At 63.6% G+C, this 41,700-nt stretch carries 51 protein-coding genes (1 of these 51 running past the window's edge); 19 read left to right on the top strand and 32 right to left on the bottom strand.

What is annotated here, in order from left to right; translation table 11 throughout:
* A partial coding sequence (fumC, locus tag JWP26_RS07510; RefSeq protein WP_299725270.1) for a class II fumarate hydratase occupies positions 1 to 1,377 on the top strand: 1,377 nt, incomplete at its 5' end.
* Positions 1,378 to 1,449: 72 nt separating this feature from the next.
* Positions 1,450 to 1,911 (top strand): hypothetical protein, encoded by a 462-nt coding sequence (locus JWP26_RS07505; RefSeq protein ID WP_299725267.1) that lies wholly within the window; start codon positions 1,450 to 1,452, stop codon positions 1,909 to 1,911.
* A gap of 5 nt (positions 1,912 to 1,916) precedes the next feature.
* Here the strand turns inward: JWP26_RS07505 and JWP26_RS07500 are convergent, their stop codons facing one another.
* Positions 1,917 to 2,183 carry a hypothetical protein gene (locus JWP26_RS07500; protein WP_299725265.1) on the bottom strand — a complete coding sequence of 89 codons (267 nt, stop codon included), beginning with the start codon at positions 2,181 to 2,183 and terminating at the stop codon, positions 1,917 to 1,919.
* Positions 2,184 to 2,358: 175 nt separating this feature from the next.
* A complete protein-coding gene (gene gloB, locus JWP26_RS07495; RefSeq protein ID WP_299725263.1) occupies positions 2,359 to 3,126 on the bottom strand; it encodes a hydroxyacylglutathione hydrolase in 768 nt (255 codons plus the stop codon).
* Positions 3,127 to 3,231: 105 nt separating this feature from the next.
* Between gloB and JWP26_RS07490 the strand changes: the two genes are divergently transcribed.
* The 4 genes from JWP26_RS07490 (at position 3,232) to JWP26_RS07475 (ending at position 6,433) form a co-directional block, all read left to right on the top strand.
* Positions 3,232 to 3,963, top strand: a complete 732-nt coding sequence (locus tag JWP26_RS07490; protein WP_299725261.1) for a class I SAM-dependent methyltransferase — start codon at positions 3,232 to 3,234, stop codon at positions 3,961 to 3,963.
* 56 nt (positions 3,964 to 4,019) lie between these two features.
* Positions 4,020 to 4,307 carry a DUF3175 domain-containing protein gene (locus tag JWP26_RS07485; RefSeq protein ID WP_299725259.1) on the top strand — a complete coding sequence of 96 codons (288 nt, stop codon included), beginning with the start codon at positions 4,020 to 4,022 and terminating at the stop codon, positions 4,305 to 4,307.
* Between the two features lie 69 nt (positions 4,308 to 4,376).
* The gene (hisC, locus tag JWP26_RS07480; protein WP_299725257.1) at positions 4,377 to 5,462 is read left to right on the top strand and encodes a histidinol-phosphate transaminase; all 1,086 of its coding nucleotides are present in this window, start codon (positions 4,377 to 4,379) and stop codon (positions 5,460 to 5,462) included.
* A complete protein-coding gene (locus JWP26_RS07475) occupies positions 5,459 to 6,433 on the top strand; it encodes a prephenate/arogenate dehydrogenase family protein (protein WP_299725255.1) in 975 nt (324 codons plus the stop codon). The genes hisC and JWP26_RS07475 overlap by 4 nt, the downstream gene beginning before the upstream one ends.
* On the opposite strand, the gene JWP26_RS07470 is transcribed toward JWP26_RS07475, so the two are convergent.
* On the bottom strand, positions 6,430 to 7,398 hold the full coding sequence (locus JWP26_RS07470; protein ID WP_299725253.1) for a DUF2125 domain-containing protein: 969 nt from the start codon (positions 7,396 to 7,398) through the stop codon (positions 6,430 to 6,432). The genes JWP26_RS07475 and JWP26_RS07470 overlap by 4 nt on opposite strands.
* Positions 7,399 to 7,510: 112 nt before the next feature.
* Between JWP26_RS07470 and JWP26_RS07465 the strand changes: the two genes are divergently transcribed.
* Complete coding sequence (locus tag JWP26_RS07465; RefSeq protein WP_299725251.1) at positions 7,511 to 8,095, top strand: gamma-glutamylcyclotransferase; 585 nt, start codon at positions 7,511 to 7,513, stop codon at positions 8,093 to 8,095.
* Here JWP26_RS07465 and JWP26_RS07460 read toward each other — a convergent pair.
* The 4 genes from JWP26_RS07460 to ftsE all read right to left on the bottom strand — a co-directional run bounded on the left by JWP26_RS07460 (position 8,092) and on the right by ftsE (position 11,116).
* Positions 8,092 to 8,436, bottom strand: a complete 345-nt coding sequence (locus tag JWP26_RS07460) for a hypothetical protein (protein WP_299725249.1) — start codon at positions 8,434 to 8,436, stop codon at positions 8,092 to 8,094. The genes JWP26_RS07465 and JWP26_RS07460 overlap by 4 nt on opposite strands.
* Positions 8,437 to 8,558: 122 nt before the next feature.
* Complete coding sequence (locus tag JWP26_RS07455) at positions 8,559 to 9,365, bottom strand: 1-acyl-sn-glycerol-3-phosphate acyltransferase (protein WP_299725247.1); 807 nt, start codon at positions 9,363 to 9,365, stop codon at positions 8,559 to 8,561.
* Between the two features lie 157 nt (positions 9,366 to 9,522).
* Entirely contained in the window at positions 9,523 to 10,461 is a 939-nt protein-coding gene (locus tag JWP26_RS07450; protein WP_299725246.1) for an ABC transporter permease, read from the bottom strand.
* Positions 10,454 to 11,116 carry a cell division ATP-binding protein FtsE gene (gene ftsE / locus JWP26_RS07445; protein ID WP_299725282.1) on the bottom strand — a complete coding sequence of 221 codons (663 nt, stop codon included), beginning with the start codon at positions 11,114 to 11,116 and terminating at the stop codon, positions 10,454 to 10,456. Before ftsE ends, JWP26_RS07450 begins: the two co-directional genes overlap by 8 nt.
* A gap of 229 nt (positions 11,117 to 11,345) precedes the next feature.
* Here ftsE and JWP26_RS07440 point away from each other — a divergent pair, with 229 nt between their 5' ends.
* Positions 11,346 to 12,188: a zinc-ribbon domain-containing protein gene (locus JWP26_RS07440; RefSeq protein ID WP_299725244.1), complete on the top strand. Its 843-nt coding sequence runs from the start codon at positions 11,346 to 11,348 to the stop codon at positions 12,186 to 12,188.
* Positions 12,188 to 12,601: a response regulator gene (locus JWP26_RS07435; protein ID WP_299725242.1), complete on the top strand. Its 414-nt coding sequence runs from the start codon at positions 12,188 to 12,190 to the stop codon at positions 12,599 to 12,601. Before JWP26_RS07440 ends, JWP26_RS07435 begins: the two co-directional genes overlap by 1 nt.
* Here the strand turns inward: JWP26_RS07435 and JWP26_RS07430 are convergent.
* The 5 genes from JWP26_RS07430 to argH all read right to left on the bottom strand — a co-directional run bounded on the left by JWP26_RS07430 (position 12,598) and on the right by argH (position 18,096).
* Entirely contained in the window at positions 12,598 to 13,698 is a 1,101-nt protein-coding gene (locus JWP26_RS07430; protein ID WP_299725240.1) for a winged helix DNA-binding domain-containing protein, read from the bottom strand. The genes JWP26_RS07435 and JWP26_RS07430 overlap by 4 nt on opposite strands.
* Before the next feature lie 160 nt (positions 13,699 to 13,858).
* A complete protein-coding gene (lysA, locus tag JWP26_RS07425) occupies positions 13,859 to 15,118 on the bottom strand; it encodes a diaminopimelate decarboxylase (RefSeq protein WP_299725238.1) in 1,260 nt (419 codons plus the stop codon).
* A 76-nt stretch (positions 15,119 to 15,194) separates the two neighbouring features.
* Positions 15,195 to 15,911: a gamma-glutamylcyclotransferase gene (locus JWP26_RS07420; protein ID WP_299725235.1), complete on the bottom strand. Its 717-nt coding sequence runs from the start codon at positions 15,909 to 15,911 to the stop codon at positions 15,195 to 15,197.
* Complete coding sequence (locus JWP26_RS07415; RefSeq protein WP_299725233.1) at positions 15,904 to 16,620, bottom strand: gamma-glutamylcyclotransferase; 717 nt, start codon at positions 16,618 to 16,620, stop codon at positions 15,904 to 15,906. The genes JWP26_RS07420 and JWP26_RS07415 overlap by 8 nt, the downstream gene beginning before the upstream one ends.
* A gap of 27 nt (positions 16,621 to 16,647) precedes the next feature.
* Positions 16,648 to 18,096 carry an argininosuccinate lyase gene (gene argH, locus JWP26_RS07410; RefSeq protein ID WP_299725232.1) on the bottom strand — a complete coding sequence of 483 codons (1,449 nt, stop codon included), beginning with the start codon at positions 18,094 to 18,096 and terminating at the stop codon, positions 16,648 to 16,650.
* A gap of 22 nt (positions 18,097 to 18,118) precedes the next feature.
* Here argH and JWP26_RS07405 point away from each other — a divergent pair, with 22 nt between their 5' ends.
* Positions 18,119 to 18,784, top strand: coding sequence for a TlpA disulfide reductase family protein (locus JWP26_RS07405; RefSeq protein WP_299725230.1), 666 nt, complete (start codon positions 18,119 to 18,121; stop codon positions 18,782 to 18,784).
* Positions 18,785 to 18,936: 152 nt separating this feature from the next.
* On the opposite strand, the gene JWP26_RS07400 is transcribed toward JWP26_RS07405, so the two are convergent.
* The 5 genes from JWP26_RS07400 to JWP26_RS07380 form a co-directional block, all read right to left on the bottom strand.
* Positions 18,937 to 19,158 carry a hypothetical protein gene (locus JWP26_RS07400; protein WP_299725228.1) on the bottom strand — a complete coding sequence of 74 codons (222 nt, stop codon included), beginning with the start codon at positions 19,156 to 19,158 and terminating at the stop codon, positions 18,937 to 18,939.
* Between the two features lie 5 nt (positions 19,159 to 19,163).
* Positions 19,164 to 19,349: a hypothetical protein gene (locus JWP26_RS07395; RefSeq protein ID WP_299725226.1), complete on the bottom strand. Its 186-nt coding sequence runs from the start codon at positions 19,347 to 19,349 to the stop codon at positions 19,164 to 19,166.
* A gap of 82 nt (positions 19,350 to 19,431) precedes the next feature.
* Entirely contained in the window at positions 19,432 to 20,025 is a 594-nt protein-coding gene (locus JWP26_RS07390; RefSeq protein WP_299725224.1) for a cob(I)yrinic acid a,c-diamide adenosyltransferase, read from the bottom strand.
* Positions 20,025 to 20,225: a twin transmembrane helix small protein gene (locus JWP26_RS07385; protein WP_299725222.1), complete on the bottom strand. Its 201-nt coding sequence runs from the start codon at positions 20,223 to 20,225 to the stop codon at positions 20,025 to 20,027. Before JWP26_RS07385 ends, JWP26_RS07390 begins: the two co-directional genes overlap by 1 nt.
* Before the next feature lie 21 nt (positions 20,226 to 20,246).
* The gene (locus tag JWP26_RS07380) at positions 20,247 to 21,146 is read right to left on the bottom strand and encodes a LysR family transcriptional regulator (RefSeq protein WP_299725220.1); all 900 of its coding nucleotides are present in this window, start codon (positions 21,144 to 21,146) and stop codon (positions 20,247 to 20,249) included.
* An 85-nt stretch (positions 21,147 to 21,231) separates the two neighbouring features.
* Between JWP26_RS07380 and JWP26_RS07375 the strand changes: the two genes are divergently transcribed.
* On the top strand, positions 21,232 to 22,188 hold the full coding sequence (locus JWP26_RS07375; protein WP_299725218.1) for an NAD-dependent epimerase/dehydratase family protein: 957 nt from the start codon (positions 21,232 to 21,234) through the stop codon (positions 22,186 to 22,188).
* On the opposite strand, the gene gluQRS is transcribed toward JWP26_RS07375, so the two are convergent.
* On the bottom strand, positions 22,185 to 23,033 hold the full coding sequence (gene gluQRS / locus JWP26_RS07370; protein ID WP_299725216.1) for a tRNA glutamyl-Q(34) synthetase GluQRS: 849 nt from the start codon (positions 23,031 to 23,033) through the stop codon (positions 22,185 to 22,187). The genes JWP26_RS07375 and gluQRS overlap by 4 nt on opposite strands.
* A 27-nt stretch (positions 23,034 to 23,060) precedes the next feature.
* Between gluQRS and JWP26_RS07365 the strand changes: the two genes are divergently transcribed.
* The 5 genes from JWP26_RS07365 to JWP26_RS07345 all read left to right on the top strand — a co-directional run bounded on the left by JWP26_RS07365 (position 23,061) and on the right by JWP26_RS07345 (position 25,643).
* On the top strand, positions 23,061 to 23,720 hold the full coding sequence (locus tag JWP26_RS07365) for a DNA-3-methyladenine glycosylase 2 family protein (RefSeq protein WP_299725215.1): 660 nt from the start codon (positions 23,061 to 23,063) through the stop codon (positions 23,718 to 23,720).
* Positions 23,717 to 24,382: a dienelactone hydrolase family protein gene (locus JWP26_RS07360; protein ID WP_299725213.1), complete on the top strand. Its 666-nt coding sequence runs from the start codon at positions 23,717 to 23,719 to the stop codon at positions 24,380 to 24,382. The genes JWP26_RS07365 and JWP26_RS07360 overlap by 4 nt, the downstream gene beginning before the upstream one ends.
* A gap of 99 nt (positions 24,383 to 24,481) precedes the next feature.
* On the top strand, positions 24,482 to 25,039 hold the full coding sequence (locus JWP26_RS07355; RefSeq protein WP_299725211.1) for an HNH endonuclease: 558 nt from the start codon (positions 24,482 to 24,484) through the stop codon (positions 25,037 to 25,039).
* A gap of 56 nt (positions 25,040 to 25,095) precedes the next feature.
* On the top strand, positions 25,096 to 25,347 hold the full coding sequence (locus JWP26_RS07350) for a type II toxin-antitoxin system ParD family antitoxin (protein ID WP_299725209.1): 252 nt from the start codon (positions 25,096 to 25,098) through the stop codon (positions 25,345 to 25,347).
* Positions 25,347 to 25,643 carry a type II toxin-antitoxin system RelE/ParE family toxin gene (locus JWP26_RS07345; protein ID WP_299725207.1) on the top strand — a complete coding sequence of 99 codons (297 nt, stop codon included), beginning with the start codon at positions 25,347 to 25,349 and terminating at the stop codon, positions 25,641 to 25,643. Before JWP26_RS07350 ends, JWP26_RS07345 begins: the two co-directional genes overlap by 1 nt.
* 1 nt (position 25,644) lies before the next feature.
* On the opposite strand, the gene JWP26_RS07340 is transcribed toward JWP26_RS07345, so the two are convergent.
* From JWP26_RS07340 to JWP26_RS07325, 4 genes are all read right to left on the bottom strand, one after another.
* Entirely contained in the window at positions 25,645 to 26,172 is a 528-nt protein-coding gene (locus JWP26_RS07340; protein ID WP_299725205.1) for a disulfide bond formation protein B, read from the bottom strand.
* Positions 26,173 to 26,253: 81 nt separating this feature from the next.
* Positions 26,254 to 27,075 carry a DUF72 domain-containing protein gene (locus JWP26_RS07335; protein ID WP_299725203.1) on the bottom strand — a complete coding sequence of 274 codons (822 nt, stop codon included), beginning with the start codon at positions 27,073 to 27,075 and terminating at the stop codon, positions 26,254 to 26,256.
* Positions 27,076 to 27,185: 110 nt separating this feature from the next.
* Complete coding sequence (locus JWP26_RS07330) at positions 27,186 to 27,608, bottom strand: nitroreductase family deazaflavin-dependent oxidoreductase (protein WP_299725201.1); 423 nt, start codon at positions 27,606 to 27,608, stop codon at positions 27,186 to 27,188.
* A gap of 92 nt (positions 27,609 to 27,700) precedes the next feature.
* Positions 27,701 to 28,585 carry a LysR substrate-binding domain-containing protein gene (locus JWP26_RS07325; protein ID WP_299725199.1) on the bottom strand — a complete coding sequence of 295 codons (885 nt, stop codon included), beginning with the start codon at positions 28,583 to 28,585 and terminating at the stop codon, positions 27,701 to 27,703.
* Positions 28,586 to 28,672: 87 nt separating this feature from the next.
* Between JWP26_RS07325 and JWP26_RS07320 the strand changes: the two genes are divergently transcribed.
* Positions 28,673 to 29,452 carry a class I SAM-dependent methyltransferase gene (locus JWP26_RS07320; RefSeq protein WP_299725197.1) on the top strand — a complete coding sequence of 260 codons (780 nt, stop codon included), beginning with the start codon at positions 28,673 to 28,675 and terminating at the stop codon, positions 29,450 to 29,452.
* Complete coding sequence (locus JWP26_RS07315) at positions 29,449 to 30,078, top strand: pyridoxal 5'-phosphate synthase (RefSeq protein WP_299725195.1); 630 nt, start codon at positions 29,449 to 29,451, stop codon at positions 30,076 to 30,078. Before JWP26_RS07320 ends, JWP26_RS07315 begins: the two co-directional genes overlap by 4 nt.
* 32 nt (positions 30,079 to 30,110) lie before the next feature.
* On the opposite strand, the gene JWP26_RS07310 is transcribed toward JWP26_RS07315, so the two are convergent.
* The 10 genes from JWP26_RS07310 to JWP26_RS07265 all read right to left on the bottom strand — a co-directional run bounded on the left by JWP26_RS07310 (position 30,111) and on the right by JWP26_RS07265 (position 41,260).
* Entirely contained in the window at positions 30,111 to 31,088 is a 978-nt protein-coding gene (locus JWP26_RS07310) for an FAD:protein FMN transferase (protein WP_299725193.1), read from the bottom strand.
* A gap of 48 nt (positions 31,089 to 31,136) precedes the next feature.
* On the bottom strand, positions 31,137 to 32,504 hold the full coding sequence (locus tag JWP26_RS07305; RefSeq protein ID WP_299725191.1) for an ankyrin repeat domain-containing protein: 1,368 nt from the start codon (positions 32,502 to 32,504) through the stop codon (positions 31,137 to 31,139).
* A 53-nt stretch (positions 32,505 to 32,557) separates the two neighbouring features.
* The gene (locus JWP26_RS07300; RefSeq protein WP_299725189.1) at positions 32,558 to 34,741 is read right to left on the bottom strand and encodes a PepSY domain-containing protein; all 2,184 of its coding nucleotides are present in this window, start codon (positions 34,739 to 34,741) and stop codon (positions 32,558 to 32,560) included.
* Positions 34,742 to 34,759: 18 nt separating this feature from the next.
* A complete protein-coding gene (locus tag JWP26_RS07295; RefSeq protein WP_299725187.1) occupies positions 34,760 to 35,233 on the bottom strand; it encodes a DUF2271 domain-containing protein in 474 nt (157 codons plus the stop codon).
* Between the two features lie 97 nt (positions 35,234 to 35,330).
* A complete protein-coding gene (locus JWP26_RS07290) occupies positions 35,331 to 35,999 on the bottom strand; it encodes a flavin reductase family protein (protein WP_299725185.1) in 669 nt (222 codons plus the stop codon).
* Complete coding sequence (locus tag JWP26_RS07285; protein ID WP_299725280.1) at positions 35,999 to 37,381, bottom strand: M24 family metallopeptidase; 1,383 nt, start codon at positions 37,379 to 37,381, stop codon at positions 35,999 to 36,001. The genes JWP26_RS07290 and JWP26_RS07285 overlap by 1 nt, the downstream gene beginning before the upstream one ends.
* Positions 37,382 to 37,450: 69 nt before the next feature.
* Positions 37,451 to 38,275 (bottom strand): ABC transporter permease, encoded by an 825-nt coding sequence (locus tag JWP26_RS07280; RefSeq protein WP_299725183.1) that lies wholly within the window; start codon positions 38,273 to 38,275, stop codon positions 37,451 to 37,453.
* Positions 38,268 to 39,095 carry an ABC transporter permease gene (locus JWP26_RS07275; RefSeq protein ID WP_299725181.1) on the bottom strand — a complete coding sequence of 276 codons (828 nt, stop codon included), beginning with the start codon at positions 39,093 to 39,095 and terminating at the stop codon, positions 38,268 to 38,270. The genes JWP26_RS07280 and JWP26_RS07275 overlap by 8 nt, the downstream gene beginning before the upstream one ends.
* Before the next feature lie 6 nt (positions 39,096 to 39,101).
* Entirely contained in the window at positions 39,102 to 40,139 is a 1,038-nt protein-coding gene (locus JWP26_RS07270; protein ID WP_299725179.1) for an extracellular solute-binding protein, read from the bottom strand.
* Positions 40,136 to 41,260 (bottom strand): ABC transporter ATP-binding protein, encoded by a 1,125-nt coding sequence (locus JWP26_RS07265; protein ID WP_299725177.1) that lies wholly within the window; start codon positions 41,258 to 41,260, stop codon positions 40,136 to 40,138. The genes JWP26_RS07270 and JWP26_RS07265 overlap by 4 nt, the downstream gene beginning before the upstream one ends.
* Positions 41,261 to 41,562: 302 nt before the next feature.
* Between JWP26_RS07265 and JWP26_RS07260 the strand changes: the two genes are divergently transcribed.
* On the top strand, positions 41,563 to 41,700 hold the 5' end (the start) of the coding sequence (locus JWP26_RS07260; protein ID WP_299725278.1) for a GntR family transcriptional regulator. Its footprint extends 552 nt past the window's final position; 138 of the gene's 690 nt are visible here — the first part of the coding sequence; the start codon lies at positions 41,563 to 41,565; its stop codon lies beyond the right edge, outside the window.

Here is a 41,700-nt window from a genome sequence, read left to right as displayed (position 1 = left end):
TCGATCGGCGCGATCGAGGTTCCTGCCAGCGCCTATTGGGGCGCCCAGACCCAGCGATCGATCGAGAATTTCCCCTTCCCTGCCACCGAGCGCATGCCGATCGCCATCGTCCACGCCCTGGCGCTGGTGAAGCAGGCGGCGGCGCGGGTGAACCGGGCGCATGGGCTCGAAGCCAAGCTGGCGGATGCGATCGAGGCGGCGGCGGCTTCCGTTGCGGCCGGCAAGTACGACGACCAGTTTCCGCTTGTCATCTGGCAGACCGGATCGGGCACCCAGTCGAACATGAACGTCAACGAAGTCGTCGCGGGAATCGCGAACGAGGCATTGTCGGGCGTGCGCGGCGGCAAGAAACCCGTCCATCCCAACGATCACGTCAACATGAGCCAATCGTCCAACGACACCTATCCGACCGCGATGCACATCGCGGCGGTCGAGGCGCTGGAGAATTACCTGTTTCCGCGGGTAGAAAAGCTGCGCGCGACGCTGCAATCCAAGTCCGAGGAATTCATGGATGTGGTCAAGATCGGCCGCACCCATTTGCAGGACGCGACGCCGCTGACGCTGGGCCAGGAAATGAGCGGCTGGGTGGCGCAGATCGAACTGGCGGTCAAAGCCATCCGGGTGACGCTGCCGCAGCTCAAGGAACTGGCGCTGGGCGGCACCGCCGTTGGCACCGGCCTCAATGCGCATCCCGACTACGGCGTGACCGTCGCCGCCGAGATCGCCAAGTTGACCGGGCAGGATTTCGTCACCGCACCGAACAAGTATGCAGTGATGGCCGGGCACGATGCCTTCGTGGGCACGTCGGGGGCGCTCAAGCAACTTGCCGCCGCGTTGATGAAGATCGCCAATGACGTGCGCTGGCTAGCCTCCGGCCCGCGTTCGGGCCTGGGCGAACTGACCATTCCCGAGAATGAACCCGGCTCCTCGATCATGCCGGGCAAGGTCAATCCGACCCAGTCGGAAGCCATGACCATGGTGGCCGTGCAGGTGATGGGCAATGACGCGGCGATCGGTTTTGCCGCCAGCCAGGGCAATTTCGAGCTCAACGTGTTCAAGCCGGTGATTGCCTACAATTTCCTGCAATCGGTGCGGCTGCTGGCGGATTCGGCACGCAGCTTCAACGATAACTGCGCCATCGGCATCGAGCCCGACCGCGCCCGCATCAAGGAACTGGTCGATAAGTCGCTGATGCTGGTGACCGCGCTCAACCGCAAGATCGGTTACGACAACGCGGCCAAGATCGCCAAGACCGCGCACAAGCACGGCACCACACTACGCGAGGAAGCTATCGCGCTGGGCCTGCTGACTGGCGAGGAATTCGACGCCGAAGTCAAACCAGAGCAGATGGTCGGCCCGCTCAAGTTGAAGAAGTAGACCTATTGCGGGCGGGGACTTCCCGCCCGTCTCCGGCTCTGGCATGGTGCGCCAATTGCAGGGAGAATTACGATGACCGAGACCGTTTATGTTGCGCCCAATAGCGGCCGCGTGCAGCAGCGCAAGGGGCCATTCATTCCGCCCCTGCTGATCGTGCCCTTCGTGCTCTACAACATCTTCGCCTTCCTGCCGTTCTTCGGCGGCAATCCGGCATCGTGGCACAATGGCTTGTTCTCGGTTCCCATGGTTTCGGGCACGCCATGGGCGGTGACGGCGGGCGACTTCCTGCTGGTGGTGGCGCTGGTGTGCCTGTTTATCGAAATCTTGAAATCCACACGCACCGGCACCTCATCGATCGTCGAGCATATGCTCTCGATGGTGGTCTTCGTGCTGTTCCTGATCGAGTTCCTGCTGATCGGCGCCGCCGCCAGCTCGGTGTTTTTTCTGCTGATGGTAATGAGCCTGATCGACGTGGTCGCGGGCTTTGCGGTTTCGATCACGGGCGCCGGACGCGACGTGACGATGGGCAATTAGGCAGGTTAGACGACGACGGTCTTCCGGTATCCCACGGGCATCCGCACCACGCTGATATTGGCGCCGGCGCTGTAAGCGCCGAGCGCACCCTCGACCGTCCCACGGCGGCGCTGACGCTGCGGCGCGAGGTTTTCGCGCGCAGCGAGCAGCTGGCTGACAAAGGCCGCGGTGGTCTGGCTGCGGCGCAAAGACGGGCGCGGGGCGGAGGCCTCAATCACCATTGGCAGGCCCGGTGCCGAAACGGGACGGTTCTGGGTGTCAAAATCGGTCATGTTCGCCTGCCTGTCCCGAAATGGGTCGAACTGTGCCATTGTTGGACAATTCAACGCGCTACTGACCAATAAGTGGCAAGCGGCGTGCCAGACGTAAACGATTTGTTAAGGTTTTCCCGTGGCGAAGTGGATCACGGTTAGGTGGGCGGCGGGCACATCAAGCCCGCCGCGTCGCCTAGAACGTATCCTTGCCCTTGCGTATGGCGGCAAACACTTCGGCAGGAGAAGCGCCCTCAAGGCCATAATGGCGGGCGAGCGCCGAATCATCGGCGCGCAGGAACGGATTGGCCAGCTTCTCGGTCCCCAGCAAAGCCGGGATGGTGAAGCGGGTGGCTTTGCGCAGTTCGGTGATTTCGGCGGCGCGGGCTTGGAGCGCTGTATTGTCAGGGTCGATCGACAGCGCGAATTTTGCATTGCTGGCGCTATATTCGTGCCCGCAATAGATCAGCGTCGCATCTGGCAGGTCGCGCAGCGCCTTGACGCCCTCCCACATCGGGCCGGGTGTGCCCTCGAACATGCGGCCCACCCCGAGTGAGAATAGCGCGTCGCCGGTAAACAGATGTCCGCCTGCCGCGTCGTAGAAAACGATGTGGCCCAGGGTGTGGCCGGGGGCGTGAAAAATGTCGAACTTTGTCTCGCCCAGCATCAGCGTGTCGCCGGCAGCAACCAGCACGTCGAGATCGGCGATCTTGTCGGCCTCGGCGCGCGGGCCAGTGACGGTGACGCCGAATTCGGCCTTGAGTTCGGGAATGGCTTCGACATGGTCGATATGATGATGGGTGATGAAGATATCGCTCAGCGTCCAGCCGCGATGCAGCAGGGCGGTCTTGATCGGGCCGGCCTCGGGGGCGTCGATGGCGGCGGTGCGGCCGGTGGCGGTGTCGTGGGCCAGGTAACCGTAATTATCGCTGCGCGCCTCGAACACGTCGACGATCAATGCCATGTTTATGCTCCTATGCTGTTCGCGTGCCTTGAAAGCCACGCAGGCGGACCTGACATGGCAATGGCGCATTAGACAAGTGGGCGGGCCTTTGGCACAGTCGATTTCATGAGCAGCGATGTCGTCCGCCTGATCGATTATTACAAATCCCCGCTGGGGCGGATTTCGCGCGCGCTGGTGCGCGAGCAGATCATGGGCCTGGCCGGCGATGTGGGCGGGCAGCGCGTGCTGGGGCTGGGTTTTGCCACGCCGTATCTGCGCTTTACGCTGGATCGCGCCGAGCGGGTGCTGGCCTTCATGCCGGCGCGACAGGGCGCGTCGTCCTGGCCGCGCGAAGGGCCGTCGCGCACCGTGCTGTGCGATCCGATGGAAATGCCGCTGACCGATGCGGCGATCGACCTGACCATCGCGGTGCATGCGCTTGAGCATATCGCCGATGCCGAAGAGCTGATGCGCGAACTCTGGCGCGTGACGGCGCCGAACGGGCGGCTGATCATCGTCGTGCCGCGGCGGCGTGGCATCTGGGCGCAGCGCGACAATACCCCGTTTGGCACTGGCAATCCGTATTCGGCGGGGCAATTGGAGCGGCTGCTGCGCGATCATAGTTTTGTGCCCGAAGGCTGGCGCGACGGGCTGTTCCTGCCGCCCTTCCAATCATCGCTGGTGCTCAAATCGACGCGGTTCTTCGAGGGCGCTGGGCGGCTGTTGGGGCCAGCCATGTCGGGCGTGATCTGCGTCGCGGCGCGCAAGGAGGCGTTTCCGGCCATTCCCCGCCGCAAACGCGAGGAACGCTTCGTGCGCGTGCCGGGCTTGAGCACCGCCACGGCGCGGCAGGGGTAACATTTGGCAACCTTCGGCGCGGTGGCGAGTTTTTCCCGCCTTCCATGGAGGCAAAAATGGCCACTGCAAAGAAATGGTCGCAGGACGTAACCGAGCATAGCGACGCGATGGATCTCGAAGAGGGCGTGTTCGAGCAGCACGACCCGAAGGCCATCGCCCGTTCGCTGAAACATTCGGCGGAGGCGAGCCATCGGCGCAAGTCCGAGCCGTACCAGTCGGCAATGTCGATGCTGACCTTCTATGTCAACCGCGCGGGCAAGAACCTGCCTGCGAGCCAGAAAAAGGTGCTCGACAACACCAAGGACGAATTGCGCAAGCTGTTCGGCCGCGACACTGAGGATTGACGCAGGCAGGCTTTGCCTTAGACGCGCGGTTTGATTATGGTCCGCCCGGTTTCCAGCCGGTAGTTTCCCATGTCCGACCGTCCCGTGCCGCAGCCCGGCATTCTCGATATCGCCCCCTATGTGCCCGGCAAAGCCGGCGCACCGGGGAGCAAGGCGATCAAATTGTCGTCCAACGAAAGCCCGCTCGGCGCCTCCCCAAAGGCGATCGCGGCGTTTGCGTCGGTGGCCGATCATCTGGATATCTATCCCGAGGGCTCCTCAAAAATCCTGCGCGTGGCGCTGGGTGAAGTGCATGGGCTCGATCCCGCGCGCATCGTCTGCGGCAATGGCTCGGACGATCTGCTGCACCTGTTGGCCCAGACTTATCTGGGGCAGGGCGACGAAGCGGTGATGAACCAATACGGGTTTTCGGTCTATCCGATCATCACGCTGGCAACGGGCGCAAAGATCGTCATGGCGCCGGAGGTGGAATACACCGCCAATGTGGATACGCTGCTGGCGGCCGTGACCGAGCGCACTAAAATGGTGTTTTTGGCCAATCCCAACAATCCGACCGGCACCTATTTGACCAGTGCTGAAGTGGCGCGGCTGCATGCGGGATTGCGTCCGGACATCATGCTGTTGATCGACAGCGCCTACGCGGAGTATGTCACGGCGGCGGACTATTCGGTGGGGATCGACCTGGTCGATACCGCCGACAATGTCGTCATGGTGCGCACCTTCTCCAAGATGGGACTGGCGGCGGCGCGGATCGGCTGGATGTATGGGCCGGACCATGTGGTCGACGCCATCAACCGCATTCGCGGACCGTTCAACGTCAACCTGCCGGCGCAACTGGCGGGCGCTGCGGCGGCGCGCGATGTAGAATTCACTGAGAGGTTGCGCCAGCACAATGCGCGTTGGCGCGAGTGGATCACCGGGCAATTGAGCTCCAACCAGTTGCGGGTGGTGCAGAGTCAGGCCAATTTCATCCTGGTGCTGTTTCCCAGCCCTGCCGAAGCCGATGCGGCCTTCGAAGCGCTGTGGGATGCAGGGCTGATCGTGCGGCAGGTCGGAACCTCCTACGGCATTGCGGATGGCTTGCGCATTTCCATCGGCAGCGAGGCCGCGATGCGCGGCGTAGTCGAAGTTCTCAAGAATCGGGTTGTGGCATGAGCGTCAAATTTCGCAAACTCGCGCTGATCGGTATTGGCCTGATCGGCTCGTCCATTGCTCTGGCCGCTCGCCGGCAGGGGCTGGCCGAAGTGATCGCCATTTCGACCCGCAAGGCTGAAACGCTGGAAGAAGCGCGCGAACTGGGGCTGGGCGATCTTTACACGCTCGATGCGGCCGAGGCCGTGCGCGGCGCGGACCTCGTGATCCTCTGCACCCCGGTCGGCGCCTATGAGAGCGTGATGCGCGACATTACCTCGGCTCTGGCGCCAGGTGCGATCCTGTCCGATGTCGGCTCGGTCAAGCAGCATGTGGTCAATGTGCTGGCGCCGCTGGTGCCAGCCGGGGTGAGCCTCATTCCGGGCCATCCGATCGCCGGCACCGAGCATTCGGGCCCCTCGGCGGGCTTTGCCGAATTGTTCGCCGGGCGCTGGTGCGTGCTGACTCCGGGGCCGGAAGTTGATCTCGCGCAGGTGGAAAAACTGGTGCAGTTCTGGGAAGCCATGGGCAGCCAAGTCGAGACCATGGAAGCCAGCCACCACGATATGGTGCTGGCCATTACCAGCCATATTCCCCATCTCGTGGCTTACAATATCGTCGGCACCGTCGCCGATCTGGAAGCGGCGACCCAGTCAGAAGTCATCAAGTTTTCCGCCTCGGGTTTCCGCGATTTCACCCGCATCGCCGCCTCCGATCCGGTGATGTGGCGCGACGTTTTCCTCACCAACCGCGATGCCGTGCTGGAAATGCTGGGACGGTTTTCCGAGGATCTGTCAGTGCTGCAGCGCGCGGTGCGGACCGGCGATGGTCCGGCACTCGAGGCCATGTTCACCCGCACCCGTGCCATCCGCCGCTCGATCATCAGCGCCGGACAGGAAACCGCCGCAGCCGATTTCGGTCGGCCACATGAGGCGACGCCGCCTCCCACGGCGCCGGTCTTCGTGCGCGAGCACGGCGGCGGGGACGACGCCTAGAACAGCGGCGGCACCGAGGCGATGGGCAAGAGGCCCGAATAGACATTGCCGCCGCGAAAGTTGAGCACGTTGGCGTGGCTGCCGTCCGGCGATGGATTGCCCAGCACCAGTGTGCGATAGGGCTCGATCAGATAGGGTTCGAGGCGCTCGGCGACCTTGGTGGAATTGATGTCGATCTGCCCGTCGAGCAGCCCGAGCGGGTCGAGTGCCAGATTGCCATTGGCCTTGAGATCGCTGTCGCCATCGGTGGCATGCGCGGAAACCAGCTTGAGCTGACCCCCGGCGGCGCGCCAGTTGATCAGCGCATCGGGCTCGGCCAGCAGCCGCACGTCGTCGGGCAGGCCGTTGACCTCGACTTCGATTTCCGCATTGCCATTGGCGATGGTGAAGCCGGGCGCCACCAGGTCCTTGGCCTGGAAATAACCGGCCAGCGCCGCTAGGCCCTTGGCGGCATCGTGCTGCTCGGGGATATCGCCCAGTTGCAGGTCGATCATGGCGCTCTTGGCGATGAGGTTGTCGCCCATCAGAGTGTCGCTCCAGTTCAGGTCCGTGCCGTTGAGCGCGATGCGGGCAATCTGCCAGCCATCGGTGCGGGCGCTGGCTTCGAGCGTGGCGAAATTGAGCGTACTTTGCGAGCCGGTGAAGGTGTCCTCGATTTTGATCGGGCCCTGCGCCGCCGCCAGCACATGGGTGGGGCGATAGACCAGCACTCTGGCGTTGATGTCGGCGATATCGATGACCAGATCGCCATCGAGCACCTGAGCCTTGGCACAATCGACATCGACGCGGAACGGGAAGCCCGAGACATCGAGAGTGCCGCAGGTGAGGCGCGGCGTGGTGACGCCATCGGCATCGGCCAGCGCCACGACGTTCTTGCGCACCTCGCCGGACAGGAACAGCCAAGCGCCCGACCACAGGGCGAGGACGACGACGATAGCGATGAAGAGAGCAATGATTCGTTTCATGGCTTTGTTCTATCCTCGCAGGGGCTTGGGCTAAAGAGCGTGCAACGGGAAAACCGGGTCGTGATGCTGGGGCATGCTCGCTATGCAGGCGGGCGATTGCCGGAAGGCAGCAATGTCCGTAGATTCTGTTGGGTTGATGACCATGCTTGAGATAATGACCGCGACAATCACCCACTGGGTTTTCGGGTACGGATCGCTGATCTGGAACCCCGGGTTCGCCCACATTTCGGCCCAGCAGGGACTGCTATACGGCGCCCATCGGAGCCTGTCGGTCTATTCGCAGGACCACCGCGGCACGCCGCAGCGGCCGGGGCTGGTGTTCGGACTGACGCGGGGCGGGTCATGCCGGGGCATGATGTTCGAGGTTGCCGATGAGGATTGGGCCGGGGTGCGGACGTATCTGCTGGCGCGCGAAAAGGGCAATGGGGTTTATCGCGAGGCGACGCGGCCGGTGCGCCTGGCGGATGGACGCGCGGTGCTGGCGCTGACCTTCATGGTCGATGAGCGGCATGTGCAATATGCGCGGAATCTGAGTCTGGAGCATCAATTGGCCATCGTGCGCGGCGGCGTCGGGGAGTCCGGCAATAATGTGGATTATGTGCTGAATACCGCGCGCGGGTTGGCACAATTGGGCATCGAGGATCGGCCGATCATGGCGCTGGCCAAACTGTTGGCGCGGGATGTAGCGGCGGCCTAGGCCGCCGAGCGCTCCTGTACCGGCTCGGCCCCTTCGAGGTCCCAGATAGTGCTCAGCCGTTCGCTGTCGGCGCTGGGGGTGACGAGGCGGAAGACGCGGTCGGCGCAATCGAGCGCCAGGCGGAAGCGCGACCGGCTGAGCGGGTCGCCGACGAGATCATGGGTCGAGCCGACCCAGAGCGCATTGCCGCCCTTGGCGATGAGATAGAGGTCATTCTCGGTCATGGCGAAGCGGTCGAGGTTTTCGCCAACCAGCCCATAGACACGGCCGGATCGCCCCATCCATGTGACCACCCGGGCGAGACCAGACTGGATGAACCGCGAATTGCTGAATGCCGTCATTTCCCCATCCTCTCCATCGCGAAGAAGAACAAAAATAGAACAAAATCGGTAAAGCGTCAAGTGGCTCTACGACTGGTGTCTATATCTATGGCGACGTTCGGCTCTAGCGTCAATATATAGTGTCAGGCGGTTGCCGCACGCGCCTGCTTGCGGGCGGTGATGGCGGCATCCAGCTTGGCGTCGATGGGCCGGTCGAGGCCCTTGTCGATGGCGCCGAGAATGAGCTTGTCCGATTCGGTTTCGATTGCGCCCTTGAGCCGTTCGAGAAACACATCGGGCGCGAGGCCAGCTTCGATGGCCGGCAGGAATTCACATTCGCCCAGGCCCGGCCAGATGACGAGGCTGTTGCGGCCCCAGAACAGGCCGGAATTGAGCGCCACCGGCACGACCGGCACCTTGAGTTCAGCGTAAAGTCGCGCAATGCCGTATTTGTAATCGGCCGGCGCCAGCGGCGCCTTGCGGGTGCCTTCGGGGAAAATGACGATGCGGCAGCCGCGTTCGACGGCGGCGTGCGCCTGTCGCATCATTTCGGGGACGGCCTGGGCGCCCTTGCGGCGGTCCACCTCGATGCAATCGAGCGAGCGGGCGGCCCAGCCGAAGAAGGGAATGCGCATCAATTCCTTCTTGACGATATAGGCGGGGCGCACGGCATGCGGGAAAATGGCGAACACGTCCCAATCGCTCTGGTGCTTGGCGGCAATGATGCAGCCGCCCTCGGGGATATTTTCCAGCCCCGATACTTTTGTGCGCATGCCCACCACCCAGCGCAGCATTTGCAGGTTGGAGCGGCACCAGTATTTCGCCAGCTCCCAGCCAAAGGTGGTGCGGCCGGCAAACAGCGCGATGGTGCCGATGGTGATGGCGACCAAAATGGTCTGTCCGATGAACAGGACATAGAACAGCGCCGAACGGATAGCCTGGACGATCATGGGTTACGTCTCTCTCGCGGCTGGGCGCCGATGACTGCTCATAATCAAACAATGATGGCTTGGCTAGAAGCGCGGCTCATTGTGATGCCGGCGCCAAACACCAGTCTTCCGCCGTTTACGCGTCAATGTACAGAACGTACGTGACAGGCGCCCGGTGCTAGGACGTCTGGGCGAGGAAGCGGCGTACCGTCAGGCGCGACGTGATGGCCGTCAGCGCCGCGATCACCGGAATGACGGCGGCGATGCCGATAATGCCATCGATGCCGAGCGCGAAGCGCCCGAACAGCACGCCGACCTGTGCACTGGCCTCGCTCGACAGCATATTGCCCGCCCCGGTGCCGACGATGAAAAAGAACAGCGTCGCCGCCAGCGCACCCAACAGCCCGCCTTGCAGGCCGATGGACAGGAAGCGCCCCTGGAACTCCCCGGCAATGAACTTGTTGGAGGCCCCGATATAGTGCAGCACGTCGACGATTTCACGGTTGGACGCCATGGCGCCGCGGGTGGCGAAGATGATGGCCAGGACGGTGGCCACACCGATCAGCCCAAGCACCATCAGGCCCGATAGCACGATGGCGCCCGCCATGGTGTTGAGCTGCTGGCGCCAGGCGGCGTGGGTATCGAGGCTCGCGCCCTTGATAGCGGTCAGGTCGCGGGTCAGCTTGGCGATATCGGCATCGACCGGATCGCCCAGTTGCACCACCACGAGCCGCGGAATTTCGATGGCGCTGAGGTCGAGACCCGCGCCGAGCCAGGGCTCGATCAGCTTCTGGCTTTCCGCCTCGGTTAGCGGGCGGGCGGAGGCGACGCCGGGCGTGGCTTCGGCCAGGGCGACGGCGGTGCGCAGGTTGCTCTCCATCACCTCGCCCTCGACCGGGCGGATCTGGATGGTGACTTCGCGGCCCACATCGGCCGACCAGGCGATAGCGGACTTTTGCACCAGCACCACGCCGCCCAAGGTGACGGCGGAGAGGAAGCTCATGATGGTGATCATCAGCAGCAGGGTGCGGCCGGCGACGCTTCGCTCGGGCACGATGGGGGCGGCGCCGCCATGGCGCGGCAGGATGGCTTTGAGGAGCCGCAACATCTCAAGCATGGATCACCAGCTCGCCCTTGGACAGCAGCATGCGCGGATAGGAAAACTGGTCGAGCAGCGGCAATTCGTGCGTGGCCAGAATGATGGTCATGCCCAGCGTCCGGTTCAGCTCGGCGAACAGGTGCACCAGGCGGCTTGACAGATCGGGATCGACATTGCCGGTGGGCTCGTCGGCCAGCAGCACTTTGGGGCGCGCGATAACGGCGCGCGCAATGGCGGCGCGCTGCTTCTCGCCGCCGGAGAGCAGCGAGGGCAGCGCATTCATGCGCTCGCCCAGCCCTACCCATTCGAGCAGCTCGGTGACATTGGGGCGATATTCGGCCTCGGGCTGGCCCAGCACGCGCAGCGGCAGCGCGACATTCTCAAACGTTGTCAGATGGTCGAGCAGGCGGAATTCCTGGAACACGATGCCGATATGGCGGCGCATCTGCAGCAGGCGGTCCTGGTCCAGATGGGTCACGTCCTCGCCGAACATGGTGACGCGGCCGCGCGAGGGTTTCAGCGACAGCAGCAGCAGGCGCAACAGGCTGGTCTTGCCGGCGCCCGAGGGACCGGTCAGAAAATGAAACGAGCCGGGCTCAATGGAAAAGCTGAGGTCCCGCAAAATTTCGGGGCCATTGCCATAGCGCAGCCCGACATCGGAAAACTCGATCAATCCGTCAGGCTCCACGCTTGCCCCCTTGCGACGCGATCGGCCCTGGCGGCGAATCAATCGTCGGCGACATCATAACAGGCGTTGGCGCCCGATGCCGCAGGCCCAGGCCAATGGGGCGCGAATACGGTGCAAATATGGTTCGCCGACAGGAAGATGGCGTTGATTTCAAGAGTTTTAACACCATCGCGTTAGGCTCGTGCCAGCGTCTCTTTCCCAACTCGTCTGACCCATGATCATCACCTGTCCACATTGCCAGACGCGCTACCAGGTCACCTATGAGGCGATCGGCTCGACTGGCCGCAAGGTGCAATGTGCGCATTGCCAGCAGGCCTGGTCGCAGAAGCCGCTTGATCCGGACGCCTTTGGCGATGCCGATCCGCTGGTGCGCGCGGTCGCCGAGGATGCGCTGGATGATGCCCTGGTCAGCGAAGAGCGCCGGGTGGCCGCCGAACTGGCCGAACGCAAGGCCGAGGCAGACGAAGCCGCCGAGATTGACGGCAGGGATGCGGCAAAAGTCGATCCGGCGCTGATCCGCAAGCGGCAGCGGGCGTTCTTGCGCCGGCAGAATGCCCTGGTGGCAAAATTGCCGATGGCGCGGTTGCAGCGGGTGGCGCGGGTCGCGAGCGCTGTCGCGCTGGTGGGCTTGCTCGCCGGCGGCTATTTCGGGCGGGTGCAGGTGGTCGAACAGTTTCCGGCCATGGCGGGCGTCTATGCGTCCATTGGGCTGCCGGTCAATGTCATCGGGCTGGAATTCGATCGCCTGACCACTTTGCGCACCCTGCGCGAAGGCAAGGAAGTCCTCGTGGTTTCGGCGCAGATCGTGGGCTTGCAAAAGGCCCCGGTCGTGGTGCCCGCGGTGGTGGTGACGCTGCTCGGGGCGTCGGGCAATGGCATTTATGAGTGGAGCGTCACGCCGGACGTGCGTGACATGATGGCTGGCGAACGTGCTACATTTGAAACCCAGTTGCCGCTGCCGCCGGTCGATGCGGTGAACGTGCGGCTCAGCTTCGCCGGCGGTGGATCGACACGCAGTGCCGCTCCGGTCCAGCCTGCCAGCACGGAGGGACATTGATGGCCCGAATTCTGGTTGCCGAAGACGATGACTCGGTGCGCGCCTTCGTCATCAGCGCCCTCAAGATGAAGGGGCACGAGGTGGTGTCCGCCGAAGATGGGGGGCTGGCCGCGGAAATCATGGATGCCGAACAGGGCCGGTTTGACCTGCTGCTCTCCGATATCAAGATGCCCATCATGGACGGGATCGCGCTGGCGCTGACGGTGGCGGCCAGCTTTCCCGAAGTGATCATCGTGCTCATGACTGGCTTTGCCGACCAGCGCGAACAGGCCCACGGCCTGCACGAGTTGATCTATGACGTCATCGTCAAGCCGTTCACGCTGGCCGACCTCTTGGCCAAGGTCGATGATGCGCTGGCGGGCCGACCGATCGAGATCGTGTCGCAGGGCCGGCAGGCGCAGGACCCGACCTAGTCGGCGACCGGCAGGACGGTCGGGGTGATCGCGGCGGCACCCTCGGTCAGGAAACCGGCCATGGCACGGCCCTCTTGGTCCACCGCCGCCAATTCACGCTTCAAGAGGGTGCGGAACGGCGTCAGGGTCAGGTTTGCGGTGTCCTTGCGCCGCGCAAGCGACCATTTTCCGGCAATGAAACCATCCACCGTGAAGGTCGACGGATAGCCGTTGACCAGTGGCATACGCGCCCGCGCCAGGTCGGACTGGATGCGGCGGCGGTCGGCAAAGCCCAGATAGACGTTGTCATATTCGGGCAGAAAGCGGGGTGGCGCGGGTGTGTCGGCATCGGGGCGCGGTGCGTCCGGCAGGTCATAGAGCGTGCGGCCATCCTCGGCGGTGAAAGTGATGAGCTGGTCGCGAACCGCCTCGAAGGCTGGTGCCAGCCGGGTCAGTCCGCACCAGTGCTGCATGTCGGCGACGCTGGCGGGGCCGAAGGCCTTGAGGTAGCGCAGCACCAATGCGGGCATGTCGATCGGCTTGGCGACGCCCTGGCCAATCCAGCTTTCGATGCGGGTTAGCAACGGCGGGCCACCATGGCCCCAGATTCGGGTGGGCGGGATCTGCACCAGCGTTTCGGCGCCCTGCACGACCTGGGCCAGCACATAGGGGTCGCTGTCGGGAAATGCCTCCAGCAGGCGCTTGCCCAAGTCGCCCGCGGTCATCGGCTGCTGGTTCAACAGCTCAACCCCAAGGGTGCGCACGGCGGCACGGTCGGCCTTGATGGTTCGGGCCTTGGCTGGCGAGGCGAAGGTGCGGTCCAGCATTGGCTGCAAGAGCGGGCGGATGGCGCGCATGTCGTCCACCGTGTGCAGATGCAGCGTCGTGCGCATGGTGGTGGCGCGCAGCAAGGTCTTGTCGGCGATGAGGGTGGTCAGGGCTTGGTGGGTGAAGCCGGACAGACGGTTCCACAGCGCCTGATAGGGCCCATTGGTGGTCTGGGCCTGCAGCCCAAGCAGAAAGGCCACGGCCTCGGGGATCAGGCTATCGACACGCCCCAGCAGTATCTGCCGGGCGAGAGTAGCGCGATTGAGTTCGCGGTCGGTGATGGTGGTCATGGTGAGCACCGATCTTGTTCCCCTCCCCCTTGAGGGGAGGGGTTAGGGGTGGGGGGAGCCATCCGCCTGAGTGGCGCCGCTCCTGTTGAGAGTTCCCCCCCCACCCTAGCCCTCCCCTCGAGGGGGAGGGGACCAGATCGAGTTCAGGGAACAATCGAGGTCACACCCAATCGGGCACGCTATCGAGCGCCAGCAGGTCGGCGATCGACTTGCGCGGGCGGATGACATGGTAGCGCGGGCCATCGACCAGCACTTCGGGGCTCAGGGCGCGCGAATTGTAGGTTGAGGCCATCACCGCGCCGTAGGCCCCGGCGCTCATCACCGCAAGCAGGTCGCCTTCCTTGACGCCCGGCATGGTACGCGCCTTGGCGAGATAATCGCCCGTCTCGCAGACCGGGCCAACGATATCGGCGGTGATGGGCGAGAGATTGGAGTGGTTGACCGGCTGGATATCGTGATGGGCTTCATAGAGCGTGGGGCGGATCAGATCGTTCATCGCCGCATCGACGATGACGAAATTGGTGCCGCCTTCCTTCACATATTCGACCTTGGTGACGAGAATGCCGGCATTGCCGACAAGCAGCCGGCCCGGCTCGATCACCAGCTTGCAGCCGAGCGAGCCGACCTTGTCGCGGATCACGGACGCATAGGATTCCGGCGACGGCGGCGCGTCCTCGTTCTCGTTGTAGGGAATGCCGAGGCCCCCGCCGACATCGACATGCTCGATCGCGTGGCCATCGGCGCGCAATTGGCCGACCAGTTCGGCCATCAACTGGAACGCATCGCCGAACGGGCCCAAATCGGTGATCTGGCTGCCGATATGCATATCGACGCCGACCGCCTTGACGTTGGGCATGGCGGCGATGCGGTCATAGACCTCGCGGGCACGGGCATAAGGGATGCCGAACTTGTTCTCGGCCTTGCCGGTGGAAATCTTGGCATGGGTCTTGGCATCGACATCGGGATTGATGCGCACCGAAACGCGGGCGACCTTGCCCATCGAGCCGGCGATCATATCGAGCCGTTCCAGCTCAGGTTCGCTTTCGACGTTGAAGCAGTGGATGCCCACTTCCAAGCCGCGCCGCATCTCCGCGACGGTCTTGGCGACGCCCGAAAACACGATCATGTCCGGCCTGATTCCGGCCGCCAGCGCGCGTTCCAGCTCACCGCCCGAGACCACATCGGCGCCGGCGCCTTCGCTGGCCATCAGCTTGAGCACGGCCTGGTTGGAATTGGCCTTCATCGCGTAGGCGAGCAGCGTCGGAATGCCCTCGAACGCGGCTTTGACGACGCGCACATGGCGGCGCAAAGTGGCGCTGGAATAGACGTAGAACGGGGTACCGACTTCGGCCGCCAATTCGTTCAGGTTGACGTCTTCGGCGAACAGCGTGCCGTCGCGATGCTGGAAATGGTGGACCAAGGCAGGCTCTTTCAGGAGGGTGACGCCGGTTGCGCCTGATCTATGCCAAGCGTGCAGAAAACAAAAGCGCCAGTTGTCAGCCGCTGCCGTAAACCGCCTCGATCCGTCGGGCGACCAGATCCTGCAATTGCCACAGATGCGGATCGTGGATGCCAAGGACTTCGAGGTGCGTGACGGTGGCGAACAGGTATTCGGCCATCGAGCCGCGTGAGCCCACGGCGGTGGCCAGCACATCGGCGATCTGCTCGACCGATAGCCCCGAGACATAGCGGCCGCTGTTCCGATCAATGCAAAACGTCAGCGCGCGAATGCTGCGCTCGCCGCTTTGCACGGTGACCCAGCGCGGCGGAAACGGCGAGGGCCGCCAGCCCATTTCGCGCTCCAACAGCTTAACCAGGTTGTCTTCGACCGCATTGGCCGGGATGCGGTAAAGCACGCCCTTGCAGGCGCCGCCGCGATCCAAAGCCAGCATCAGGCCGGGGTTTTCGTCGCTGCCGCGAAAACGGTTGTTCCACCCCAGGCAAAACGAGCGGTGCCAACCTCGCACCAGCCCGGTGCGCAGTTCCACGAAGTCGCAGGCCGGCTTCCAGATCAGCGAGCCATAGGCAAAAAACCAGACTTCGCTGGTTTCGGGCTCTTCGGCCATGAGGCTGGCAATAGTGGCGAGGTGATCCTCGCGCGTCCCCTGGATCATGCCGGCGGGTGGCGGTGGCATTTCCTCCGCGATGGCCGGTGGTTGGAGGAACGCGACATGGCGTTCAGTCAGCGCCATCGGGCGGCCCGGCTTATGCATCGTTGCGCACTCCCAATCGCGCCGCATCGATGCGATCGGCGACCAGCCCCTGCAGGCGCCACAAATAGCTGTCGTGTATGCCCATCTCCTCCAGCTTGAGTACCGTGGCATGCAGATACTCGGCCATCGAACCCTTAAACCCGCAGGCTTTTGCCAGCACGTCGGCGGTGGCCTCCGGCGTGAGCCCACCAATATAGCGCGGGCTGCTGCGGTCCATGGCGAAGGTCAGCGCGCAGACCGGACCGGCCGCGGTTTTGACCGTAATCCAGCGGCCGGGAAACGCGGTGGGCACCATGCTCATTTCGCGTCGGATCAGCACATCGAGGTGCTGCCGGGCCGTCTCGGGGGGCAGGCGATGCACCACGCCTTTGCACTGGCCGCCGCGATCGATAGCCATCATCAGGCCGGGGGTCTGCTTGTCGCCGCGGAAGCGAAAATCCCAGCCCAGCGTGAAGGAGCGGTGCCAGCCATGCGCCAAGGCGGTGCGCTGTTCGGTGAACGGGTAGCAGGGGTTCCAGATCAGCGAGCCATAGCCGAACACCCAGATGTCGTCCGGCGTTGGTGCGGTTGCCAGCAGCCGCTCGATTTCGGCGTCATAGTCGGCGTCTTCGGCGGGCCGAAAGCCCTCCAGCAGCGACGGCCCCGGATCGGGGATGTCGCGATGCACATGGGCAATGTGGTCAGGGGTCAGGCGCAGGCGGGTTTGCATGCATCCAACATCAGGCCGGGCAGGAAATTATTCAACCCCGCCATCGCCATGGCCGCCATGCTTTTTTTTGCCGAGCGGACGCGGCTCATGCGGTTCGCCGGTCAGCACCGTCTTCCAGCGCGCCGCCTGGATCAGCACATTGGCCGGTGCCGTGCCGCCATAGCTCTGCCGGGCCGCGACCGAAGCTTCAACCGTCAGCACCTTATGGATGCGCGAATCGATGCGCTGGTCGACGAACTTGAAGTCCTCGATGGTCAGCCCTTCCAGCCCACAGCCCTTCTGTTCGGCGAGCGCAACGATCTGCCCAGTGACGTGATGGGCGTCACGGAACGGCATGTTGACTTCGCGCACCAGCCAGTCGGCGATATCGGTGGCGGTGGAGAAGCCGGCGCTGGCAGAGGTGCGCATCCGCTCGCGGTTTGCCGTCAGGTCCTTGACCATGCCGGTCATCGCCGCCAGCGACAGCGACAGCGAATCCAGCGCGTCGAAGGCGACTTCCTTGTCTTCCTGCATGTCCTTGGAATAGGCCAGCGGCAGGCCCTTCATGACGATCAAGAGGCTGGTCAGCGCGCCGACGATACGGCCGATCTTGGCGCGCACCAGTTCGGCGGCGTCCGGATTGCGCTTCTGCGGCATGATCGAGGAGCCGGTGGTGAACTTATCGCTGAGCTTGACGAAGCCGAACTGGGCCGAGGACCAGATCACCATTTCCTCGGCAAATCGTGACAGGTGCATGGCGCAGATCGACGCGGCGGCCAGGGTTTCGAGGATGAAATCACGGTCGGAGACGGCGTCCAGCGAATTGGCGGTGGGCCGGTCGAAGCCGAGCTTTTCGGCCGTCATATGGCGGTCGATCGGGTAGGGCGTACCGGCCAAAGCCGCCGAGCCGAGCGGGCTCTCATTGAGCCGCACACGGGCGTCAGCCAGCCGGCCTGCGTCGCGGCCCAGCATTTCCACATAGGCCAGCAGGTGGTGGCCAAACGTCACCGGCTGGGCGCTTTGCAAATGGGTAAAGCCGGGCATGATGGTTTCGGCTTCGTCCTCGGCGCGGGTCACCAGCGCCAGTTGCAGGTCTTTGACCTGCACCAGCAGCGTATCGATGGTGTCGCGGACATAGAGCTTGAAATCGGTCGCCACCTGATCGTTGCGCGAGCGGGCGGTGTGGAGGCGCCCGGCAGCATCGCCGATCTTTTCGCGCAGCGCGCTTTCGACATTCATGTGAATGTCCTCGAGCGCGCGCGAGAACGTGAAGGCGCCGGTCTCGATCTCGTCGAGCACCTCGGTTAGACCCCCGATGATAGCGTCGCGATCCTCGTGCGTCAGAATGCCCGTTTCTGCCAACATGGTGGCATGGGCAATCGACCCGGCGATATCCTGGCGGTACAAGCGCTGGTCGAAACCGATCGACGCATTGATTTCTTCCATGATGGCATCGGGGCCGGTGCTGAACCGTCCGCCCCACATCTTGTTGCTCATCATCTGATCCTTGGGACTTGAAATGACCGATATAAACGCGCCCCGCCCCGGAGCTTCCAACCGCACCCGCCTAGTGATCGTGCTGGTGGTTGCCGTCTTGGCGGTAGCTATAGCGGCGTGGGTTTTGCTAGGCAATGGCGCGGCGGCCAAGGAATGCCCGGTGCAGAAGGACGCGGCGCTGGATATCGATTTCGCCTCGGTGGGGGAATTGGCAGGGCTCAACCCGACTGGCGAAGGGCGCGGTTACGCGACGCTGGCGTTCAAGGACGCGGACGGCAAGCCGATGGATATCGCCGATTTCAAGGGCAAGGGCCTCCTGGTCAACTTCTGGGCGAGCTGGTGCGTGCCCTGCCGGGAGGAAATGCCGGCACTGGACGAATTGGCCGCCAAATACAATTCGGATGATTTCATGGTGCTGCCGATCAATCTCGATATCGGGGAGGATGGGCTGGGCAAGGCGCGAAAATTCCTCGCCGACAACAAGTTCGCCCATCTGCCGCTTTACGCCGACAACACTTTTGCGGCCTTCGAGCGCCTGAAGCAGGAGGCGGTGACGGTGGGATTGCCGGCGAGTTTGATCCTCGATGCGAACGGGTGCGAACTGGCGGTGCTGCAAGGTCCCGCGCATTGGAATACGCCGGATGGTTATGCGGTGATCGACGCGCTGGTGAAATTGGTGAAGGGGTAGGAGGGCCCACAGTGTTGGGGGCATTGCTCCACACCCACCGGCCCTTCCCGCGGACTTGATCCGCGGGCCTTTCGCCGCTTGTGCCGTGTTGAGGGTGGCCCGCGGGAAGAAAGGTAGGGGTGCTCAATCGATGAGCGGGCCCTTCAAGAACCTTAAATCAGCCGATCCACAGCGGCGCCATTATCCACCACCGGCGCTTCGCCCTTGCCATCGGGGCTCACGGCCGCGCTCTCGGCGATCTTTTCCTGCACGGCGGTTTCCAGCCTGGCGCGTAGCATCGCGACCTTGGCCAGTTCGGCGCCGGGCGGGGTGGCCAGGCGATCGACGATGCGGTTGATCATCACGGGTGGGCTGATGCCGAGGGCGTTGCTCATGGCAATCAGGCGTATTTGTCGACTTTGAGGCCCTGGCCGGTTGGCGCCGGTGCCGATTGGACCGCTTCGGCCACCAGGGTCGCGGTGCTGGCTTCGGCTTCAGCGGCCTTCTTCAGCACGGCCGTCTGGACGCTGCCGGCGCCGACAGCGGCGCGCGACGTTGTTAATTGGATGCTCAGATCGGAATCCATAGACGCCTCCCCTTTGGGACTTCATGGCCCTAACCTAGAGGCGGCGCGTAAACAAAGCCTTCGGCGATAGATGCAATTGCAATCAATCGCCTTTTTTGAGGTCGCCATAGTTACCGGGCACCCAGAGCACGTCCTTTTCGCCATTGTTATTGGCCACGCGCCCCAGCACGAACAGCAGGTCCGAGAGGCGATTGAGATAGCGGATGGCCTCAGGGTTTACGTCGGGCTCAAGGCTGGCCAGTTCCACCACGATGCGTTCGGCGCGGCGGGTGACGGTGCGCGCCACATGCAGCGCCGATGCCAAGGGCGTCCCGCCCGGCAGCACAAAACTCTTGAGCGGGGGCAGGGCCTCGTTGAAATGATCGATCTGGGTTTCGATCCACAGCGTCTGAACGGCAGTGACCCGCAGGGACTTGTGGGCCGCTGGATCGTCCTCGCCCGGGGTCGCAAGGTCGGAGCCGACATCGAACAGGTCGTTCTGGATGCGGCCCAGCATCATGTCGATCTTGGGCATCGAGCCAGTGCCGAGACGGGCCTGGCCAATGGTGGCATTGGCCTCGTCCACGGTGCCATAGGCCTCGACGCGCAGATCGAACTTTTGGCGGCGCGGGCCGCGCACGAGGCCCGTGGTGCCGTCGTCGCCGGTGCGGGTATAAATTACGTTGAGCTTGACCATTAGTGCTTAGGTCCCCCGAAGAAGAACAGTGCGCCCAGCAGCAGCACGAGGGCCACGGCCTGGGCGATGACGCGCAGGCGCATCAGGCGCTGGCTGGTATTGCTGGAGCCGCCCTTGGCCATGTTCCACAACCCCATGCCCAAAACGCCCACGACGAAGAGCAGCACGATGGCGATGAGGATATTGACTGCGGTTTCCATGATGTCCTGCCTGGGTGGGGGCTAGCTGGTCGGCGTGTTGATATAGTCAATCAGCCCCTCCGCCAATGCGTCATAAATGGCACGAATCCGGTGGCTGGTGAACAATTCCTTGTGGGTCGTCAGCCAGACCGGCAGCATCGGGATGGCGAGATCGAAACCCAGAGCCACCATGCCGGGCGTGCGCTCGACCAGAAATTTTTGCGCGAAGCCAATGCCGAGGCCGGCCCGGACCAATTCCCAAAGCTGGGTCTGGCTATCGGTGCGCAGCACGAACTGCTCACGCCGCAGCGACAGGCCGATGCTTTCGGCGTGGTCCAGGATCGCATCCGAGCGGTCGAAACCGATCAGATCATGGCTCCGCAGGTCGACAGGCTGGCCGGGCGTGCCGCGGCGGGCGAGGTAGCTCTCATGGGCGCAGGCAATGATGGGGATGTCGCCCAGCTTTTTGGTGACCAGCTCCAACTGCGTCGGCCGGAACATGCGGATGGCGATATCGGCCTCGCGCAGCAGCAGGTTTTCAGGAGAGTCCGAGGGCACCGTTTCGATGGCGATGGCGGGATAGCGCTCACGGATCGGCAGCAGCAGCGTTGGCAATATGTAGTTAGAGACAACAGCACTGGCGGTGATGCGCACGGTGCCGGAGAATTCGGCCTGGGCGCCTTGCGCCAAAATTGCCGCCTGTGCCAGCGCGGTCTCGGCGGCAGCGACGGGCTCATAAAGACGCAACGCGGCTTCGTTCGCCTTGAGCCCGCTCAGCGTACGCTCGAATAGCGACAGGTCGAGGGCCAGTTCCAGCGCTTCGATATGGCGGCCCAAGGTCGGCTGCGACAGGCCGAGTTCGCGCGCGGCGGCCGAGAGCGAGCCGTGCTTGACCACGGCCGAAAAACTGCGCCACAGCGACCAGTCGGGCTCTCTATTCATTTTTGAAGGTCAATCCAACGGAAACAGCGAATGGCCCGACGTTAGTGCATGGCCTAACTTTAGTCCATCAACACAGGAGATCGACATGACTAAGGGTAAGGTTACGGTTCTGGGCAGCAACGGTCATATCGGCCACGCTGCGGTTCAAGCTTTCCAGCATGCTGGCTGGGACGTCACTGCTTTCGGGCGCAGCAATCGCCGTCCGGTGGCGGGCGTTCGGTTCGTCGGCGGTGACGCCAACGAGCTTGCCGCGGTGCAATCGGCGATCGCCGATGCCGATGTCGTCGTCCAGGCGCTGCACCTGCCTTATGACAAATGGGGCAATGGCGCGGCTGAAGCGCAATTGCAGGTGGTCATCGACGCAATGGGCACCAGCGGCAAGAAAACGCTGCTGTTTCCGGGCACGATCTACAATTACCGGGCCAGCGACCGCAAAGTGACGCCGCAGACCAAGCAGGAGGCCGAGGCCCCACGCGGCGAAATCCGCATCCGGCTGGAGAAGATGCTGCAAGCTGCTGCAAATGCAGGAAAATTCCAAACCATCATTTTGCGTGCCGGCGATTTCTACGGCCCCGGCAATCGCGGTGAATGGTTCGAGCAAGCCATGCTAATGGACTATGCCAAGGGCGTCGTCCACCATATGGGCGACCTCGATATGAGCCATAGCTGGGCCTACCTGCCGGACCTGGGCGACGCCTTCGTGGCGCTGGCCGAGAAGCGCAGCGAGTTCGCCGCCTTCGAGAATTTCCACTTTGCCGGCAATTGGGTCACCCATCGCCAGATGATGACGGCGATCCAGAAGGCGGTGCCGCAACAGCTCAAGGTCACGCCGCTAGCCTGGTGGATGCTGGGCGCGATCGGGCTGGTCAACTCGATGATGCGCGACGTCTATCGCATGCGTTATCTGTGGCGCAACGAAATGGAAATGAGCGACCCACGGCTCGACGCCATTCTGGGCAAGTATTTCGGGACGCCCTTTGAGGAAGCCGTTGCGGCCACGGTGGAGGAGTTTACCCAGGCGCAGGTCGCCAAAGCAGCCTAGAAACCCAGTTGGTGCCGGATGTCTTGCGGCGTCCGGCCCGCCTCTCGCAGGTCCCTCAAGCTCGGCGATCCCCTGGATTTGCTGAGCTTTTTGCCATCGTCGCCCAGCAACAGCCGATGGAAGGCATAGATCGGCGAGGACAGGCCGAGGAGGAATTGCAGGAGCACATGGATGTCGGTGGCTGCCTCCATGTCGCGGCCGCGGGTGACGTGGGTGACGCCCTGCGCGGCATCGTCGACGACGACGCTGAGGTGGTAGCTGGCGGGCGTGTCCTTGCGCTGCAGCACCACATCGCCCCAGCGTTCGGGCCTGGCATAGCGGATTTGCGGGCGGTCGCGCATGGTGGGTCCGACCAGCGTGAAGGTTAATGGACCAGTCAGCGCGAGCGCACGTTGCAGGTCGAGCCGATACTGCACGGGATCGCCGCGCTCCAGCCGGGTGGCGATGTCGGTTGGGTTCAAATGGCGGCAGGTGCCGGCGTAAAGCGGCGCGCCGTCGGGATCGGTGCCGGTGGAATGGGCGGCGATCTCAGTGCGCGAGCAGAAGCAGGGATAGAGCAGGCCCATGGCCCGCAGCTTGCCGACGGCCTCCACATAGACCGGAAACCGCTCCGACTGGCGCCAGACGGGCTCGGGCCAGTCGAGGCCCAGCCAATGCAAGTCATCGAAGATGCCTCTGGTAAATTCGGGTTTACTTCGAGCGAGGTCGATGTCTTCGATGCGCAACAGGGCTGTGCCGCCGAGCTGGCCTGCGGCCTGCCAGGTGAACAGCGCCGAATAGGCGTGGCCCAGATGCAGCAATCCGTTGGGGCTTGGCGCAAAGCGCAGAATGGGTTGAGACGGCATGACATTTCCTCGGGGCGTTTTTCTAGCATGACCATTCTGCCGCCGTCACCGCGCCTCGATAGTGCCGCAGGCATCGACTGGCATCTGGATCGGCTGGTCGCGCTCGACCCTCGATTGGCGTCCGTCCGTGCACTTACGGGCACGCCGGAGCCACGCATCAATGCCGTGGGATTCCCGGGCATTGCCAAGATCGTCGTCGGGCAACAGGTTTCGGTGGCCAGCGCCCGGGCAATCTGGGGCCGGTTCGAACTGCTGGAGGGCGCGCTGGACCCGGTGCGGTACTTAGGCCTGGAGGAGGCACAAGTCCGCGCCGTCGGATTTTCCGCAGGCAAGTTCCGCACCTTGCGGGTGATCGCCGAGGCCATGGTGGCAGGGCAACTGGATTTCGATCATCTGGAAACCCTGACCGCCGAGGCGGCTGTCGCGTATCTCGTGGCGCACAAGGGCATCGGGCCGTGGACGGCGGAGGTCTACCTGATGTTTTGCGCCGGGCACCCTGATGTGTTTCCGGCAGGGGATCTGGCCTTGCTCAAAGCCGTGCAGAGCGGTTTGGGACTGGACGAACGACCGACGATCAAGCAGATGGTTGAACTGGCCAAGCCGTGGTCGCCGCACCGCTCGGCGGCGGCGCTGCTGTTCTGGCGTCTCTTCGCGGTGATGCGCGACAAGGAAGGAATTCTGCCGTGATCCCAAAATTGTCCGGTCCAATGCTCGCGCCCCTTTCGGGCGGCGCGCCCAAGCAGGTTGTGGTGCTGCTGCATGGCTATGGCTCTAACGGGGAGGACCTGATCGGGCTGGCGCCGAGTTGGCAGCCGATCCTGCCGGACGCGCTGTTCGTCTCGCCCAACGCGCATGAAGGTCTGCCGGGCTATCCATCCGGGTTTCAGTGGTTCGCCATCGATTTTGACGGCGACCGGGTTTCGGGTCGGCAACGCGGACTTGAAGCTGCAGCGCCCGTGCTGGTGCAGTTTCTGCAGGATGCGTGGGCGCAGACTGGTTTGGGGGCCAAGGATACGATTGTCGCCGGCTTCAGCCAGGGCGCGATGATGGCGCTGCATGCCGGACTGTCGCTGCCCGAGCCGCTGATGGGCGTCATCGCCTTTTCGGGCGCGTTTGTGCCGCCGCCCGGATTTGGTGAGGCAGGTTTGCCCAAGCCACCGGTCTGCATCGTGCATGGCGACATGGACCAAGTGGTCGATCCGGCGCTCGGCGAGGAGGCCAATGCGGCGCTGGTCGCGGCGGGATATGACGTGCGCTACCACGTATCGCGCGGTGTCGGGCACGGCATTTCGCCGGACGGGCTCGGCTTTGCGAGCGATTTCATCGCGGCAGTTTCGGCTCCAAAATAGATATTCATATTCGTTAACATGCCGCTTCACAGGCCTGACACAATGGGCCTAGTATAAAGGGGCTATGGACTTACTCGATTCCCGTTCCGGGAGACTCAAGTGACCATCCACGTGTCGCCTGAGGCCTGTCCCGCGCTTGTGTTGAACGCCGACTTTCGGCCGCTCAGCTATTATCCGTTATCGCTCTGGTCTTGGCAGGACGCGATCAAGGCGGTGTGCCTGGATCGGGTGAATATCGTGTCGCAATATGACACGGTGATCCACAGCCCCAGCTTCGAAATGCGGCTGCCCAGCGTGGTGTCGCTTAAGGATTATGTGAAGCCGGCGCGCCATCCCGCGTTCACGCGGTTCAACGTGTTCCTGCGCGATCGGTTCGTGTGCCAATATTGCGGCGCCAAGGACGATTTGACGTTCGACCATGTCATTCCCCGCTCGAAGGGCGGGCGCACGACCTGGGAAAACGTGGTGGCCGCCTGCGCGCCGTGCAATCTGCGCAAGGCCAATCGCATGCCTTGGGAAATCAAGATGTTCCCGCGCCAGGCGCCCTATCACCCAACGGTGCATGACCTGCACAATAACGGCCGCGCCTTCCCGCCCAACCACCTGCACCAGAGCTGGCTGGATTATCTCTACTGGGATATCGAGCTGGAGGAATAGCTTGCCGGCGAACCGGCCAATAACTATTATTGGTTGGTGCAGGATGGAGCTATGTCATGGCGATCAGTGCTGAACTCGGTGAAAATCTCGAAAAAGTCGTGAACGACCTGGTGGAAAACGGCCGCTACAATTCCAAGAGTGAGGTTCTGCGCGAAGGCGTTCGTCTCGTGCAGGAACGCGAAGCACGGCTACGCGATCTGGACACGAGCATTATGCTGGCCATTGCGGAGGCCGACGCTAACGGCTGGCTGTCCGAGGAGGAGGTTTTTGCGGAACTTGAGGCGCGCTACGCTGATGGCAGCGATTAATGCGCGCCATTTATACGCCGGCCTCGCTGCGTGATCTGAAGTCGATCGGTGACTTCATCGCTCGCGACAACAGCAAGCGTGCAAAAAGCTTCGTCGCGGAGTTGCGAACTTCATGCCGCTCGTTGCTGTCGGACAGCCTGCGCTGCCCGCTTCAGGAGCGATGGCCGGGCATTCGGCGAATGCCGGTCGGCAACTATCTCGTGCTCTATCTCGTGCTCTATCGAGTGCTGGACGATGCGGTGCAAATCGTCCGCGTGCTCCACAGCGCGCGAGATGTGGATGACCTCACGCATTAGTTTAGGCGCGGGTGCGACGACCCTGGCGGTTGGCCTGGGCTCCCATCGAGATCAGGAGCAGCGCGACCGTGGCGACCATGACCAGCGCGTTGTAGCCGGCCAGAGAAATGCCGAGGAAGCGGAACTGCACCACGTCGCAAGGGACGACGCGGGCGGAATTCAGGTCGCTAAGGGCGTCGAAGCTGATTTCGCCGATGCCCGTGCCGGTGCAGGCGGTGGGACCGGGCCAGAAGCCCCATTCGACGCCGGCATGGTAGGCGCCCATGAAGGCGCCCCAGGCGAAGATCGCAGTGGCGATCGCCATGGCCAGGTACCAGACAGCAAGCGGCAGCCGGTTCCAAGTGAGCAGGATCGCTGCCAGGACCGGGAGCCCCCAGTAATAGGCCATGCGCTGCTCAAGGCACAATTCGCAGGGCACGAGGCCACCGAACAATTGCGATCCCCAGGCCCCCGCAATGGCGAGAAAAGCCAGTAAAAAAGCGAGGCCCGCGGCCTTCTTGTCGAGGGGGGCGTAGAAAGCTGAGGCCATGAAGCAATATCCGGGTGACGCTGGAACAGGGGCTGGATAGCGGCAGACGATGGCAATATCCAGACGGCTACGGCGATGTGATCAATCGCCCGGCAGGGCGATGCCCAAAGCCTGGCGCAGCGCGATGGCATTTTGGGGAGCGTGCAATTTGTCCTCGTGGACGAAATAGGCGAACACGTCCTGGCCCCCTTTGTCCCACTGACCGGCCTGGATGGCCCAGTCGGCGATATCGGCTGGCGTGTATCCGGCGGCGTCGGGGCGGGCCGGGCCCTGCAGGCGGCAATAGGCGAAATCGGCGGTGAGCACGCGCGACGGTTGCGCGGCGGTGTCGGCGATCACCGAAGCGACATTGTGGGTTGCAAGCAGGTCGCGCACTTCGGGGAGGTCGAAGCTGGGATTGCGCAACTCGATGGCGTGGCGGATCGGGCCGACATTGGCGGCGTCGGGGAATGGCGGCGATTTCAGCCTGGCATCGGCCTTGCCGGCGAGCGCCAGATAGGCCTCGACCGATTTGGGCAACAGGCCGAGGAAAGTTTCCAGCACGGCCCGGTCATAGCTGACATTGGGCGGCAATTGCCAGACGAAGGGGCCGAGTTTGTCGCCGAGCGCCAAGGGGCCCGAGGCGAAGAAATTGGCGAGCTCGATTTCGCAGTTCTTGAGCCGCTTGATGTGGGTGACCAGTTGCGGGCCCTTGATCGAAAACACGAAACCGTCGCGCGCTTCGCCGGCCCATTTGGCAAAACTCTCGGGCTTCTGGTTGGCGCGGAAGGTGGCGTTGATCTCGATGCTGCCAAGGCGGGAGCTGGCATAGGCCAGCTCCTTTTTTTGCACCAGGCCATCGGGGTAGAAGGTGCCGCGCCAGGGCTCGAACACCCATCCCGCCGTTCCGGTCCTGATCGTCATGGTTGCCCCCGTTTGGCGGAGTTTCGCGCAAGCGCCGCCTATGGGCGAAGCTTAGGGGAGTTCAATGGCATGCACCAGTCCTTGGGCTCGGCGCCGGTACGAGGTCAGCGTTAGCGCTGCTTCAGCTCGATGACGGGAATAATGTCGCGAGTGGTGGTTTCGGCGTAATTGGCGAACTGCGGGAAGAGGCCGGCCTGCTTGGCGTAGATTGCGTCACGTTCAGTGCCCTCGAGGACGCGCGCGCGAACTGGAACGCGCTTGATGGTGGTGCCGTCGCCAACTGAAATATCCAGCTCGGGATGCGCGACGACATTGTGAAACCACGCCGGGTCCTTTGGGCCGCCCCCATAGGAGGCAAATACGTACCAGGTGTCATCGTCTTGCGGCAGAAACATCAATGGCTGGGTTCGTTCAGCGCCCGATTTGGCGCCGATGGCGTGCAACAGGAGCACAGGGGCTCCTTCGAAATGGCCACCGGGCTTGCCACCGTTCCGATTGAAATCGGCGATGACCTGATCATTGAAGTCGCTCATGTCCCAAATCCCCTGCGTTCTTGCGTGAACCTACAGTTGGTGGTCGGATCGAAAAGGCGCAAGGGGATATCGACGCTAAACCGCCGGTAAGCTCATTGCGTTTCCCCAGGTGGCAGGCCGAAGGCCTTGGCTTCGCCGGCGAGCCAGTCGCAAAACAGGGATGACTTGCGGTGCTGGCGTGAGTGGCGCAGGGCGACATATTGTTGCCCGCTGGCGATGAAGCCAAGGGGCGCGGTCAGGATGCCGGCGCGAAGGTCGTCGGCCACCATCGGCCAGGGGGCAATGCAGACGCCGAGGCCCGCGGAGGCAGCTTCCAGCATGAAGTAGAAGTGCTCATATTCGTTGCCGGTGGCGTCATCCGCATCCCTGCCGGCGCGACGGCTCCAGTCTGCCCAGGCATGCCGGCGGGTACGCGAATGCAGCAGCGGGACGCTGGCGATATCCTCGATCACGCTTGCGGCCAGCGCCGGGGCGGCGACCGGCCCGATCTGCTCGTCGAACAGTGGTGTCACCTCCAGCTCCGCAGGCCAGGGTGCTGTGCCGGCGCGGATGGCGACGTCGAAACTGTCGCGCACGCTATCCACCGGCTTGCTGGAAGCGGTGAGGCGGACCTCAATGTCCGGATGCGCCTGACGGAAGCGGTAGAGGCGCGGGATGAGCCAACGCATCGTGAAGGTGCCGGGGCAGGACACATCGAGCGTGCCATCCTGGGTATCGGCGACGGAGCGCACGGCGAGGTCGAGCTGGTCGAAAGCCGGGGTCAGGCCAAGCATCAGGCGGTTGCCGGCTTCGGTCAGCCGCAGCGCGTTCTTCGGGCCCTCGAACAGGGCGACGCCCAGCAATTGTTCCAGATGCTGCACCTGCCGGCTGATGGCGCTGTGGGTGACATGCAGCTCTTGAGCGGCGAGGGTCATGCGGCCGTGGCGGCCGGCCGCCTCGAAGGCGCGCAGGGCATTGAGCGATGGCAACTTTCTCATGTGCGTTTTCCGAACATTGCGTGTTCGTTCATATCGTTTTTCAGAGCGAAGAACATGGTGTTTCCTGCCGGTGAAAGCGAGGAAAACATGACAGATTTACGACATGCGGACGGTAGTGCGGGCGACGCCAACTATGGGGTCATTGGCGTAAACTACACAAACTACCGGCAGCCGGAGCCGTTTTTTGCGGCCCGTATTGCCGAGGCCCTGGGGTCGTCGGCCAGCGTCCTCAACGTCGGCGCGGGGGCCGGTTCGTACGAACCGACTGGTCGCCAGGTGACCGCCCTTGAGCCTTCGGCGGCGATGCGCGCGCAGCGGCCGGCGCATCTGAGCACCGCAATCGATGGCGTGGCCGAGAGCCTGCCGTTCGCCGACCAGAGCTTTGACGCCAGCATGGCGACGTTCTCGGTGCATCAGTGGAAGGATTTGGCGGCCGGCCTGTCGGAGATGCGGCGCGTCACGCGTGGGCCGGTGCTGATCCTGACCTGCGATCCGGCGGCGCTGGACCGGTTCTGGCTCAACCACTACGCGCCCGAAGCCATCGTCACCGAGGCGCGGCGCTATCCGGCGATGCAGTCGATCATTGAGGGCCTCGGCGGACAGGTCGACCTCCAGACCATGCCCGTCCCCCTGGGCTGCATCGACGGCTTCAGCGAGGCCTATTACGGCCGGCCGGAGCGGCTGCTGGAGCCGGGTGCGCGCCTTGCCAATTCGGCGTGGAGCTTTGTCGATCCGGCAGTTGGCCCACGCTTTGTGGAACATTTGGGGCGCGATCTTGCCGACGGCACCTGGGATCGCCAGCATGGCCATTTGCGCAGCCAGCCGTTCTTCAAAGGCTCGCTGCGGTTGATCGTGGGCCGGCCATGACCGTCTCCGCCACACGCCTGCTGCTGCGCGAATTGCCCAGCCTTGCGGGGCAATTGCCCGATTTCGATCCCGCGACGGCAGCCGGGACGCCGCAGGACCAGTTTGTCGCCTGGCTGCGCGGGGCCATCGCCGCCGGCATCAGGGAGCCGCACGCCATGACACTGGGAACTGTGGACGCTGACGGGCGCCCGGACGCGCGTGTGCTGATCCTCAAGGACCTGGATGAGCGCGGCTGGCATTTCGCCAGCAGCCGGCACAGTCCGAAGGGGCACCAGATTACGGCCAGCGGCGATGTTGCGCTGACCTTTTATTGGCCGGCGCTCGGGCGGCAAGTTCGCATTCGCGGCACTGCGGTGGATCTGGGCCCGGACGCAGCGGCCGCCGATTTCTGGGCGCGTTCGGCGGAAGCGCGCGCCAATGCGGCGCTGGGGCGACAAAGCCGGGCTGTGGGCGATGATGCGCCGGAAACGGGGGCTGAAATATCGGCGGCAACGGCCGGCTGGGCGGTTTACGCCGTGAAGCCGGCCAGCGTCGAGTTTTGGCAGGGCCGCTCCGATCGTTGTCATGTGCGGCTGCGGTACGAGGCGCGGGGAGATAGTTGGACCACTACACGGCTGTGGGCGTGAGCTCGGTTTGATCAAGGCACTCGAACTTGGCGTTACCCGAAGAACCGATCGAACCGGCCGGTCATCTTTTCCGTAAGCCCGCCCTCATCGCGGATCAGAAACAGGGCATCAAGCTTGAGGCGTTGGGCCATTGCGGGGCCCTTGTCGGCACCAAGCACCAGCAGGGCGGTGGCCAACGCGTCGGCGCGGGCGCAATCGGGGTCGGCCACGGTGACCGAGGCCACCGTGCTGGTGGTCGGGCGGCCGGTTCGTGGGTCGATGGTGTGGGAATAGCGCTGGCCCGCAACATCGAAATAGCGGCGATAATCTCCGGATGTAGCCAGCGCGGTCGTGGGCAGGGCCAGGACATGGTGGACGCCAGTTGCTCCCGGCTCGGGCTGGCTGATCCCGACGCGCCATGGCGTGCCGTCCGGCCTAGTGCCTTTGGCCCGCAGTTCGCCGTCAATTTCGATCATGTAGGCGGCGATGCCGTGCCGCTCGAGAACCGTGGCAATCGCATCAACGCCGAAACCCTTGGCGATGCCGGATAGGTCCAGATAGACGGGCCCGGATTTGCGCAGCGCCGGCGGATCGAGCCGGACCGCGATGCTGCGGAAGCCCGGCAGATCGGTCGGCGGGGCCAGGACGTCGACCGGTGCGGCGTCGGGCCCAAAACCCCAATGGTTGACGGCGCTGCCGACGCATATGTCGAAGGCGCCATCCGTCAACGCACTGATTTCGAGGCCAAGGGCAACGACCTTGGCGAGATCGGGCGCGACGGCGAACCAATCGCCGGGCTCACTGGCATTGAAACGGCTGAGATCGGATTGTGGCTTCCAGGTCGACATCTGCGCGTCGACGGCGTCGATGGCGGCGTGGGCTTCGGCTTGGATCGCGGCGAGGTCTGGGCCGGCAGTCGCAACGAGCTTGACGCTGTAGCGCGTGCCCATGGTGTCGCCGCCAAACGTCTGCAGGCGCGGCGCGGCGACTGGCCGGCGCGTCGATCCAAAAAGCCGTCGCCAGAAACTCATGCACTATCCTTGGGAAACGAGGCGACCCGGAGGTCGCCTCGTCAGTGTTTACTTCAGCAGGTCGGCGGCGTTGGTGCCAGCGAGGGCTTCGTTGTCCGCCACGTAATCGGCAGCGGTATCACCGAAATCGTCGGCAAGCGACGTGTCGGCCTTGTTGGCCAGCAGGAACTCGATCGCGGCGGTGTCCTTGGCCTTGGAGGCGGCATGCAGCAGGGCGCTCAGCTTTTCGCCATCGACGGCGTTCACGTCGACACCAGCGTCGACGAGGTACTTGAGCACATCGACGCTCTGGTTCGAGCCAGCGGCAGCGATGAGCGTGGTGGTGCCATCGGTATTGACGGTCTTGAGGTCGCCACCAGCGGCAACCAGTGTTTCGAGCACGGGCAACGTGTCGTCTTCACGGGCGGCGGCAACGATGACCGCGGTATTGCCGTCGGCATCGGCGACCTTGGCGTCGGCGCCGGCGGCAATCAGGGCCTTGATGGCGTCGAGGCTGTTGCTTTCGGCGGCATGGATCAGCGCGGTCTTGCCTTCGGCATCAGCCGCGTTGACGTCGACACCCTGGGCAACAAGGTACTCGATCACGTCGGGCTTGTTCATGGTGGCGGCGATGTTGAGGGCATTGCGGCCCTTGGCATCGACAGCCTTCACGTCCACGCCCTTGCCGACGACATATTCAAGCACTTCAAGCGTATTGCGTTCAGAGGCGATCAGGGCGGCGTTGCGGCCATCCTTGGCGACGGCATCGATAGCGGCGCCCTTGGCTTCGAAGAACTTCAGCACGTCGAGGTTGGGGTTGCGGAACGAGGCGTTGAGCACGCCGTTCCAGCCGCGATTGTCCACCAGCAGCGGATCGACGCCGAGGCCGACAACGTATTCGACGACGTTGAGGTTGGGATTGCGCTCGGCGGCGGTGAGTGCGGCGTTGGCCTCGTTATTGTTGAGTACCTGCAGGTCGAGACCTTTGGCGATCAGCAGGTCGATCAGCTCGGTGCTCTTGGTGGCGCGGGCGGTGTAGGTCAGCAGCGTGTTGCCCGACTCATCCTTGACGTTCAGGTCGGGATTATAGGCGAAGAAGGCATTGGCGGTTTCGAGTGAGCCGCTGCCCAGCGCATAGAACAGGGGCACGCGCGCGTCGTGGCCAACGAAGTTCACATTGGCGCCAGCATCGACCAGGGCCTTGATGACATCGGCGCCGACACCCTGGCGCGCGGCCATGTGCAGGGGCGTATAGGCATCGGGATCGACTTCATTGACGTCGGCGCCACCGCCGATTGCCGCGGTGACGTCGGCAAGCGTTGCGGTCTTCCACCATTCGGCATCGACGAGCACGTTGTCGGCAGCAAAAGCGGCCACGCTGGTCATCAGGCCGGCGCTCAGCACGACGGCGCCGAGCAGGGTCTTGAGGTTCGTCATGGGATTATCCCCCTTGGTTGCGGCCCGCCCTCTGCGGTGCCGTAGAAAACTGGTCAGTAGATATCTTCGAGGTAGCGGCGCTGGCGTCGCAGAGTGGCGACGTCGCTGTCGAGGCCGGCCAGAATGGTTTCGAATTCCGCGCGCACTCCCGCCGCCATGGCGCTGCTGCCGCAGACCATAATGGTGGCACCGGCATGCAGCCGCTCGAGCAGGCCCGCGGCGTTGGCGCGGATGCGGTCCTGCACGTAAGCGGGACTGGCACCGCGCGAGAACGCCGCGTCGAAGCGGGCCAATCGGCCGGTCTCCAGCATTTGGCGTGTGGTGGTTTCGTAGAGAAAATCGGAGTCCGGCTTGCGTCCGCCCCAATAGAGCTCGATTGGCCTGGTGCCGCGTTCGCTGCGGATCATCCCGATAAATGGCGCTATGCCGGTTCCGGCGCCCACCATGACGACGGGGCTTTTGCGGCGCGGCAGGTGAAATTCGGGATTGGTGCGCACATAAGCATCGATCTGCGCGCCAACGGTCAGGCCATGGAGAAACCCCGAGCACAGGCCGGCTTGCATATGGCGCACGCAAATTTCGACGCAGCCATCAGTGGCGTTCGACGCGAGGGAGTAATACCGCGCGACCTGCGTGCCGGGCGCGATGACCCCGATCAGGTCGCCAGCCACGTGATGGGGAACACCGTTGCTCTCGGACTTGAAGCGCAGAATTGCCGTGGGCGCGCCGACGCTGGCGCCGTACTCGATGCGCTCGACCAGCGTCAGCGGCTGAGTGGCTGGCCGGGGCGGCACATAGCTCAGCGCCAGCGGCATATTGAGCGTTGTACCGAGGTCTTGGCCCCATTGTGCAAAGGCGTGGGCGGACCCACGATCGACCTGCGCCGGCGCCAACAGGCGCCGGGCACCCCGCGCGGCCAGAGCTGCATCGGCATCGAGCGAAAAGCGGCAATAGTGCTCGAAGGACTTGTCGCCAAAACCCAGGACGGCGAAGGGTGGCAAGTGGCCGCCGAACGACGATAGTTTTGGCATGAATCGGTTGGCCGATTTGGGCGCGTGGCCATCCCCATAGGTGCCGGTCAGCACCAGCAGGCCTTGCGCCTTGGGATATGCAGGCCGCAAATCGTTGAGCGCGGCGAGGTGGACGCGGCGTCCCGCGGCAGTCAGCTTTTCATGCAGGTGGCGCGCGAAACCCCAGGTCGTTCCCGTCTCCGAGCCCACGAGCACGACCATATCGGCGCTCGTCGCGGGCGCATTGCCGACCACGCGGGCGCCGCCCTGGCGCAGGCGCGTCAGCCAGATGGTGAAACCGCTCACCGCGAAGATCGGCACGCTCAGCGCCGTCAGCCCGAGGATGAGGCCCCAGAGCCACGCGCCCTCGCCGGTATGCAGCAGGGTCACCCATTCCAGGCCCACAGTTGCGGGGTGATACGGCTGGGTGTCGAGCGTCTCGCCGCTGAACTGATCGATGAAGACGAAGCCCGCACTGGTCTTGAGCGCATAGACGTCGAACCAGTCGCCGGGGATCGGATAGGTCACCTCGCGCAGGTCGGCTAAGGAGATTTGCTGCAAGCCAGCCAGATCGCTCGCCGGCACGGGATCGAGTTCCTCAAGGCTTTCCGGATAGCGCGGCGGGGTCTCGTTGCCGCTCGGGATGATGAGGAACGTCACCAGCGTCAGGTAGAGCCCGGTCAGCGCGGTCAGCAGCAGCGGCACCATGGCGATACGACCGCTGGTCGCGTGCAGCCGTTCCATCGGCTTGCCCCGCACTGGCCCGAAGACGGCGCGGATGCCGCCAAAACGCTTGATCAGCAGCGTTGCGCCGGTCACACAGAGCAGCGTCATCAACCCGGCCCCAATGCCCGCCACCAGGCGCCCGGCATTGCCAAGCCGCAGCGAGCGGTGCAGGTCCTTTACAAACTCAAAGAAGGCGCTGTCCTGCTGCGGTCCCAGTACGGCGCCGGTACTCACATCGACATAGTCGTGCAGCACGGTGCCGTCTTCGCGGTGCGTGAGCACGAAGGCGCCCGCGGAGGTGCGTTGCAGCTTTTCGATTTCCTCGAAGTTCGGGGTCAACACCGCAAGCGCCTGGGCGACGCTGAGGTCACCGGCCGGCCGTGCATAAGGGCCCAGCGCATCCACCGCCGGAACCACCGACATGATGGCGCCGGTCAGCGCCAGCAGGGCCACCAGCAGCATGCCGCCAATGCCGAACAGGGAATGCAGCCAGCGCCACATAGCGCGCGTCCGCCCCGCTTATTCCCAGCCGGCGCGCATGACGCGAACATAACCGGTGCCGTCGATGCGAGCGCCGTTATTGTCGTCCTTGAGCTCGAACAGCGCGTCTTCCTCGTGCGCGGCGCCCGCCTCTACTGCCGATTCGACGCGAATCGCGTAGCCGACGTTGAACCACTCGTCCTTGAGATCGAGTTTGAGAGCGACGCGGTCGCCGCCACCGGCACTGGCGCCCGTAATGGCATCCAGTTCCTGCGGTGCGCGCGACAGGTAACGCCACCAGCGGGGGAGATAGGAATGATATTTAGGGTCCTTCCCCGAGACCCATAGCGTGGTCTCGTAGCGGCCCTCGGCATTGACCAGATAGACCGCCAGATAGGCCTCATGGCCATCATAGTTGACCATCTGGATTTGCGCCGTCACGTCCTTCGCTGCAGCCGCGGGGGCGAACGACAGCGTGGCCATAAGCGCCATCGCGCCAAGGGTCTTGTTCATATCGATCTATCTCTGGGTCGCGCGGCGGAGCCCACGCGAATAAGCCCCCTCATAGATAATATGATTTCTACAATCAAGTTATTTTCGGTTAGGACGACTACTTCTGGACTGACCGACGCGAACTGCCACCGGCCCATTGCGATGGTGCGAGGGTGACCTTGTCGAACTGGTCGCGAGTGCGGGTGTAGCTGTGGCCGCCGAGGCGGCCAACGGCGTCCATTTTCATCTGGTCGATGTGCAGGTTGGCGGGATTGACCGCGTCGCTGCGGACATGGACGCCCACGACCTGGCCGAGGATGATTTCGCGGGCCGGGCTGAGCTCCAGCGTCATGTAGCGCCGGCATTCGAGCGCGGCAGGGGCCTCGAGGATGCGGGGGCTTTTCACCATCGTGCCGGGGACGGTGTGCAGGCCGGCCTCATCGAGTTCGTTGACGTCCGGGCCGAACTTGATGGCGCAGATTTCCATTTCCTCGACCATGGCATCGTCGCAGATGTGGACGGTGAACTCGCCGGTCTCGCGGATATTGCGGGCGGTGTCCTTGAAGCGCATGTCGGCATAGTTCTCGACGCCGATGGCGACGATGGCCGGGTCATGCGTCAGCACGTTGAAGAAGCTGAACGGGCCCGCATTGGGCTGGCCGTTGCGGTCGACCGTGGTCACCAGCGCGATCGGGCGCGGGATAACCGTGCCGATCAGCAGCTTGTATTTTTCGCGCTCGGTCAGCTCGCCGAAGTCGAAATGCGTGTGCTCTTTGATCTCGCCCATCAGACGGCGACCCGATGGGTTTCGAGTGGCGTGTGGCGGCTGAGGTTTTCGAAGCCATCGGCGGTGACCAGATAGCAATCGCCGACATTGCAGCCGGCCGAGAGCGGTTCCAGCCATTGGGTGTGCAGTACGAAGATCATGCCTTCTTCCAACCGGTCGTAATTGTGGGATGAAACGTTGAAGCTGTTCTGCGACCCCGCCATACCGACGGAGTGGCCGAGGTTCGGATTATGCGGGCCCTGCGTTGCCGGGTAAACGTGGTTCAGCGTGCGGCCCTGCGCTTCCCAGTCCACGTCCTTGACGTATTGCTTGCCGATCAGGCGCGGCCCGCCATCCTCGGCCGATGCCCAGTTGTAGGGCATGGTGCGGGCATCGGGGGCGGTGAGGAAACCGCGCTCGATATAGGGCTCGAAAGCGGCATTGTTGACGTCGCTGATCAGGGCGCCCGGCTTGATGAGTTTTTCGGCGCGCTTGACGCCGTCGGTGCAGGCGGCGAGCACGTCTTCCTGATGGGCAGTGATTTCGCCGACGGCGATCATGCGGGCAGTCTGGGCGGTGTAGCCGCGATAGGTGACGTTGGAAATGTAGAGGTTGATCAGGTCGCCGGGCCGCACGACGTGGCCATAGGGCTTGCCGCAATGGGTGCCGTATTCGTTGATGCCGATCTGGTAGCCGTCGCCGGTCTCGCCGCCGCGTGCCAGTTGCGCCCAGGTGAAGGCAGCATAAATTTCGGCATCGGTGACACCGGGCTTGGCCACGTGATAGGCGGCTTGGGTGCCGATGGAGATCAGTTGCGCTGCGGCGCGGAACATCTCGACTTCGCGGGGCGAACGGATTTTCTGCATGCGGTCGATGATGGCGTTGTCGGCGACGAACTTGGCCTTGGGCATCAACTCGGTCAAATAGCCATAAAATTCACTGCTGGTGCGGTCGCCGAGTCGGCCAATCTGCCCCGTGCTGAGGCCGAGGTCGCCCAGCATCTTGGCGCAGGCTTCGGCGGTCTTGACCGTCGAGGAACCAGGCCGATCGGCATATTCGCGGCCGATGGCGCCGATCTGCCAGAGTTGGTCGATCAGCATGGGCTCGCCGCCCGGCGGCAGGATGACCGATTGGGTGAAGAACGACAGCAGGATCAGGCCTTTGTCGCTATCGGTAGGAATGATCAGCACGCCTTCGCGCATCCAGTCGCAGATGTAGCGGAGATAGGCGTTGGAGGTGTGGAACCAGCCAACCATGTCGGTGTGCACGACCACAGCGTCATGTCCGGCAATGACCGCTTCGCGGCGGATGCGGCGCAGGCGCTCGGCAAATTCGGCCTCGGGCAGCGGCGGGGGCGCCACGAAGTCGAAATCGGGCTCGAAGCCGGCAAGGAGCGACGCCATGGAGGCGGTGTTGTGGGTATTCACGGGAGAGACTTTCTGTGTTGCGTCGTCTTGGGGCGACGATCTGGTTTAGGTTTTGGGACGGGACGGCCCGAACAGCCGGTTGCCGATGAGGACGCCCACAAAGGTGACCACGATCAGGATGCCGGATATCGCCGCCACCCGCGGATCGAGCGATTCCTGGATCAGCGCGAACATGCGTAGCGGCAGGACGGTGGTTTGCGGGTCGGCGAGGAACAGCGAGATCGAGACGTTGTCGAGCGACTCGATGAAGACGAGGAACGCGCCGGCCATGATGCCGGGCACCAGCAGCGGCAGGATGACCCGCCGCAGGGTGGTGAGGCTGGAGGCGCCCATGGTGGTGGATGCTTCCTCGAGGGATGGATCGAGGCCCTGGGCTACGACGGAGGTGGCGCGGTACATCAGCGGTCCGAACACCACGATGTGCCCGGCGACGGTCAACCAGAGCGACGGCCTGATGCCGATGAAATTGGCGACGATCAACGCGGCCAAACCATAGACGAGGCTGGGCAGGACCAATGGGGCCAGCAGCAACGGTTCGAGCACATTGGCCGAACGGCCCTTGGTGCGCGCCATGCCGATGCTGGCGGGGACCGCAAACAGTAGGGAGCCGATCACGGCAAGCACGGCGATCTTGAACGAATTGAAGGCAGCGATGTGTTCAGTGCCGGACACCAGCGGATCGAGCAGTGCCTGATACCAGCGCAGCGAGAAGCCCTGCGGCGGAAACTTCAGCGTCTGTCCATCGGTGAACGACATCATCAACGCGATGACGATGGGCGCGACGAGATAGACCAGCGCCAACCCGCCAAGGCCAAAGACGAAGGCCCAATAGAGCCAGACCGGCAGGCGGCGGGCAATATGATCACGCATGACCGACGAGCCTCCGATGACGGGAAATCAGCGCCAGAGCCATCAGCAAGGCACCGGTCGAAAGCAGCAGGACCATGGCGATGGCCGAGGCCAGCGGCCAGTTGAACAGCACGCCGACCTGGCGGGTGATCAACTGCGGCACATAGACGTTGCGGGCCCCGCCAATCGCGGCCTGCGTCACGTAGGAGGCGCTGGTGCTGGCAAAGACGAGGATCCAACCGGCGAGCAATCCGGGCAGCATCATCGGCAACAGGACCGTCACCAAGATGCGCCAGTGACCGGCGCCCGCGACTTCGGCGGCTTCGGGCAGTTGCCGGCTGGTGCGGGCCAGAATGGCGACCAGCGGCAGGATGATCAGCGGCAGGTCGATCTGGACCATCGCCAGCAACAGGCCGAATTCGGTGGATAGCAGGCTGGTCGGCGCGCCGGTCAGGCCGAGGCCCAGCAAGGCCTGGCTGATCGGGCCCTGGCGGCTGAGAATGACGATCCAGGCGAAGGTGCGCACCACATTGCTGGTCAGCATCGGGATCAGCGACAGGAACACCACGACCTGCCGCATCCGCCGCCCGCTGTGCCAGTAGAAGAGGCCAATCGGAATGCCCAACAAGGTCGTGCCGATCACCGTCTCGAAGCCCAGCCGCATGGTATTGGTCAGCACTTTGAAGTTGAACGGATCGCCGAAGAATTCGGCAAAATTGTCCAACGTTACGCCGGTTGGTCCGGCGAAACTGAAGGCGAGCAGGAGACCGAGCGGCGTCGCAAAAAAGACGACCGACAGGAGCAACATCGGTAGCAAATATGGGAAACCGCTCGATCTCATGTCAGGTCACGACGCGATCAGGGCGATGAAGGTGCTGGTCCATTCGTCGCGGTATTTGTTGATGCTGACCCAGTCGGGATAGGCGAGGCCCGCAACCTGGTCGCGGGTCAGGACCGAGGAGATATTGGGCGTCAGTTCCACGTCCGAATTGGTCGGGAACATTTCGGTTGGCGGGGCTTCGAAGGTCGCCTGGGCGCCGGCATCGAGAGCGGCGTCCATATAGGCATAGGCGGCGTCGACATTGGCTGAGCCCTTGGTCAGGTGGATATTGACCGGGGAGGCCGGCGAGCCGGTCTCGGGCTGCACGAATTCGGCGTTGAGGCCGAGCGACTTGAGATGGGCCACATTGTTGGTCGAGCCCATGAACACGGCGATTTCGCCCTGTTGGTACAGCGCCATCTGGTGGTTGGTGGTGTCGGTCACGCCGGCGCGCAGATCGGCATTGTCCTTGAACAGCTTGAACACGGCGTCCATGTCGTCGGGGCCGGTGCCGAAGATCTGGGCGATCTGGGTATAGGCCATCACAGCGGTGTTGGAGTCAAAGCCCGTCCACGACACCTTGCCCGCATAGGCCGGGTTTTCGAACAGGTCGCGATAGCCCTTGGGCTTGGGAACCACATCGGGATTGTAGACGATGCCGTCGATCTGCACGGTGACGGTCGGGCCGTATTCGCCCTGGAAGGCCGGCGCGAGCTTGGACCAGTTCTTGAGGCGGGTCGGGTCGATCTTGACGATCAGGTCGTTCTCGATGGCGATGGCCATCTGGCCGGGCGAGATCAACAGCGTATCGAAAGCCGGGGCACCGGGGCTGGCCATGACCTTGGTCAACTGGTCCTGCGACAGAGCGGGCGCGACGGTCAGGTCATAACCGGCGGCCTTGACCAGCGGCGTCAGCACCGAGCGGTAGGCATCTTCCCAGGAGCCGGGAAAGGTTGCGGCGACGAGGCCGCCGCTGGCCCGGGCCATGGAGGGGAGCAGGCTGGAAGCGGCAGCGCCGGCGACCAGCATGCCGAACATGCGTCGATTCAGTCGGAATTCATTCATAGTTTTGCACCTTTGTTGAGTTCAGACGGGGAGATGGAGTGGACGGGAAACACGTGGCAGTGATCCGCGTCTATGGTGACGTGGACCTGGTCGCCAAGAGAGGGCACGAAGGCCGCCCCGGAGCGCATCTGGCTGGCGCGGACCTGGGTGCCGTCGGCGAGTTCGAGGTCGTGGACCAGGGTCGGGCCGAGGGGGACCGAGACGATCAGGCGCGCCGGGAGGCTGGTGGCCGTAGCCGCGGCATGAACAGAGACCTGTTCGGGCCGGCAGGTCAGCACGATCCGGACGCCGACCGCGTAATCCAACCGCCGCGCCAGCGTCAGGCTCGAACCGGAGGCGTCGAGCTTGAGCACAGCGCTTTCGGCTTTGGTCTCGACGACCGTCGCGCGAAGCTGGTTGGCCTGTCCGATGAAGCTGTTGACGAAGAGGGTCTTGGGGCGGTCGTAGACAGTGGAGGGCGTATCGATCTGCTCGACATGGCCCTTGTTCATCAGCACGAGACGGCTGGCGAGGCTTTGTGCCTCTTCCTGATCGTGCGTCACGATCAGCGTGGTGATGCCCACCGATTTCTGCAGCCGCAGCATTTCCACCTGCAGGTCGAAGCGCAGTGCGCGGTCGAGGGCGCCGAATGGTTCGTCCAGCAGCAGCAGCGCGGGGCTGGCAGCAAGAGCGCGGGCTACGGCCACGCGTTGCTGTTGCCCACCGGACAGTTCGCGCGGCAGGCGCCGGCCGAAGCCATCGAGCTGGATCAGCGCCAGCAATTCGCGAACACGCTCTTTCCGGGCGGCCTTGGGGACGTGTTGGCAAGCCAGCGGATAGGCGACGTTCTCTTCGACAGTCAGGTGCGGAAACAGCGCGTAATTCTGGAACACCATGCCGATGCCGCGCTCCCGGGCGGCGACACCGCCCAAATGCTTGCCGGCCAGCATGATCTGGCCCTGTGCCGGCTGGATCAGCCCGGCAATGGCGCGCAGCACCGTCGACTTGCCGCAGCCGCTCGGTCCGAGCAGCGCGACGATCTCGCCGGGAGCGATATCGAAAGAGACGTCCTGGATCGCCAATTCGCCCCCGTAGGAGTGGGTTAGTCCGTCAACCAGAAGAGCGCCGGATTGGGTTGCCATTGGAGTTCTTGTGTTGCGTTCGGTTGCAACCAGCAATGCAATCAGCGTGCCAAGTCAAAAATTTCGGGACAATTATTGGCTTAGTATTTTGATATATCTAAGGTTTTACAGTATGCGCGTATTCATGCGTAACTATTTGCGAAACTATGTTCGTATGTCGTATCGCATTAAGTGGTGCACAAAGAGGCGCCAATATGCAATAAAGCTAGGCATTCAAGTCCGAGAGTCTCATGGCCAAACGACCCGTATCAGCGACCCGACCGAAGCCCCACGTCAAGGCGATCGAAGCAGAAGTGGATGGCATGGATGTCGGCGATGACGTCACCAACCGCATCTGCGCGACGCTGGCCGCCGCGATCGGCAATGGTGCATTGAAGCCCGGCACCAAGATTCTGGAAGATGCTATCGCCGAGCATTTCGGCGTCAGCCGCACCGTCGTC

Origin of the sequence: Devosia sp. (assembly GCF_028290435.1) — a bacterium.
Taxonomy (GTDB): Bacteria; Pseudomonadota; Alphaproteobacteria; order Rhizobiales; family Devosiaceae; genus Devosia.
The sequence above is the reverse complement of the archived record's forward strand: the minus strand, read 5'-3'. Positions and strand labels throughout refer to the sequence as shown.

Excerpts from the sequence above, each read along its gene's own strand:
- JWP26_RS07505 (WP_299725267.1), top strand. The coding sequence starts at position 1,450 with ATGACCGAGACCGTTTATGTTGCGCCCAATAGCGGCCGCGTGCAGCAG.
- JWP26_RS07500 (WP_299725265.1), bottom strand. The coding sequence starts at position 2,183 with ATGACCGATTTTGACACCCAGAACCGTCCCGTTTCGGCACCGGGCCTG.
- gloB (WP_299725263.1), bottom strand. The coding sequence starts at position 3,126 with ATGGCATTGATCGTCGACGTGTTCGAGGCGCGCAGCGATAATTACGGT.
- JWP26_RS07490 (WP_299725261.1), top strand. The coding sequence starts at position 3,232 with ATGAGCAGCGATGTCGTCCGCCTGATCGATTATTACAAATCCCCGCTG.
- JWP26_RS07485 (WP_299725259.1), top strand. The coding sequence starts at position 4,020 with ATGGCCACTGCAAAGAAATGGTCGCAGGACGTAACCGAGCATAGCGAC.
- hisC (WP_299725257.1), top strand. The coding sequence starts at position 4,377 with ATGTCCGACCGTCCCGTGCCGCAGCCCGGCATTCTCGATATCGCCCCC.
- JWP26_RS07475 (WP_299725255.1), top strand. The coding sequence starts at position 5,459 with ATGAGCGTCAAATTTCGCAAACTCGCGCTGATCGGTATTGGCCTGATC.
- JWP26_RS07470 (WP_299725253.1), bottom strand. The coding sequence starts at position 7,398 with ATGAAACGAATCATTGCTCTCTTCATCGCTATCGTCGTCGTCCTCGCC.
- JWP26_RS07465 (WP_299725251.1), top strand. The coding sequence starts at position 7,511 with ATGTCCGTAGATTCTGTTGGGTTGATGACCATGCTTGAGATAATGACC.
- JWP26_RS07460 (WP_299725249.1), bottom strand. The coding sequence starts at position 8,436 with ATGACGGCATTCAGCAATTCGCGGTTCATCCAGTCTGGTCTCGCCCGG.
- JWP26_RS07455 (WP_299725247.1), bottom strand. The coding sequence starts at position 9,365 with ATGATCGTCCAGGCTATCCGTTCGGCGCTGTTCTATGTCCTGTTCATC.
- JWP26_RS07450 (WP_299725246.1), bottom strand. The coding sequence starts at position 10,461 with ATGCTTGAGATGTTGCGGCTCCTCAAAGCCATCCTGCCGCGCCATGGC.
- JWP26_RS07440 (WP_299725244.1), top strand. The coding sequence starts at position 11,346 with ATGATCATCACCTGTCCACATTGCCAGACGCGCTACCAGGTCACCTAT.
- JWP26_RS07435 (WP_299725242.1), top strand. The coding sequence starts at position 12,188 with ATGGCCCGAATTCTGGTTGCCGAAGACGATGACTCGGTGCGCGCCTTC.
- JWP26_RS07430 (WP_299725240.1), bottom strand. The coding sequence starts at position 13,698 with ATGACCACCATCACCGACCGCGAACTCAATCGCGCTACTCTCGCCCGG.
- JWP26_RS07420 (WP_299725235.1), bottom strand. The coding sequence starts at position 15,911 with ATGCATAAGCCGGGCCGCCCGATGGCGCTGACTGAACGCCATGTCGCG.
- JWP26_RS07415 (WP_299725233.1), bottom strand. The coding sequence starts at position 16,620 with ATGCAAACCCGCCTGCGCCTGACCCCTGACCACATTGCCCATGTGCAT.
- argH (WP_299725232.1), bottom strand. The coding sequence starts at position 18,096 with ATGAGCAACAAGATGTGGGGCGGACGGTTCAGCACCGGCCCCGATGCC.
- JWP26_RS07405 (WP_299725230.1), top strand. The coding sequence starts at position 18,119 with ATGACCGATATAAACGCGCCCCGCCCCGGAGCTTCCAACCGCACCCGC.
- JWP26_RS07400 (WP_299725228.1), bottom strand. The coding sequence starts at position 19,158 with ATGAGCAACGCCCTCGGCATCAGCCCACCCGTGATGATCAACCGCATC.
- JWP26_RS07395 (WP_299725226.1), bottom strand. The coding sequence starts at position 19,349 with ATGGATTCCGATCTGAGCATCCAATTAACAACGTCGCGCGCCGCTGTC.
- JWP26_RS07390 (WP_299725224.1), bottom strand. The coding sequence starts at position 20,025 with ATGGTCAAGCTCAACGTAATTTATACCCGCACCGGCGACGACGGCACC.
- JWP26_RS07385 (WP_299725222.1), bottom strand. The coding sequence starts at position 20,225 with ATGGAAACCGCAGTCAATATCCTCATCGCCATCGTGCTGCTCTTCGTC.
- JWP26_RS07380 (WP_299725220.1), bottom strand. The coding sequence starts at position 21,146 with ATGAATAGAGAGCCCGACTGGTCGCTGTGGCGCAGTTTTTCGGCCGTG.
- JWP26_RS07375 (WP_299725218.1), top strand. The coding sequence starts at position 21,232 with ATGACTAAGGGTAAGGTTACGGTTCTGGGCAGCAACGGTCATATCGGC.
- gluQRS (WP_299725216.1), bottom strand. The coding sequence starts at position 23,033 with ATGCCGTCTCAACCCATTCTGCGCTTTGCGCCAAGCCCCAACGGATTG.
- JWP26_RS07365 (WP_299725215.1), top strand. The coding sequence starts at position 23,061 with ATGACCATTCTGCCGCCGTCACCGCGCCTCGATAGTGCCGCAGGCATC.
- JWP26_RS07350 (WP_299725209.1), top strand. The coding sequence starts at position 25,096 with ATGGCGATCAGTGCTGAACTCGGTGAAAATCTCGAAAAAGTCGTGAAC.
- JWP26_RS07345 (WP_299725207.1), top strand. The coding sequence starts at position 25,347 with ATGCGCGCCATTTATACGCCGGCCTCGCTGCGTGATCTGAAGTCGATC.
- JWP26_RS07340 (WP_299725205.1), bottom strand. The coding sequence starts at position 26,172 with ATGGCCTCAGCTTTCTACGCCCCCCTCGACAAGAAGGCCGCGGGCCTC.
- JWP26_RS07335 (WP_299725203.1), bottom strand. The coding sequence starts at position 27,075 with ATGACGATCAGGACCGGAACGGCGGGATGGGTGTTCGAGCCCTGGCGC.
- JWP26_RS07330 (WP_299725201.1), bottom strand. The coding sequence starts at position 27,608 with ATGAGCGACTTCAATGATCAGGTCATCGCCGATTTCAATCGGAACGGT.
- JWP26_RS07325 (WP_299725199.1), bottom strand. The coding sequence starts at position 28,585 with ATGAGAAAGTTGCCATCGCTCAATGCCCTGCGCGCCTTCGAGGCGGCC.
- JWP26_RS07320 (WP_299725197.1), top strand. The coding sequence starts at position 28,673 with ATGACAGATTTACGACATGCGGACGGTAGTGCGGGCGACGCCAACTAT.
- JWP26_RS07315 (WP_299725195.1), top strand. The coding sequence starts at position 29,449 with ATGACCGTCTCCGCCACACGCCTGCTGCTGCGCGAATTGCCCAGCCTT.
- JWP26_RS07310 (WP_299725193.1), bottom strand. The coding sequence starts at position 31,088 with ATGAGTTTCTGGCGACGGCTTTTTGGATCGACGCGCCGGCCAGTCGCC.
- JWP26_RS07305 (WP_299725191.1), bottom strand. The coding sequence starts at position 32,504 with ATGACGAACCTCAAGACCCTGCTCGGCGCCGTCGTGCTGAGCGCCGGC.
- JWP26_RS07300 (WP_299725189.1), bottom strand. The coding sequence starts at position 34,741 with ATGTGGCGCTGGCTGCATTCCCTGTTCGGCATTGGCGGCATGCTGCTG.
- JWP26_RS07295 (WP_299725187.1), bottom strand. The coding sequence starts at position 35,233 with ATGAACAAGACCCTTGGCGCGATGGCGCTTATGGCCACGCTGTCGTTC.
- JWP26_RS07290 (WP_299725185.1), bottom strand. The coding sequence starts at position 35,999 with ATGGGCGAGATCAAAGAGCACACGCATTTCGACTTCGGCGAGCTGACC.
- JWP26_RS07285 (WP_299725280.1), bottom strand. The coding sequence starts at position 37,381 with ATGGCGTCGCTCCTTGCCGGCTTCGAGCCCGATTTCGACTTCGTGGCG.
- JWP26_RS07280 (WP_299725183.1), bottom strand. The coding sequence starts at position 38,275 with ATGCGTGATCATATTGCCCGCCGCCTGCCGGTCTGGCTCTATTGGGCC.
- JWP26_RS07275 (WP_299725181.1), bottom strand. The coding sequence starts at position 39,095 with ATGAGATCGAGCGGTTTCCCATATTTGCTACCGATGTTGCTCCTGTCG.
- JWP26_RS07270 (WP_299725179.1), bottom strand. The coding sequence starts at position 40,139 with ATGAATGAATTCCGACTGAATCGACGCATGTTCGGCATGCTGGTCGCC.
- JWP26_RS07265 (WP_299725177.1), bottom strand. The coding sequence starts at position 41,260 with ATGGCAACCCAATCCGGCGCTCTTCTGGTTGACGGACTAACCCACTCC.